Genomic DNA, 42,567 nt, shown 5'->3' with positions numbered 1-42,567 from the left:
TGCTCTTTATTCTTAATATTCTTTTTATGGCTGTTTAGTTTGCTTGAATGCTTTTATTCTTTACCATCTTAAATTCTAGGATTTTAGGTTTTAAGTTTTAAGTTTATGCTTTATACTCAAAGAGCTTATTAAGTTTGATTTTTTGAATTTAAAGCTTTGAAATTATGCTTTCAACTCTTTTAAAAGTTTTATTGATTTTTAGCTTTTCAAATTTGAATTTTTAGATTTAAATCTTGAAATTTAAGTCTATACCTTATTTTCAATGGATTTGTTAGTTTTTAAAATTCAGATTTAAGGCTTTAATCTTTAGCTTTGATTTTTTTATATCTAAATCACTCAAATGATAAATTCCATCTTTGCTTTTAATTCCACCTTGTTGCTTTGTGTTTTTTGGTTTTTGTGTTTGTTTGGGGATAATTATCAAAAAATCTAAAATTTCAAAAAAAAAAAAAAATGAAATTTGGTTATAATTTGATTTTTAAAATAAATTTTAAAAGCGAGAAAAAATGAAAAATATTATTTTGCTTGGCGGTAGTAATAGTCTTAAGGTCAATGGACTTCAAAAAGGTTTAAAAGAAGCTATTAATCAAATCAACGAAAGCTCGACGACTGTGGGGGGGGGGGATATGAGTTTCATAACCTTGCTTTAGGAGGTTGCACCGCTATACAAAATTTATATGAAGTTCAAAGGCACAAAGAGTTTTTTAAAAATGCAGAGCTTATCATAACAGAAAGCAGTATAAACGAAATTCACAACTATTTTTTAAAACAGCAATTCCCACTAGAGCTTATCTATAGAGACCTTTACTATCTTTACAAAAGCCTAGCTCTTTTAAATAAAAAAGTTTTAGTACTTTGCTTGCCAGAGTGTTCAGGGTGGATGGACTCAAGGATTAAGAAGCTTATACATAAAATTCATGCTAAACTAAGTCTTGAGTTTGGTTTAAATTTCATAGATATGCAAGAGTATTATGAAAAATACGAGCTTTTTGAGTTTGGCTCACGCATTGATGGGGGACATCAACAAGCGAGGATAATTTGTGAGTTTGGTAAAAATATTATAAATTCCCTGCCATACTATCAAAAACCAAGGACAAATCTAAAAAACGATTTGCCCAAGTTTAAAATTATAAATCCTAGCCAAATGAAACTTTTAAACGGGAATTTAAAAGAGATAATCATAAAAAACTCGGCCTTTAACGAGAGAATTTATAGATTAAACGAGGATACCAAACTTGCCTTTGCTAAAGAGCTAAATGGTTTCTATCTTTTAGGGATTCACTCGTGGAATAATATGGAAAATAGAGAAAAGGCTCTGCAAATCCCGCCTGGTTGGTTTGGTATGGTAAGAAATTTTTCTAGTGTAGCTTTTGAAAATGAAAATGAAATTTTCACGAAAGAAATGGGTTTCATAAACCAGTTTATAAGCGTTCATAAAAATTTTAAGCTTGAGAATACAAAGCTTTTTATAAATAAGGATAAAAAATTCAGCGAATTTCATGTAAATGTGGAAACTTGGGCTGAGGATGCAAGGCAGTTTTATACTAGCGATATTATAAATTTTTTCTTAGCAAATGCTTGCAAATTAGACTTTGAAGTGGATTTTAAAGACATTCAAAATACTCATTTTCAAATTCCCAAAGAATATAACTTCAACCATCTAATCCCGCCCGTTGAAGTGTATAAGGAGATAATAGATGAGTATTGTGCTGTTATGGATACTAGAAAACTAGGCACTTTACAAAATGAAAATACAAATTTAAAAATCCAAATCTCAACCCTACAAAACGAGCTAACTTCCCTACCCATACTCAAACAAAAACAAGAACTAAAGAATTTAAGCTTAGATGAAAGTATTAAAAAATTAGAGCTTAAAAAACTAGAAAAAAGCTTAGGTTTGAAACTAAGTAAGCTAGAACCAAAAATAAGTTTAAATTTAGAAGAAAGCATAAAAACTTCAGCTCTAACAAGAGTAAGAAATCATCTAGCCTATAAACTAGGTCAAGCAATTATAATTTGCAATAAAAGCTTATTTGGAATTTTATCTTTGCCTTTTGTGTTATCTTACATAAGAGCAAAACATAAAAAAGAACAAAATGCTTTAGAAGCTCTTATAAAACAAAATCCAAATTTAGCATTACCTAAACTTGAAACTTATGCTGACTATGAAAAAGCCTTAAAAGAAAAGGAATGTTTTACTTATAAGCTTGGAGAAGCAATTATGAAAGCTGATAAGACTTGGTATAAGGGTGGATATATTAAGTTTTACTTTGAGGCTAAAAAACTTGAGAGGGAGTTTAGGGGGAAGCTATAATAAGATTAAAAATAAAAAAGCTCACCGAAGTGAGCTTAAAAGCAATATTTTGAAAAGATTTAATCTTATATCGCCTTTTTGTAAAAAAAATTTAGTCTTATTTTTCTTTAAACAAAGCGTCTAATTTTTGCTCATAAGCATAATAATCAAGCATTTCATAAAGCTCCTCCCTTGTTTGCATTAAATTTAAAACCTCCTTTTGATGACCGTTTTTTAAGATGCTCTTATAAACCTCACAAGCTGCCTTATTCATAGCCCTATTAGCTGAAAGAGGATATAAAACCATGTCTATACCAACCTCGCCAAGCTCTTTGGCACTAAAATAAGGGGTTTTGCCAAACTCAGTTATATTAGCTAGCACAGGAACGCTTAAGGCCTTAGTAAAGGCTGCATATTCCTCAAGGCTTGAAATGGCCTCAGCAAAGATCATTTCAGCCCCAGCCTCAGCGTAAGCCACCGCTCTTTCAATGGCTCTTTGCTGACCCTCTATAGCATGAGCATCCGTTCTTGCCATTATGGTGAAATTTGGATCTATCTTTGCATCAAGGGCTGCTTTTATCCTATCACACATTTCATCAGTGCTTACTAGTTCTTTATTTGGGCGGTGTCCGCAGCGTTTTTGAGCAACCTGATCCTCTATATGAGTAGCAGCTGCACCTGAGCGAATAAGCTCTTTTACAGTCCTTGCTATATTAAAGGCTCCTCCAAAGCCCGTATCAGCATCCACAAGCAAGGGGGTATCAACCCTGCTGCATATTCTTCTAACATCAATGCAAACTTCTTCTAAGCCAATAATGCCAAGATCAGCTAGGCCGTAACTAGCACTTGCTACTCCGCTTCCTGAAAGATACAAGGCCTTGTGTCCTAGCTTAGTAGCTTGCAAGGCTGAGTAAGCATTGATAGTTCCTACTATGATAAGGGGCTTAGAGGTTCTTACAAGTTCTTTAAATTTCTTAGTAGCACTCATTTATTCTCCTTTTGTTCTATAAATTTTTAAATTTTTAAGATAAAATATTATAATGCCTTTTTTATCAAAAAATAAAATTTTTACAAATTTGTATGAAAACTTTGTTTTTTGTGTGAATTTTTAGAACATTATCTTAGCACTAAATTTAAATTATCTTCGTTAAGTTTATTTTTGTTTGAGTAAAAGCTTTATATAAAATATGAAATTTTGAAACAATTTAAAAATAAAACAAATAAATTTTTAAATAAATATTAATATTTAAGTTTTATTGTAGTATAATGCAAAGATTTTTATTTTAGAAGGAGAATGCAACATGAAAGCAAAAATGCCTCTTATGTTAGCTTCGTGCCTTGTAGCAAGTTCTTTGTATGCTGTTCCAACAGATGCAGATATAAAAAAACTTCAGGCACAAGTAGATGAACTCAACGAAAGGTTAGATGAAACAGAGTTTCAATCAACCCTTGACAAGATCAAGTTTAAGCTTGACTTTTCAACAGGTGTTTCAAACACTTATTTAAAAGGTATCGGCGATGCTGACAAGGCTCAAGCCTTGAACAAATGGGCAGGGGAGCTTAACCTTGACATGAACGCCAATATTAATGAATATACCAAATTTTATGGTCGTTTATCTATGGCGAAAAACTGGGGACAAATGGGTATCCAGTATAAAAATAGACCTCTTGACATCGATACAGGACGCAACCTTTCTACCTCAGGTGCAGCCCTTTATGTAAGCCGTGCTTATGTGGATCTTAGCTTCACTCCAGAGCTTATCGCGACTATAGGACGCCAACCAGGAACTGAGGGTCCGGGAAGCAATCTTAGAAACAACTCCCTAAGACAAGCAACCTACCCGGCTCTTATCGTAAATACACTGGGCGATGCTGTGTTTTTGACTTATAAGCCTGAGTTTTTAAAAGAGTATTCTTTTGCTGCAAGAGCAGGTTATGGAAGAATTTATCAATGGGACGAAGAGGGTCAAGTAAGAGACTGGATCAGCGATAGTGGCGATGTAGCAGATAGCGATCTTTACTATGTTTCAGTAGAAGGTAAAGTGCCTTATATCGATAGTATAGGCTTTGATAACAACTTGCTTATCCTTTCTTATGCAAGACTTCAAAATTTTTCTTTGCCTGTAGATAATAACCAAATCAACGCTTTTATCGGTGGGGCTGGAGTTAAAAATTTAGGTAATTCTGATTTGATTAATCTTCATTTTGAATCTTACAACATAGGTGGAAGTGGGTTTAATTATTTTGGATCTTTGGGGTATTATAAAGGAAGCAATGCCAATACCGATTTTATCATCTTGCCATCAAGTCACCCTGCTTATCAAACCGTTAAAAATGCAGTATCTTTCAATGAAAAAAATGGTTATTCTGTGCATGTTGGTGGAAGATATGATTTTTCTCAAGCATTTAAGCTAGGTGCTGAGTATTTTTATGGAAGCCGTTTTTGGTATACTATGAGCCGTCCAAGCTTTAACGATCCTTTAAATTTGCGTATGACTAGAGGACATGCAGGCGATCTTTATGCGATATATCAATACGATAAAAACCAATTCTTCCGCCTAAGCTATACTTATATCAAAAACCTTTGGGGAAATCGTGGAACACCACTTGGTGGTGCACCGGGCAAAGGTAAAGCAGCAAGTGGCTGGAATGAAAACACAGCACAAAACATTATGCTTATGTATAATGTCAAATTCTAAGAAAGGCTTGGTATGAAAAAAATTTCTTTAGTGATTTTAGCAAGCTTGCCTGTGATCGCTTTGGCTGATTGTGCAAGTTTGGCAAGTAAATACAGCGCTCCTGATCCTGCTTCAAAGACAATGGCACAAATTGAAAGATGGGTTAAAAACAAGGTTGATAACGCAGCTGATGCAAACGAGCTTAGAGAGTGTCTTCTTGCAAGAGCAGCGGATAATCCAAACCAAGCTTCTTTTGCGGGTAAATAAATAAAATTCAAGGCTTTTGCCTTGAATTTAAATTTTTAAGATAAAATACACAAAATTCTACTTTAAACGGAACTCATGCAAGAATTTATCGACTTTTTTTTAAATTTAGCAAGTCAGTGGGGGTATGTGGGTATCATCTTTTTGATGACACTTGAGAGTTGTTTTATCCCTTTTCCAAGTGAGGTCGTGATGATACCTGCTGGGTATTTGGCTTTTAAAGGGGAGTTAAATCTCTATCTTTGCATACTTTGTGGGGTTTTAGGCTCTATATTTGGAGCTTTGATTAACTACTATCTTTGCTTTTTTTGGGGTAGAAGCGTGATCTTGCGTTTTGGTAAATACATAGGCATAAATGAGGCTAAATTTTCTAAATTTGAAGAATTTTTTGAAAAACATGGGGAATTTTCAACCTTTATTTGCCGTCTTTTGCCCGGAATTCGTCAATACATTTCCATGCCAGCAGGGCTTGCAAAGATGAAAATGTTTAATTTTATCCTATATACAGGGCTTGGAAGTTTTATTTGGGTGAGTATTTTAAGCTTACTTGGGTATTTTGTAGGACAAAATGAAGAACTAATCCGCCTTTATCTTAAGGAAATACTCATAGGCTTAGTTATCTTTGCCGTGCTTGCAAGCTTGATTTATATCAAGGTTAAAAAGCCTTTTTCTAAAAAATCTTAAACTTAAGCCCATTAAAAAAAGGTCTTGCATTTTTTTTGATAGACTGCTTCTTTTAAAAATTTAAGGAAAAAACATGAAAAATTTAAAAAGCTTAATTTTAGCCTTAGCCTTTCTTTGTGTAAATTTAGCATGGGCTGAGGAGATATTTAAAGACTATGATAAATTTATAAAAGATTGTCAAAGTAAAAATGCTCATTTTTATACTTGTAGGTTTTTTGCTTTGAAGATAGATGAAAAGTTAAATAGTATAGAGTGGGACTTAATTAGGGAGGATTGGCAAGCAATAAAAACTCTTGTGCTAGTACTTGATACCTTTCATAATAAGAATATAAACAATTATCTTACAGAGGGTGTAAAAAAGGGTTTAAAAGAACTCTTTAATAGCGCTGGTCAAAAGATACAAGATGATATAAAAAATAATCCAGAGCAAAAGTATAAAGACAATCTTAGAATTCTAAACGATAGAATAAAAGAAAATGGTAGAGAGCTAAGATAGTTAAAATTTGATTTGTTTTTAAAAAACACAAAAAAGCTTTTAAGCAAAAGTAGTAAAAAGCCTTAAAGCCCCTTTAAATTTAGCTTAACTTGAGGCAAAATATAGTATAATTTCGCTTTTCATTAAGGATAAGAATGTTTGATATTATAGTTATTGGAGGAGGGCATGCTGGTATAGAAGCAAGTGGGGCAGCTTCTAGGATGGGCAAGAAAACCTTGCTTTTAACCACGCTCATAGAACAAATTGGAGCAGCTAGTTGTAATCCTGCAGTTGGTGGGCTTGCTAAGGGGCATTTGGTAAAAGAACTTGATGCTATGGGCGGTTTTATGGGCGAGCTTACTGATAAGGCTGGCTTACAGTTTCGCATATTAAATGAGAGCAAGGGCGTAGCTGTTAGGGGCTCAAGGGCTCAAATTGATATGGATAGATATAAAATTTATGCCAGAAATAAGCTTTTAAGCCTTGAAAATTTAGATATTTCTCAAGAACAAGTCCTTAGTTTAATCTTTGAAAAAGACAAAGTTATAGGGCTTAGAACAAATTTAAAAAATGAATATTTTGCTAAAAAGATAATTTTAACGACGGGCACTTTTTTAAGCGGGCTTATTCATATTGGAGAAAATAAGATAGAAGCTGGCAGGGTTGGAGAAATGGCCTCATATGCTCTTAGTGCTTCTTTAAAAGAGCTTGGCATAGAGCTTGAACGCCTTAAAACAGGCACTTGTCCAAGGGTTGCTGCAAGTAGTATTGATTTTTCAAAGCTTGAGATTCAATACGGCGATGAAAAGCCTAAGCCCTTTAGCTTTCGCACCAAGAATTTTAACCCAACCCAGCTTCCTTGCTACATAGCAAGGACAAATGAAAAAACCCACGAGCTTATTAGGGCAAATTTTCACAGAGCTCCGCTTTTTACAGGGCAAATTCAAAGCGTTGGACCAAGATATTGTCCCTCAATAGAGGATAAGATCAACCGCTTTGCAGATAAAACAAGCCATCATCTTTTCATCGAGCCTCAAAGTGCTGAGGCAAGTGAGTATTATATCAACGGCTTTTCAACCTCCTTGCCTTATGAGGTGCAAGGACAAATGCTAAGAAGCATAAGAGGCTTTGAGGAGGCTAAAATAACTCGCTTTGGCTATGCTATAGAATATGATTTTATCCAGCCAACAGGGCTTTTTCACAGCCTTGAGAGTAAGAAAATCAAAAATTTATACTGCGCTGGGCAAATTAATGGCACAACAGGTTATGAAGAAGCAGCCGCACAAGGCTTTATGGCTGGCATTAATGCAGCCCTAGCCATAGATGAAAAAGAGCCTTTTATTTTGGGGCGAGATGAAGCTTATATAGGGGTTATGATAGATGATTTGGTAAGTAAGGGCACTAAAGAGCCTTACAGAATGTTTACCTCAAGGGCTGAGTATCGTTTGCTTTTAAGAGAGGAAAATGCCATCACCAGACTTGCAAAATATGGCTTTAAATTTAGGCTTTTAAGCCAAAAAGACTTTGAGTATTGCGAAAAAATTAGAAAAAATAAGGAGCAGGGCCTAAGCTTCTTACTTCAAACAGAACTTAGTCCAAATGCTAAAAATAACGCCTTTTTAGAGGAGCTTGAAGAAGAAAAAATAAGTGCTGTAATGAGCCTTCAAAAAATAGTTGCAAGGGCTAGTTTTAATGTGCATAAGCTTAAAAGGCTTGATAAGAGCTTTGAGAAAATGGATGAGTATTCTTTAAATGAGATCTTAAATGAGGCTAAGTATTATCATTATGTGAGCATGCAAAGGGATCAGATTGAAAAAATGAGGGCTATGCAAGATCTTAAAATTCCTTCAAATTTTAATTTCAAGGCTATTTCAGGACTTAGCAATGAAGTAAGCGAAAAGCTTGAAAAATTTGCCCCAGCTACTCTTTTTGCAGCTAGTAAGATAAGTGGCATAACCCCAGCAGCCCTTGATATCTTGCAAATTTATATCAAAATGCAAGCTAAGAGATAAATTTAGACATTTTTAAATAAATTTTCGAGATTTTTAAGCCCTTCTTCATTGTTTTTGCTTTGTTCTTGTTTTAGATTAATTTCTTCAAGTTCTATAAGAAAGCCCGTGAGCATAGAAGCAAGGCGTATGTTAATCCCACTTTTGCCTATGGCTTTACTTTTTTGATCGCTGTTTAAGGTAACGATAGCTTTTTTAAGCTCTTTGCCATCTTCTTGAGTGTTTTGAATTTTTACTGAAGTGATGATAGCTGGAGCTAAGGCACGAGCGATAAGAATGGCTGGTTGGTCGCTGTATTCTATGCAGTCTATATTTTCATCGTGAAGTTCCCTACTTACTGCATTTATCCTAACTCCTTTTTGTCCCACTGTAGCACCTACTGCATCGACATTTGCATTTAGACTTTGAAGTAAGACCTTGGCTCTTTCTCCGGGAATTCTAGCACTTGCTACGATTTTTATAAGCTCATCTTTGATTTCAGGTACTTCTGCTTCAAGCAAGGCTTCTAAAAATTTAGGGCTTGTGCGAGAAAGCTCCATTTTCATACCATTTTTATCGGTAAATACTCTTCTAATGACTGCTTTAACAACATCTGCAACCTTAAATTTCTCGCCTTTAATGCGGTTTTTTCGTGGTAAAAAGGCTCTAATCTCATCTATTTCTATGAAAGTATTTTCTTCACTATCTATGCGTATCACGCTACCAAAGACCATTTTTCCTACCATATCTTGATATTTTTTAAGTATAGTTTCTTCAAGTAATTTTTGTATATGGTATTCAAGTTCTTTGTGTAAGGTATTTACGGCTGTTCGTCCTAAATTTTCTAAAGAGCATTCATAAGTAAGTTCATCGCCCACTTCCACTTCAGGTGCTTCCTTTTTTGCCTTTGAAAGAGCGATAAAATGTTCATTATCATCTTTTAATCTCTCATCATCGTCTTTTACAACGACGATTTTTTGAAAAAGATTAAGTGTTTTTGGATCAATAAAAAATTCATATTGTTCTCCGTATATATGTTTAGCTGTGTTGATCAAGGCTATTTTTACTCTTTCTTTAACATCTTCAAGTTGTAAATTTTTTTCATTAGCTATTGATTCTATTATATCTATGACCTTTTCCACGATGAACCCTTTTAAATTATTGAAAGAATTTTGTAGATTAAAATTGTATAATAAATAAGTTTAATTAAAAGTAAAATTTGCTAAAATCATAAATTCAAATTATAAGGAAATGAAAATGGATTTAAAAATAGCAAGAAACCTACCGAATGAAAAACCAAAAACTATATCTTTAGATAAGATTGAAGCGACTATAGACAAGGAAGGTCAAAACTTTTTTTATTTTGATAAGGAAATGTCCCACAAAGATTTGCTTGCTTTTGTGAAGCATTTTGAAAAAAAAGGCTTAAGTGTTTATCATAGGGTTGTTAGATACGGACTTGATGAAGATGATTATATGTATGAGGTGCATATACTTTGAGTAAGAAGCTTTTCATACAAACCCTTGGCTGCGCGATGAATGTAAGAGATAGCGAGCATATCATAGCTGAGCTTTCTAAAAAGGAAGATTATAGCCTAACTGAGGATATCAAGGAAGCTGATCTCATACTCATAAATACTTGTTCTGTGCGTGAAAAGCCCGTGCATAAGCTTTTTTCAGAAGTAGGCGGTTTTGAAAAGGTCAAAAAAGAAGGTGCTAAGATAGGAGTTTGTGGGTGTACTGCTTCTCATCTTGGAAAAGAGATCTTTAAAAGAGCGCCTAGTGTTGATTTTGTCTTAGGGGCTAGGAATATTTCAAAAATCGTTCAGGCTGTAAATACCCCTAAATTTCTTGGTGTTGATTTAGAATATGATGAAAGTGAATTTGACTTTGAAGACTTTAGGGTTAATCCTTACAAAACCTTGATAAATATCTCCATAGGTTGTGATAAAAGCTGCACCTACTGCATAGTGCCTCACACCAGAGGAGATGAAATTTCTATACCCTTTCATATCATAGAAAAAGAAGCAAAAAAGGCTGTTGAAAAGGGTGTTAAGGAGATTTTTTTACTAGGGCAAAATGTAAATAATTATGGCAAACGCTTTTCAAATGCCCATCCTAGAATAGACTTTTCTGATTTACTTCAAAGACTTAGCGAGATAGAAAACTTAGAAAGGATACGCTTTACCAGCCCTCACCCTTTACACATGGACGATAAATTTTTAAGGGTTTTTTCAAGCAATGAAAAGATTTGCAAATCCATGCATATGCCTTTGCAAAGTGGCTCTGATGAGATTTTGAAGGCTATGAAAAGAGGTTATACAAAGGAGTGGTATTTAAATAGAGCCTTTAAGCTTAAAGAGCTTTGTCCTGAGGTTAGCATTTCAACTGATATCATAGTGGCCTTTCCAAATGAAAGTGAAAGGGACTTTGAAGAGACTATGGATGTGATAGAAAGGGTGCGTTTTGAGCAAATTTTTTCCTTTAAATACTCCAAAAGACCGCTTACAAAGGCTGCTTTAATGCCAAATCAAATCGATGAAAAAACAGCTTCAAGAAGGCTTACTCATTTGCAAAATCGCCATGCTGAGATCCTAGATGAGATCGTAGCTACTAAGAAAAATGCCGAAGTTGAGGTGCTTTTTGAAGAACTTCGTGCAGGAAATGCTGTAGCTGGGCGGACAAATACAAATTTTTTGGTTCAAACTAATGGAAGCGAGGAGCTTTTAGGACAGATAAAAAGGGTGAAAATCACCAATCCAAGACGCATGGTGCTTTATGGAGAAGTGGTTTAAATTTAGCTTTGTGCCTTTTGTGATTTTTCTTTTGCAGTGGCTGATATTTATGACCTGTAGAAAGAAATTTATAGGAGAAAAAACAACAAATACGCCTTGTGTTTTGCTCTTTTGGCACGGAAGGCTTGCTTTTATGCCCTTTATTTTTAGATATATGGGCTATAAGGCTTTGGGTAAAAAGGCTTTTGTGATGATTTCTCATCATAAAGATGGAGAAATCATTGCTAAAAATATAGAGTTTTTTAATATCAACACCATAAGAGGAAGTACATATAAGGGTGCAAGTGCTGTGATTAAGGAAGCTTTTAAGGTTTTAGATAAAAATGATGATGTGGTGATTACTCCTGATGGTCCAAGAGGTCCTTGGCACAGCGTTTCTGATGGTTCAGTAATGATAGCTCAAAAAAAAGGTGTTGGAATAATGCTTTTAAACTATGAGGCAAGTAGGTATTGGGAATTTAAAACTTGGGATAAGATGATTTTACCAAAACCTTTTAGCACCATCGTTTATAGGATTTCGCCCTTGAGTGTGAAAAATTTGGAAAAAAATGAAGCTAAAGAAATGATAAAACAAAAACTTGAGGCAATAGCCCAAATGGACGGCTTTGAAAGGTTTGAGAAATGTTCTTCTTCTCTTTAAGAAAATATATGACCCAGCTTTTTGCTTGTATTATTTTTGAGGGTAAAAATAATACTTTAAGGGCACATACGATTAAGAATAAAAAGATTATTCAAACTTATGATAAGAGTTTTGAGAGCAAGGAAATGCTCCTAGAATATCTTAAAGACTTGAGTAAGGATTTTCAGCTTTATTATGTCAGTGTTTTTTTTGATGCTACAGCACAAGGGCTTGTACCTACTTCTAACCCCAAAGAGCTTGATAAATTTGGAGTAAACGCAAAGAATGTGCAATGTATAAGCATAGAAAATGCTCAAATTTATGCAGCAAAGAATTCCTTAGAAGAGTTTAAAAAGCTTTTTAGCGAATATGGCGGACTTGATCTTATTTATTCGCCCTTGATTTTGCTTTATTATCATGCAAGGCTTGCAAAACTTGATCCTAGCAAGATTACTCTTTGTATTTATAGGCATGTATCTTGCGTTGCTTTGATGATTTGTAGGGGCAAAGAAATTCTTTTTGGAAATTTTTTTGATATAGCAGAGGAAAAAACAAATACAGAAGAAGATGAGGAGGAAGGAGAAGAAAGTCCCCAAAATGAAGAAGATTTTGACTTCCAAGGTCTTGAAAAAATGCTTAATGAAAAATTAGATGATCTGAAAGAATCATCTGGTTATCAGGCAAATTTGACAGATTTTGCAAATGATATGAATATGTGTCGTTATGTTTTTTCAAGTATCCAAGAATACTATAATAATCCTATTTACAATGGCAATTTTATCGATGATTTGCTCATTTTTGATACAGAAAATATTAGTGAGGCTATACTTGATTATATAGAGGGAGAAATTTTTCTCAAGCCTCGTGTGATTAAGGTTGATACCTTGGATACTATGGGAGAATTAATGAAAAAGGAGCTTAAGGCATGAGTTATAGTTTTATCAAACCAAAGTTAAAATCAGCCCTAAGCTTGCTAACAAAAATTTGGTTGATATTTTTTATCGGTGCTTTGGGTTTTATTGTTTTGGTGTATTTTTTCTTAGCGACGAGGTATTTACTCACAAGTAGTGAGCTGAGTGAAAAAAAAGAAGAACTTGTTAAAATGCAAGAAAAAACCTTACAAAATGAAGAATCATTTAGGACCTTAAGCCAGAGGAAAAATATAGCTTTAAAGATCAGGGGAAAAGACGGCAGCAATGAAATAGAAATCAATAGGGTCTTAAACAATCTTTTTAGCATAGTCATTAGCTCAGGTAGTATTCGTTTAAATGAGCTTGAGATGAATGAAAATAGTCTTAAAATAAGTGGAGTTACGCCCACTAAAGAAATGTTTTCTTTATTGATACAAACTCCATTGAAAAGCACCTTTGATGAGAGTAGAACAACTTTTTATCCTCTACAAAATGGCTGGTATGGCTTTTTGTCTATCAATAAAAAACTTTCAGGAGTTCAAGAGTGAAAACAGATAAGAGTTTAGAAGATGCAAAATTTTTGACCCTAGCCATATATGCTTTGGTATTTGTAGCTTTGTGTGGGTTATTGATCATTTTTTTACTCTTGCCTCTTGTTAATAAACACAAGATTGTTGCTTCAAATCTTGCTTCGCAAAATTTGATTAACCAAAGTATTCAAAATGTTTTAAATCAAAGTCAAGCTATGCTTGATGAGCTTATAAGTGAGAATAATCAAACCCTTACTCATTTTGATACAGCCTTCAAAAAGGAAAGATTTGTGGAGTTTGCTGGAGATTTTTTTGAGGTGGTGCAACTAGAAGAGCAAAATATCACCCAAACAGAGCCATATCTTAAAGCCCTTTTTCATCTTAAAGCTAAGATAAAGACTCCAAATGATTTGTATGCTTTTATTGAAGCTTTAAATGAATATGATAATGTTATAAAGATCGTTTTTCCTTTTGAGCTTAAAATTAATCAAGATAAGATTGATATGGACTTAAATTTTAAGGTTTATTCCTCAAAATAATCTTAAAATCTTTGCAAGGAATTTGAACTTGCAAGGATTTTATCGATAAGCTCGGCAATAAAGCTCGAACTTTGTTGAGAGAGCTTATCCATAAATTTATCCACCACATCAGGCTTAGCCCAAATCGCCGTTTTTACACCACTTAGCTTTTGAAGTTCTAGTTTTGCTTTTTGGATATTGCCAAGCTCATCGATGAGTCCAAGCTCTAAGGCTTGATCGGCTAAAAATACTCTCGCATCAGCCCATTTTTGTCTTTGATGAAACTCAAGCTTTCTTTCATCAGCAACAAAGTGAGTAAAAATATCATAGCTTTTTTCGACTAAATTTTGCAGATACTCTTTTTCTTCTTCGCTCCATTTTCTTGTAAAAGTGCCAGCCTCTTTGTAAGTCCCAGCTTTTATGGTTTGAGCCTTTATGCCAAGTTTGTTTGCAAGCTCACTCAAATCAGCTCCTTGCATGATAACGCCTATTGAGCCTATGAAACTTGCAGGATTTGAGATGATTTTATTAGCACTTGCAGCACTAAGATAACTTCCACTTGCCATTGTTCCGCTTGCATAAGCCACGACAGGCTTTTTGCTTTTTAAATCCTTTATCGCCAAAGCAAGTTCCATACTTGGGGCAAAAGCTCCACCCGGAGAATCCACGACAAAAAGCACCCCTTTAATCGCCTCATTATCTTTTGCTTTATTGATTGTTTCTATGAGTTTATCAACATTGTTGATTTGACCTTGCAGATCAATTCTTTGCAAATTTGCCAAAGAACTTGGTGTATTTGAGCTTGTATTTAAAAGCCAAAGGACTAGTAGAAGTAAAACAAAGGTTTTAAAATAGGTGTTGATATAGTTTATACAAGAGCCAAGCATCTTGAAAAATGATTTTATAAATCGCATTTTTTTCCTTTGATAAATAAAGAAGCAACTTCTTTGCTTTGTAAGATGAAATGTAAAGGAAGTTGGTTTAAACTGCATTCATTCACTTCAAATACACTAAAATCAGCCTCTTTGCCAGCTTTAATTTCTCCTAAATTCAGATCAAGAGCCTTAGCTGGCTTTAAAGTTGCCATTAAAATGAGTATTTTAGCAAATTTTTCTAACTCCAAGTAAGAATGTATCATTAAATTTGCTCTCATTTCATCAAGCATGGATAAAGAAGTATTTGAGCTAAGTCCGTCCGTTCCAAGATGAGTGTTTATACCATTTTTAAGGGCTTTTTTTATGTCAAAAGTTTTTTTACCAAGCAAGCGATTTGACATAGCACAATGAGTGATTGAGTGTAAATTTTTATCCAAAAGTTCAAATTCTTTTAAATACACACAATGTGTAAAAAGTGTTCTTTGTTTTTCAAAAAGCTTTAAAAATGAATTTATATCGTAGTTTGGTTTAGGATCTTTTTCAAAAAATTCGAGCCATTTTTTAAATTTACCCCTTGATTTTCTAAGCCACAGATTTTCATAGGAATTTTCTAAAAAATGCGTGCTTACAAGTAAGTTTTTTTCCTTGGCTAAATTTAAGGCAAATCGAGCTAAATTTTCATTTGTTGAGTAAGGAGAATGCACCGAAATAGCAGGGATAAAAAGCTCATTTTTAAATTTCAAGCTTTCATTAAATCTTTTCATAAATTCAAGTTTTTTTTCCTCGCTATTTTCTTTGCTTACTCCTAAGATTTCATTAAAAAAAATCACACGCATAGAACTTTTCACACAAGCACTTAAATCACTGCCAAAGCTTGAAATTTCGCCTATTGTAGCTGTGCCACTTTTTTGCATACTTTTTATCGTCTTTAAGATCAGTTCTTCTTTGGCTTCTTTGCTTAAAAAATCCCTACAAGAAATGACACTTTTAAGCCATATTAAAAAGTCTCCAAATTCTAAATTTGAGGCATTAGCACTAAATTCAAGATGAGTGTGAGGGTTGATAAAGGCTGGAAGTATTAAGGAATTTTTTGGAGTTTTGATATGCTTTGCTTGAGGGTATTTTTTTTGCAAGTCTTTTAAATTTGCAATTTCGATGATTTTTTCATCAAATACAAAGGCTTTGTTTTCTAAAATACTAAAATCTTCATCACATAAAAAAATATATCTTGCTTCAATGATATTCATTTTCTTCCCTTTAAAAGCTAAATTCTAGCAAAATTTTAGTTTTAAAATGCTATAATTGAGCTTATTTTTTAAAAAAAGGTTTTCAAATGAAAATTATGGTGATTCAAGGACCAAATATCAACATGCTAGGACTTAGAGAAACAGCTATCTATGGACCTATGAAAATGGAAGAAATTCATGAGCAGATGAAGATCGCAGCCACACAACAACCAGGACTTGAGCTTGAGTTTTTTCAAAGTAATTTTGAAGGAGAAATCGTTGATAAAATTCAAGAATGCCTTGGAACAGCTGATGGTATTATCTTAAATGCTGCTGCTTATACGCATACAAGCGTTGCGATTCGCGATGCGATAGCGGCTGTAAATTTGCCTGTAATCGAGGTGCATATTACTAATGTGCATAGAAGAGAGGAATTTCGTCATAAGAGCCTTATAGCTCCTGTTTGTGCTGGAAGTATCATCGGTTTTGGGGCTTTTAGTTATCATTTAGCCTTAATGGGCATTTTGCAAATTTGTGATCAAATTGCCAAATTAAAAGCAAACGCTAATCAGTAGCCTATGCAGTGCTTCAAAGTCCAAGGAGTGAGAAAAATGCAAAGGATTAATTTTTTTCCGTTTTCATCTTCTTGCTATAATGAGGGTAAGTATTTTGCCTTGATAGGACTTGGAAGCAATATTTTTGATGAAAAAAAGCGTTTCAAGCAGCTTTTTAGAGCCTTAATGCAAGATAAAAGGATACGGGTTTTAAAAACTTCATCTTTACTGATCAATGAAGCTTTTGGTTATAAGGAGCAAAAGGATTTTACAAATGCACTTATGCTTGTTCAAACTTCTTTGCATGCAAGAATGCTTTTAAAAATTTTATTATATTACGAGCTTAAATTTAAACGCACAAGGAGTTTTAAAAACGCTCCAAGAACGCTTGATCTTGACTTGCTTTATTTTAGTGCAAAGACTAAGCAAGATGAGTATTGTACTTTGCCTCATGGAGGTGTTTATGAGAGGTTGAGCGTGATTTTGCCTTTGGGCGAACTTTTAAGAAAGGATTTTTGTGGGAAAATTGGTTCATACTTTCACGGTTGAAGATACAGATGAGATCATTCCTAGAGTTAAACAGGATTTTGGCGATGAAGCTATGATAGTAACACATAAGCAAATCAGAGCAAAAACTATGACTCAAAAGCCCTTATATGAAGTTGTTGTAGCGATTGATGAAAAGGATTATGAAGCACATCTTAAGAAAATGGGCAAAAGCTTAGATAAAAAAAGCTCAGTCGAGGTAAAAGCTGAACCAAAACCCAACAAAAATACTTATCCTTTGGTTGATGATAAAGAAGATGTGATTTTGGATTTTTCAAATGCAGCAAAAACAAGTTCTTCGTATTCTAAGCCTATAAATACACAAATGAATGCTCAAAGTAAGCTTGATAATTTTAAGCAAAGATTATCAGAGGTAAGCTCAGAAATTGGCAAAGTAACAGGGCTAAGTGAGGAAATTTCTAGAAGTGTTCCTCCAAGTTATGATAAAAAAATGGAGTCCTTTGAAAAGCAAATCAATGCCTTGAGCCAGCAAGTAAGCTTAGTTGTTGATATGATGTGGCAGGATAAGGCAGATCTTAGGAATAATCTTGTCATTCCTCCTGAATTTGCTAGTATTTACAAGCAAGCTAAGGAAAGTGGCATGAAAGAAGAGCATTTAGAAGCCATTATGAAAGCGACGATTGAAAATATGCCAGCGATGATGAAAAGTAATCCTGAAGCTGTGTCAAGGTATTTTCATTCTTTGCTTCGCAATATGCTTCCTTGCAGGGCTGAAACAGAGATAAAAAAGCAAAAAATTATGATGCTTGTTGGTCCAACAGGTGTTGGGAAGACGACAACCTTAGCAAAGCTAGCCTTTCGTTATGCTTATGGGGACAAACGCTATAAAACGGGTATCATTACGCTTGATACTTATAGAATAGGTGCTGTTGAGCAACTCTTTCAATATGCTAAAATGATGAAGCTTCCTATTATTGATAGTATTGAGCCAAAGGATTTAGATGAGGCGATTAAAAATTTAAATCACTGCGAGGTTATTTTGGTTGATACCATAGGCAATTCACAATACGATCAAGGAAAGCTTGCAAAAACAAAAGAATTTTTATCGCATTCAAATGCTCAAATTGATGTGAATTTGGTTATTTCAGCAAATACCAAATATGAAGATTTATTAGAAATTTACAAAAATTTCTCTTCTTTGAACATAGACACGCTCATCATCACTAAATTTGATGAAACAAAGGTTTTTGGTAATATCTTTTCCTTGATTTATGAGATCAATGTTCCTATGAGCTTTTTTTCTGTGGGTCAAGAAGTTCCTGATGATATAGAGCTTGCTAATAGTGAATTTTTGGTTAATTGTATCTTAGAGGGTTTTAAGAGGGATAGTGATGATGAATCAAGCAAATAAACTTCAAAATTTAATGTCAAAAACATCAAAGCCACACAAGGGAACGCATTTTGTGGCGATCACAAGTGGTAAAGGTGGGGTTGGAAAAAGCACTATCAGTGCAAATTTGGGAAATATTTTAGCAAAAAATGGCTATAAGGTCGGTCTTTTTGATGCGGATATCGGGCTTGCAAATTTAGATGTACTTTTAAATGTGAGAGCGGATAAAAATTTACTTCATGTTTTAAGAAGCGAATGCTCTCTTGAAGATGTTTTGATAGAGGTTAAAGAAAATTTATGGCTCATACCCGGAGAAAGTGGAGATGAAATTTTAAAATATGATGATAAAAATATTTATGAACGCTTTTTAAATCAAGCTAGTGTTTTAGATAATCTTGATTTTCTTATCATAGATACAGGAGCTGGCATTGGGGGTAATATACAAAATTTCTTAGAAATGGCTGATGAGGTTGTGGTCGTTACCGTGCCTGATCCTGCCGCGATAACTGATGCTTATGCGATGATTAAGGCAAGCTCTAAGACGAAAGAAAATCTTTTGATGCTTTTAAATTCAGTTAAAAATGAAGATGAGGCTTTAAGAGTGTTTGGGAATATCAAAAAGGTTGCCGCAGTGAATATCAAGCACCCTTTAAGCCTCGAATTGCTAGGTTTTTTAAGTCAAAGTAAAGATATAAGTAGTAGTATTAAAAAAAGAACACTTTTTACTGATGAGGATACGAATGCTACAGATGAGTTTAAAGCTCTAGTTTCTAAGCTTTTGTATAGGTTGGAACAAAAAGTGCTTGATGATGCTTCAAAGAAGAGTTTTTCAAATTTCTTTAAGAAAATTATTGAAAGATTTTGATTTGGCAAAGATTGAAGGAAATTTAAAATGAGACCGGAGAATTTCGTAGCATTTTTTACAGTTTGTGGTTTTTTTATAGGACTTGCTTTTAGTGTTGTAAGTATTGATGGTGCTATGGAAATGTTTATTTTTACCTGCCTTATTACCTTTTGTTTTTATATTTTAGTGCATATTTCTATCATGTATTTTATTGATGTTAAAAAAATTAGCGGAAAAATGTTTAATAAAGAGAAATATGAAGATATTAGCAATGTGATCATCAATGATCTAGCTATTAGAGAAAAGAAAATGGATCATCTCTTAGAAAAGCTCGATGAGGAAAGAGCCGAGCTTAAGAAAAATGATGCCAAAGAAAGACGCAAAAATGCTAAAAAGCAACGAGCAGCCTAATAATCCTTATGCACAGCTTCTTAAAAAGGAGCAAGATGAACTTGTTGTTTCCTATATGCCAGCTCTTCGTGCTATGGCTTTTAGGCTTAAGGAGCGTTTGCCATCAAATATAGATGTTAATGATCTTATCGGTGTAGGCGTTGAGGAGATGATCAAGCTTTCTCGTCGTTATGATAAAGAGCAAAATGATAGTTTTTGGGGCTATGCAAAAAAGCGTGTTAATGGTGCTATGCTTGATTATCTTCGTAGTCTTGATGTATTAAGTAGAGGTAATAGAAAGATTATTAAAGATATAGATATTTTGATTGATGAGTATTATCAAGAGCATGAATGCGAGCCTGATGATGAGTATCTTGCAAAGGCTTTAAATTTAGAGGTAGAAAAGATAAAAGAGGTTCGTTTGGTTCATTCTTTAAGCTATGTTTTACCCTTAGATGATCAGCTTAATTTCTATCAAGAAGATAATACTATGGAAAAGATAGAAAAACAAGCCTTGCTTGAGAAGATTAATGAGATTTTAGATGAGTTAAAAGAACGAGATCAGCTTATTATTCAGCTTTATTATTATGAGGAATTAAATTTAAAAGAAATCAGTGAAATTTTAAATATCAGCGAAAGTCGAATTTCTCAAATTCATAAAAGGCTTTTGAAAAAAATTAGAGAAAGGATAGTCAGTGGCTGAGATATTATCCCAAGAAGAAATTGACGCCTTACTTGAGGTTGTTGATGATGCTGATACCGGTATTTCTCATTCAAAAGAAGAAAAAGATGAGAGAAATATCGTTGTTTATGATTTTAAGCGTCCAAACAGGGTTTCAAAAGAGCAACTTCGCTCTATCAAGGGTATCCATGATAAATTAGCAAGAAATTTAGCCTCTCAAATTTCATCTATGATGAGAAGTATCGTTGAGATCAAGCTTCACTCAGTTGATCAAATGACTTATGGGGAGTTTTTGATGAGCTTACCAAGCCCAACTAGCTTCAATGTTTTTTCTATCAAGCCCTTAGATGGAAACTGCGTTTTAGAAATCAATCCAAGTATAGCTTTTCCTATGATAGATAGGCTCTTAGGAGGGCAGGGCGAAAGCTATGAAACCTTAAGAGAGCTTACTGATATAGAGCTAAATTTGCTTGATAGTATTTTGCGTATCATCATGCAAAGACTCAAAGAAAGCTGGGCAACCGTAACTGAAATTTATCCTAGCGTTGAAGCTAAAGAATCAAGCCCAAATGTTGTTCAAATCGTTGCTCAAAATGAAATCGTTATCATGGTTGTTATGGAAATCATCATAGGAAATTCAAGCGGCATGGTTAATATTTGTTATCCTGTGGTGCATTTGGAAAGTATTTTAAGTCGCTTGGCAAATCGTGATATCATGATGGGTGAAACTTCAGCTAAAAAATCAAGAAATAAAGAGCTCAAAACACTTATAGGTCGTGCTGAGGTGGTTTATGAGGCGATTTTAGGCAAAACCTTGATCAGTGTTGATGAGTTTTTAGAGCTTAAGCAAGGAGATATTTTAAGACTTGACAGACAAGCTGATGATAAGGCTATAGTTAGCATTGATAAAAAAGAAGTCTTTTTGGCACAAATTGGCTTGCATCGTTTTAGAAAATCCATCAAAATCACTGAGCTTATCCGCACTGATAAAGATGAAATCAAAGAAATCTTGGAAAAATACGAAGAAGAGCGTCGCGCAAAAGCTAATGTTTATGATGAAAGGGAAAATGAAGAGGAGGAAGAAATCCTATGATCAATGAGTTTTTAAAATTTTTTACCAATGAAGCTACGAGTACTATAGAAGGACTTACGGGTAAATCAGCTGAATTTAGCGAGTATCAAGAATTTGATGTAAGCACTCAAGATACGATGAAACCTCCTTTAGTTAGAGCCGTTTTTAATCTTAGCGGAGGCGGAAAATTTGGAGTTTTAGCAAGTGCTGTTTTAATGAGTGCTATTGGCGAATGGATGATGGGGGAAGAAGAAATTTCTCGTAATGATCAACTTAGTGCCGATGAAATGGATGCTGCAAAGGAAGCTATCTTAAATATCATTTCAGCTTTTTCAACCACCATTGGAGCGCAAAAAGAAATTCCTAAGATGGATTTTGAGCTTGAAAAATGCGATTTTGTTGGTGATAGTTTAGATTTGCAGGACTTTGTGAAACTTTATTTTTTTGATGTAAAAATAGCTGATTTGAGTGAAAAAATTGCCTTGGTTTTTAACCAAAGACTTTATTCTTCTATTGCAAAAGATCAAGGTTTGGGTATTGGTATGTCAGGCGGAGATGATGTTGAGAAGAAAATTTCAGTAGCAGCAGAAGAGCTTAAAAATATCAATCTTATCATGGATGTTCGTTTGCCTGTTCGTGTTCGTATAGGCAATAAAAAAATGCTTTTAAAAGATGTATTAACTATGGATATAGGTTCTGTTGTGGAACTTAATCAACTTGCTAATGATCCGCTTGAAATTTTAATTGGCGATAAAAGGATAGCTTATGGGGAAGTTGTGATCGTCGATGGTAATTTTGGCGTGCAAATCACTGATATAGGTAGTAAAAAAGAGAGATTAGAGCAGTTAAGATAAGATGAAAAGAATTCAAACAGATATTGATAAGTTGCAAGCTTTAAAAGAGCTTGAAAATCCAATTACTTTTTTTGGTTCAGCAAGGCTTAAGCAAGATAATTTTTACTATTCTTGTGCAAAAATGCTTGCATACAAATGTGTAAATGCCGGTTTTAGTGTGATCAGTGGAGGTGGTGGCGGTATTATGCAAGCTGCAAATGAAGGCGCTTTAAAAGCAAAAGAAGAGTTAAATTTAAAGGGCGTGAAATCAATAGGCTTTAATATTCACTTACCCTTTGAACAAAAATCTAATGATTTTATCGAATATAGCATAGTCTTTGAAAGCTTGGCTGTCCGTAAAATGGCACTTATTGAAAAAAGCCTTGCCTTTGTGATTTTTCCCGGAGGCTTTGGAACACTTGATGAACTTTTAGAAGTACTTACTTTAAAGCAAATTGGATTTAGAAAAAGTGTGCCTATTTTTTTATTTGGTAAGGACTTTTGGCAAGGACTTGATGATTTTATTAAAACTTCCTTGCTTGATCTTGAAGTTATCTCTAAGGGTGATGAGAAGCATTATTGCATTAGTGATGATCTTGATTTTATTACTCAAAGCCTAAAAGAGCAGCTTTTATAGGGTGTGTTTTTTGATTTAAGATTTTTTGACTCTTTTATCAAAAAGTTAATGAATTTATGAGTTATAATACCTTTTCAAAAAGCCTTTGTAGTTTGGCAAGGTGCTTGTGTTATAAGAATTTTGTATTTAATTCTTAAAAAAGCTTAAAGGAAGAGCTATGAAAATTTTAGTTGCAATGAGTGGCGGTGTTGATAGCACGATCACTGCTTATACTTTACTCAAACAAGGTCATGAGGTTGAGGGTTGTTATATGAAGCTACATAAAAAGCCCGGCTATCATGAAGCTAATATAGAAAAGGTCCAAAGAGCTGCTCAGTTTCTAGGCATAAAGTATCATATTTTAGATCTGCAAGATGATTTTGAAAAAAGTGTTTATATGCCCTTTGTTGATACTTATAAAGAGGGAAAAACGCCAAATCCTTGTGCGTGGTGTAACCGCTTTATCAAATTTGGAAAGCTTTTAGAATTTGCTAAAAGTTTGGGTTGCGGGAAGCTTGCGACTGGTCATTATGTTCGAAATGAAGGTGGTTTTTTAAGAACGGCTTTTGATGAGACAAAGGATCAAAGTTATTTTTTGGCTAATGTTGATAAAGAGGCTTTGAAATATTTGATTTTTCCTTTGGGGGAGAAGAAAAAAGAAGAGGTTAAGGCTTTAGCTTCGAGCATAGATGAGCTTAAAAGTTTTGCCACTCAAAAAGAAAGTGCTGAAATTTGTTTTGTTGAGGATACCTACATAGGCGTTCTTAATAAATTTATGAATACTAATATCCCCGGCAAGGTTCTTGATACTCAGGGCAATATCGTAGGAAAACATGATGGTTACATGCATTATACCATAGGAAAAAGGCGAGGTTTTGAGGTAAAGGGTGCTCATGAACCTCATTTTGTTTTAAAAATCGATCCTCAAAAAAATCAAATTGTCGTTGGTAAAAAAGACGAACTACAAATCAAAGAATTTAGCCTTGATAAAATCAATCTTTTTGTTGAAGATCTTGTAGAAAATTTAGACTGCGAGGTAAAAATTCGTTATAGAAGTAAATCCACACCTTGCAGGGTCGAACTTTTATCAAATGGTGGAGCAAGGATTATCCTTAAAGAGCCTGTTTTTGGACTTGCTAGCGGACAAATGGCTGTGTTTTATGATGAAGATAAGGTTTTAGCTAGTGGATTTATCGGTTAGTCTGTGCTAATTTAAAGGCTTATAAAAAGCCTTTAAATTATTTGAAATTTTTTGCCTTTGTGCAAGCTTGCTTATCGCCTAGTTTGCAAGCTTTTTGGTAAAGATTTTTTGCTTCTTTTCTTTCATTTGGCAATCTTTGCCAAGCATAGTAAAAATCTGCTAAATTTACGCAAGCCTTTGCTTCTTTTTCATCGCATGCCCTTGTATAAAGTTTTTTAGCAAGTTCATAATCTTGCTTGATTCCGCCTTCTCCTTTATAATAAAGATTTGCTAAGTTGTTGCAAGCTACGGCATAGTTTGAAACGCAAGCTTTACCATAAGCTTCTTGTGCCATTTTAAGATCCTTAGTAACGCCTTGTCCATTTTCATACAAAAGACCAAGATGGTTGCAAGCTTCAGCGTTAGAGGCTTCGCAAGCTTTTGAGAAGTATTCTTTTGCTTTTGTTAGATCTTTTTTGATTCCTTTTTGTCCCTTATAGTACGATAAACCTACTATATAGCAACTTGTATGATAGCCGTATTCGCAAGCTTTAGTATAAAACTCATCTGCAAGCTTTTGATTTTTTTGTATATCTTGTCCTACTTCATATGAAAGAGCTAAATTTCTACATGAAAAACCATCTTTGTTTTCGCAAGCCTTTTGCCAAAGTTCAAATGCTTTTTTACTATCTTTTTCAACACCTTGCCCATTGATATAAGAAACGCCCAAAAGTCCGCAAGCTCTAGCTTCATTAGCCTCGCAAGCACTTTGCCAAAGAGTGTTTGCCTTATTAACATTTTCTTCTAAATTTCCATTTTCAAGCTCAACAAGCTTTAAACCAAGCTCAGTGCAAGCTAGGGTATTTTTATTTTTTTCACAAAGTGTGATAAGGCTTTTAACATCAAGCTCTGATATAGGAGTATCAGCTAGTTTTTCAGTCTTTGAAGCACAAGATATAAATACTAAGGCTAATAAGCTTGTAAGAATTATTCGTATCATTTTTTCTCCTCGTCATCTTTGTAGTTTATGTGAAAAACAAAATCAGCTTCTGTATTTGCATTGCTCATACCTTCAGGATCAAGAGCGATGACAGCAACCTTTTTATTTGTCTTATCTAAGTCTTTGATATGTAAAGTAATGCCTACATCTTTGCTTGCATGAAACATTCCACAAATTAAAATAACAGGCTCTTTAGATTTTAAAAGCACTTCAGCCATAGAGCGATCTTTTCTCATTTGCATTTCTACAAAGGTATTTGAAGCTTCTTCTGACATAGAATGAAAGCTATTGATAAGATCTTTAAGCTTGGTTTTTACTTCTAAAGAGGTTGAAAGCTCGCCTTTTAAGGGCTTTAGCTTTTTTCCGCTATAAATGAGATCAAGTTCTTTTTCATTTAAATTTGCAGCAAGAAGTTTATTGTCTGAGTAAAATACATAAGAAACGACATTTTGATAATCTTCCCAATACCAATCTTCTTGCCAGTGTAAGGCTTTAGCTAAATCTTTTGCTTCTATTTTGTCTTTATTTGTCTTTGCCTTATCTATAAATTTTTGTCTATCTGTGTTAAACATTTCAAAGGCAACACTGCGTTTTCCATAAGTTTCTAGACTTTTAACAAGAGCAAGTTCTGCAAGATGATGATCAACATTGTCATGAAATTCTCCAATAATGACAATATCATAATCTTTTAATTTTTCTATAAGCTCATTATAGCTAATGTCTTTAGCTTCAAGATTGTCTTTAATGCTAAAACTTGTTTGATTTTCTAGCTTATCAAGAACCTTTTCTTGCTTTGTAGAACAACCCCAAAAAACAAGCATAGATACAAGTAAAATAAGGTATTTTTTCATAAGATATCTCCCCAAAGTGTATTGCAAATTTTTATTAAATATTATCATTTTTAAAATAAATAAGAACTGAAATGAATGAGAAATATACCTTTACTTTACTTTGAGAATTTTAATTTAAATAAAAGCTGATAGCTAAAGATTTTTAACCTTTTTAGATAAATAAAAAAATGATATTTGATATAATTTAGTATTAAATTTTAAAAATATGGTGTATTTGATCCAAATACACCATTAATTTTTTAAAGTCCCTTAAAAAGCTCTATGGCATCAAGTCTTTCCCAAGGATAATCCTTTTGTCCCACCTGACCTCTGGCTGCTACATCAGCATATAAAAAATGCCCAGCCCTTGGCTTATCTAGCTCAAATTTATTCTTTATCCAATTTGGAGTAAGAGCAAAGCTTTTAATCACAAAATCGCTTAAAAAATTATCATCAAGCCTAGTATTTGTCCCCATACAATCAACACTTACTGAGGTTGGTTCAGCCACTCCTATAGCATAACTTAGCTGCACCACGCATTTTTTAGCAAGTCCTGCTGCTACTATATTTTTAGCAAGCCATCTTGCTGCATAAAGCCCACTTCTATCAACCTTAGTATAATCCTTGCTTGACTGAGCGCCACCTCCAATAGGAGAATATCCTCCAAAGCTATCAACAATGAGCTTACGCCCTGTAAGACCACTATCGTGTAAGGAGCTGTGATTTACATATTTTCCAGTGGGATTGATTAAAATTCTAGTTTTGTTAGGATCAAAAAGTTCTTTTGGTAAATTTGTTTCTAAGATGAGCTTGTTTATCAAGGCTCTAAGCTTATCTATAGCCATATTTTCAACACAAGGAGCTGAAATAACTATGGTATGTATGCTTTTTGGCTTACAATTTTCAAAATTTTCCTTGCTCTCATAATCAATAGTAACCTGGGTTTTAATATCCACCCCAAGCTCATTTGGATGAGCCTTAGCATACTCATAGACCTTATCACAAAGCATTCTGGCATAAGAAATGGCTGCTGGCATAAACTCAGCTGCCTCATTACTTGCAAAACCAAACATAATGCCCTGATCCCCAGCTCCTATTTCTCCGCTTTTTTGATCAACTCCTTGATTAATATCAGGGCTTTGCTCTCTTAAAAAAACCAAAACTTCTAAATCATCAGGATGAAGGCACTGTTCTTTGGTAAAGCTTGATTTGCCATCATAACCTATCTTTGCAAGGCTTTGCTTGACTATGTTTTCATAATCAGCCTTGCTTAGCTTGTGTTTTGATTTGACCTCGCCTCCAATTACAACCTTGTTTCCTGCAACGAAAACCTCACTTGCAACTCTTGAATCCTTATCAGCAATCAAGAGCGTATCCACAATGGTATCGGCAATGATGTCCGCACATTTGTCAGGATGTCCAGCACTCACCACCTCGGAAGTAAATAAATACATAAGTATCCTTTAAAAAAATTTAGAAAATCAAGATACAAAATCTCAAATTTTCATAAAACGCATTTTACTTGAAGTTGATTAAATGAAAATTAATCTTTAGGAAGTAAATATTTATTAAGTTTATCTTTGTTAGAATTTAAAAATGAAGCAAGGTAGAATAAATGAAACATCTCATCACGACAAAAGACTTTAGCAAAGAAGAAATTTTAGCACTTTTTAAAGACGCTAAAGAGTTTTTAGATGAAAAGCCAAGAGAACTTCTCAAGGGCAAGAGTATCACGACGATTTTTTTTGAAAACTCAACACGCACGCTTTCGTCTTTTGAAACGGCGGCAAAAAGGCTTAATGCAAAGGTTTTGAGGCTTGATGTCTCGCGTTCAAGCTCAAGTAAGGGCGAAACACTTTTTGATACAGCTGCAAATTTAGACGCAATGAATCCTAGTGCTATAGTCGTAAGACATCAGCACTCAGGCGTGCCTTTGAGCCTAGCAAAGCATGTGCATTGTCCTGTTTTAAACGGAGGCGATGGTAAGCATGCCCACCCAACCCAAGCTTTACTTGATCTTTTTACGATTTATGAACATTTTAAGGGCGATGTAAGGGGCAAAAAAGTTATCATCGTAGGCGATATAAAAAATTCTAGAGTAGCAAATTCAAATATAGAGCTTTTAACGCGTTTTGGACTTGAAATCATCTTAGTTGCACCACCTCATTTTATGCCAAAAACTTCTTTGAAGCAGTTTTATAAGCTTGATAAAAATTTAATCAAGCAAAGCGATGTTATAATGAGCCTTAGAACTCAAACTGAAAGACATCAAAAGCAAATTTATGGCTCTTTGAAAGACTATGCGAATGATTTTTGTATCACGAAAGATTTGATTGAGGATCAAAAGCTTATTATCTTGCACCCAGGACCAGTTCATAGAAATGTAGATATAAGTGATGAGGTCTTAGCTGATGAAAGATCTCTTGTTTTAAAACAAGTAAAACATGGTGTAGCTATAAGAATGGCGGCTTTAAAAAAAGTCATTTTAGAACAATAAAAAAGGAAAATTATGCACAAAAATGAATGGAATTTAAAGGATTTATTTGAAGACGAAAAGGCTTTAAAGCTTTGCCTTGAAAAAAGTATAGAGCAGTCTTTAAAATTTAGGCGTGATTATGAGGGAAAACTTGGGCTTTTGGATAGTTCTAAATTTACTAAAGCCTTAAAAACTTATGAGCAAATTTTACAAAATATATCTAAAATCATGTCTTATGTGTATTTGCATTTTGCAGGCGATACAAGCAAGGGCGGTTTTTTGGCAAAATATGAAAATGAATGTAAGAAAGCCGAAGAGAATTTGATCTTTTTTGAGCTTGAATTTTGCGAGCTTGATGAAGAAAAAAGTGCTGAGTTTATCAAAAATTTAAGCGAATATGCCTTTTATCTTTCAAATTTACTTAAAAATAAAAAACACAATCTCACCCAAAAAGAAGAACGCATTATGCTTTATCTTTCAAACACGGGTGCAAATGCCTTTTCAAGGCTTTTTGATGAGAATATGAGTCGCTTGAGAGTGAGCTTTGAGGGCAAAAGCTTGAGCGAAGAAGAAATGCTAAGCAAGCTTTATAATGAAGATAGAAAGATCAGAAAAAAGGCTGCAAAGAAATTTAGCAAGGCTTTGAAAGCAAATTTAGACTTAAATACTTATGTTTTTAATATGATAAAAAGCGAAAGAAAAATAGTTTGTGAGCTAAGAGGCTATGAAAATGCTGAAGAATCCAGACACATAAGCAATCAAATCACTCAAAAAAGCGTTGATGCTCTCATCAAAACAACTGAAAAACATTTTGATCTTGTGAGTCTTTTTTATAAAAAGAAAAAGCAAATTTTAGGTTTTAAAAACTTGAAAGATTATGATCGTTACGCACCTATCGGTAAAGAAATAAGCGTAAAATATGAACAAAGCAAAGAGCTTGTTTTAAAGGCATTTAATGCCTTTTCTCCTGAGTTTGCAAATATCGCAAAAAAAGCCTTTGATGAAAGGTGGATCGATGTTTATCCTAGGGAAAATAAAAGAGGAGGAGCTTTTTCTCACAGCACCACCCCTGATGCTCACCCTTATATCATGCTTAATTTTACCGGAAGACATAGGGATTTATTTACCCTAGCACATGAGCTTGGTCATACCATTCATCAAAAATTAAGTTATAGTGTAAATTTTTTAAGTCAAGATACGCCTTTAACGACAGCTGAAACAGCTTCAGTTTTTGCTGAAATGCTTGTGTTTGACTTTGTTAAAGATAGGCTTAGTAAAGAAGAACTTGTAGGAGTTTATGCCTCTAAAATCGAAGATGTTTTTGCTACTCTTTATAGGCAGATTAATTTTACAACCTTTGAAAGACGCATTCATGAGCATAAAGAAGAGCTAAAAAGTGAGCAAATCAATGAAATTTGGCTAGAAGAGTCTAAAAAAATGTTTGGCGAAAGTGTTATTTTGACACAAAATTATGAGCTTTGGTGGTCTTATATCCCACATTTCATACATTCGCCATTTTATTGCTATGCTTATGCTTATGCACAACTTCTTGTATTAGCACTTTATGGGCTTTATAAAAGCAAGGCTTGTGAAAATTTTACAAGTTTATATATTGATTTACTTAAAAGTGGGGGAAGCAAGTCTCCAAAGGAACTGATTTCAAGCTTTGGTTTTGATATAGAAGATGAAAATTTTTGGGAGCTTGGGATTAAAGAGGTTGAAAAGCTCATCAATGAATTTATGGAATTAAAAATATGAGCGAAAGAATTTTAAGCAATGATTCCTTTGTAAAACTTATGATAAAGCATTGTCATGAGGTCATAGCAAGCTTAGTGGCACAAAATGTAGAATTTGGCATAGTTGTAAATACTCATTTTGTAAGCTTTGAGCCAAAACTACCAGAAAATTTAAACACAAAAGAACCCTATGCTTTGTATATTTTAGCAGGTTATACCTTTGAATCCATAAATCTTGAAAAAGAAAAAATTACCTTTCATGCGGGCTTTGGACCTGATGATTTTGCTACCTTTGTAAGTGTTGATTTGGGAGCTATTAATCAAATTCAAGTGGGAAGAGAGGTGATTTTTGTTAATTTTGCTCTTTATAAAAGAAAGCAAGAAAAACAAGATTTGATCGAAAAATCAAAAAATATGTTCTTAAATAGCCTCAAAGATGAATACAAAAAATGAAACTCTTAGAAGGCTTAAATCCCAGCCAAATCGAAGCAGTTAAGCATATCGATGGTGCTATGCTCATCTTAGCAGGTGCTGGCTCAGGAAAAACTAAAACCATAACAACAAGGCTTGCTTACTTGATCGATGAAGTGGGTATTGATGCAAGCTCAACCCTTACTTTAACCTTTACAAACAAAGCTGCACAAGTCATGAAAACAAGGGCTTTAAGCCTTATTAAAAATCAAGTTCAAGCCTCGCCCTTGCTTTGCACCTTTCATAAATTTGGGCTTTTGTTTTTAAGAATGTATATAGAAAAATTAGAAAGAAAAAATAACTTCATTGTCATTGACACAGACGATCAAAAAAAGATCATCAAAGAGTTTTTAGGCACAAATTCAAAACTAAGCTCAAGTAGCGTTTTAAACGCCATTTCAAATTTCAAAAATGATTCAAAAAACCTAAAAGAAGTCTTTGAAGAGCTTGAGCTTATCAAAACCATGTCAAATCAAGCCCAAAGGATAGAAAAATTTGAGCAAATCGCTAAGGCTTATCAATTTTATCAAGAAATGCTTTTGAGGCATAATTTTGTGGATTTTGATGATTTGCTACTTTTAAGCAACGAAATTTTAGAAAAGGACGAGGCTTTTAAAAAGGAGCAAAGTAAATTTTATCATTATATCACTGTTGATGAGTATCAAGATACAAATGCCTTGCAATATAGGCTCATTCAAAATCTTTGTAGCGCTCATCAAAATATCTGCGTTGTGGGCGATGATGATCAAAGTATTTATGCTTGGCGAGGTGCTAGGATAGAAAATATCTTAAATTTTCAAAGCGAATTTGATCATGTTAAGCTTGTAAAACTTGAGCAAAATTACCGCTCAAGCAAGGCTATCTTAAACGCAGCAAACGCACTTATAGCTAACAATCAAAAAAGACTTGGAAAAAAACTTCTTTGTACCAGAGAAGCAGGCGATGAGGTGCAAATTTATAGAAATTTAGACGAAAAAAGCGAGAGTTTGCAAATTGCTAAAGCGATCAAAAAGCTTTTGCAAAAAGGCGTAGAAGCAAATGAAATAGCCATACTTTACAGGGTCAATGCTCTTTCAAGAAGCCTTGAAGAAGCCTTGATGAAAGAAAAAATCGCTTTTAAAATTCTTAGTGGAATGAGATTTTATGAAAGGGCTGAGATTAAGGATATCATTGCTTATCTTAGGTTTTTTGTCAATACCAACGATGATTTTTCATTTAAACGCATTATAAACCGCCCAAAAAGAGGCTTTGGACAAAGTAGCTTAAGCAAGCTTGAAGAACATGCAAAAAAAAATCAAATTTCTTTATTTGAAGCCTTGTGTAATGTGCAAGGGAGTGGATTTTTTAGTAAAAAACTTGATGAGGAATTAGGGCTTTTTATAGAAAATGTTAAGGCTGTTTTGGAGGCTCAAAGCCTTGATAAAGTCTTTGATGTGCTTGAGAGTAAATTTAAGCTTAAGGAATTTTATCAAAGCCTTGATAATGGTGAGGATAGAGTGCGAAATGTCGATGAGTTTTATGCTGAGAAAAAAGAGGGCATAAAAGAAGGGCTTTATGAGAGCTTGGAGGATATTTTAAATGAAATTTCTCTTTTAAGCGATCAAGATGAAGCCTTTGGGGATAGTGTTTTTTTGATGAGCATACACGCAAGTAAGGGACTTGAGTTTGATCATGTTTTTATCGTGGGGCTTGAGGAGAATTTCTTTCCTTTAACAAGCGAAGAAAGCGATATAGAAGAAGAAAGAAGACTTGCTTATGTAGCCATAACAAGAGCAAAAAAATCCTTGGTTTTGAGTGCTGTAAATTCAAGATTTTACAGAGGCTCTAGAAATTATTTGCATGAGAGTAGATTTTTAAACGAGGCTGTTTTGAAACAAGATTTTGCTCAAAAAGAAAGCTTAAATTTAGACTTTAAAAAGGGCGATTTGATCAAGCATAAAATTTTTGGCATAGGACGGGTGATTGATGTTAGCAAAAGCGGGGCTGATTTTAGGCTTGTGATAAATTTTGGTGGTATTGAAAGAACCATACTTTCAAGCTTTGTGGAAAAAGTTGTATGAATAGGCTTTTTGTGGGCTTTAAACCCGCTCAAATGAGTTCTAACGCCTTTTTGGCAAGCTTAAAGAAAAAATACAAGATCAAAAAGGCTGGATACTCAGGCACTTTAGATCCCTTTGCAAAGGGCGTTTTAATCATCGCTTTTGATCAATACACCAAACTTTTTCGTTTTCTCAAAAAAACCCCAAAAGTCTATAAAGCCACGCTTTGGCTGGGGGTTAAATCCTTAAGCCTTGATGATAGAAATATCACAGAGATCAAAACCCTACCCGCTTTTAAGCTAGAGCGTTTAGAAGAGCTTAAAAATGAGCTTTTGGGCGAACTTGAGTTTTTTCCACCTCAATTTAGTGCTAAAAGAATAGAGGGAAAAAGAGCGTATGAATTTGCCAAAAGGGGCGAAATAGCACCGCTAAAACCTTGCAAAATGCAAATTTATTCAAGTGAAATTTTACATTACACACACCCTTTTTTGAATTTGCGTTTGAGTGTAAGCGAGGGTGCTTATATAAGATCGTATTGTGAAATTTTTGCCAAAAAGCTTGGCATTAACGCTACTTTGAGTAGTTTAGAAAGGCTTAGCGAGGGAAAATTTGTTTATAATCAAGAAAAAAGTTTAAATGTGTTAGAATACCTAAATGTAAAAGAAAATTTTTTAGATGATGTTAGTAAGCTTGAAAATGGAACTAAGATTGCTCTTGAGGAGTTGGCATTTCAAGAAGATGGCGAGTATTTTATACAAACAAAAAATAATTTTGCTCTCATCAGCGTAAAAGATAAGCTTGTGAAATATATTTTAAATAAGGTTGAAAAATGTTAGTTTTAACAAGAAAAGATGGCGAAAGCATACAAATAGGAGAAGATGTTGAGATTAAGATCATTTCAAGTACAAAGGGCGTAAGCAAGGTTGCTATCAAAGCTCCTAAATCCTTGATGATCTTAAGAAAAGAATTGCTCAATCAAATCAAAGATGAAAATTTACATTCCATAGCAAGCAAAAGCGTTAAGCTTGATGATTTGAGTAAGAAAATTAAGAAATAAATATGAAAGCTTATGCAAAGGCAAATATCTTTTTAAAAATCGTTGGCATTGATAAAAGAGGCTATCATCTTTTAAATTCTCGTTTTATTTTACTTGAAAATTTTTATGATGAGCTTAGCTTGACTTATGAAAAAACTCAAGATGGTTTTGAGATTATCAGTGATTTTGAATGCGAGGATAATATCATAAAAAAAGCCTATCATTTACTTTGTAAAGAGGGCTTTGAAAGAGAGCTTGAGGAGTGTTTTAAGCATTTAAGTTTAAAACTTGTAAAAAATATCCCCACCTTTGCAGGACTTGGTGGAGGCAGTTCTGATGCTGCTTGTTTTCTAAAAATGATGAATGAAGAATTAAATTTAAAAATTTCAAATTCCAAACTTATGCAACTTGGGCTTTGTTTGGGTGCTGATGTGCCATTTTTTTTAAGTGGCTTTTTTAGTGCAAATGTAAGTGGGATAGGCGAGCTTGTAAAAGAGCATGAAGATGTGATACCAAGGCTTGATTTTTCTTTTCCAAATGTCAAATGTTCCACTAAGGCTGTTTATGATGAGTTTGATAGGGGCGAGTTTGATTTTTATGAGAATTTAAATTTAGCAAAAAATATGCAAAAACAAAGCTCTAAAAAGATCCTAGAAGAGGGACAAAATGCAATCTTAAACGATCTTTTTGCTCCTTGTGTTAAAATCTATGCTGATATGAAAGAATTTTTAGATCAGGGGTATTTTTTAAGTGGTAGCGGAAGTAGCGTTTTTAAGGTGGCACAATGAAAATCATCGCAAGAAATAAAAAAGCACTTTTTGATTTTAGCATACTTGAAAAATTTGAAGCTGGCATAGTGCTTAAGGGAAGTGAGGTTGTTGCTTTAAGGCAAGGTAGGGCAAATTTAAAGGATAGTTTTGTGCGTATCATAAAAGGCGAACTTTTTTTATTAAATGCTCATATTTCGTATCTAAATACCACAAATTCGCATTTCCGCCACGAAGAAAGAGGAGCAAGAAAGCTTTTAATGCATCGCAAGCAAATTGATAAACTTCTAGGAAAAGTGAGCATAGAAGGCTTTACGCTTGTGGTTTTAGAGCTTTATTTTAACCACAAAAACAAAGCAAAAGCCACCCTAGCTCTTGCAAAGGGTAAAAATTTACACGATAAACGCGAAAGCCTAAAGAAAAAGCAAGCAAACTTAGAAGCAAGGGCTGCGATGAAAAACTATAAGGCTTAAATGCAAGAATTTTCTTATAATCCTTGGCATGGCTGTATCAAAAAAAGTGAGGGTTGTTTAAACTGCTTTATCTATACCATAGATAAACTTCATAACAAAGATACAAGAAGCTTATATAAAACACAAAATTTTTCACTCCCACTTGCTAAAAAGCGTGATAAAAGCTATAAAATCCCCTCAAATTCTTTGATTTATACTTGTTTTAGTAGTGATTTTTTACTTAAAGAAGCTGATGAGCTAAGAGCTAGTGTTTGGCAGATGATGAGGATACGAAAGGATTGTGATTTTATTTTCTTCACAAAGCGTATAGAAAGATTGCAAGAATGCTTGCCAAAGGACTGGGGTGAGGGCTATGATAATGTGATCATAGGTTGTAGTGTGGAAAATCAAAAAAGAGCTGATGAGAGGCTTGATTTGTTTTTAAATTTAGCCATAAAACGCCGTTATATCATAGCTACGCCACTATAACCCCGCTTTTCAAATCAAAGTCATTTGACGCTTAAAATCAAAGTGGCTACTTTTTCACTTTGATTTGAAACACGAAATTTTAATTTATTTTAAGCTAAAAAATATCAAATTTTTCCTCTTTAATTTAAATTTTACTAGGTTTAAATCATTTAACTTATAAGCTCAGTTATGCCTATATCCCTTAACTTTTATCTTTGATTTTTAAAAATCTTGTTCATTATCCTCGCATATAGCTTTATTAATTTTAAGGCTTAAAATTCATTATTAAAAGCTCTTTGCTCATCTTGCCTTTATTTTTATTATTCAGTGTGTATCTTAGCTCTAGTTCCTTGATAAAAAAGCCCTTGTAAAGTTCTCTTATAAGCTCATTATCATTGTAAGAAAGCATAAATTTACCCCTCACACCCTTTAAAAGCTCAGCTAAAAGCTCATGCTCCCCAAAGACTGAAGTGTTTTGGTAATACTTTTCAGTATTCACATAGGGTGGATCAAGGTAAAAAAGTGTGTTCTCATCATCATAGTTTTTAAGTATATATTCAAAGCTCTTGTTTTCGATAAAAACACCTTTAAGCCTCTTTGAAAAGGGTTTAAAATCCTTGTAAATCGCACTTGCTCGCACCTTTGTATGTGAAAAATGTAACCCCTTGCTTGCAAAAGAAAAAGCGATTAAATAATAATAAAACGCTGCCTTTTCAATGTCATTTCTAGGGCTTAATTGCTTATTTTTAATCCACTCAAAAAGCTTGCGAGAAATGAGCAAGTTTTGCAAAGCATTCATTAAGCTTAAGGGCTTTGTTTGTATGACTTTATGAAGATTTATAAGCTCATCATTGATATCATTGATAATTTCTTGCTTGCTTTTACTCTTTTGATAAAGCACGCTCAAAGCCCCACCAAAAACCTCGACATAACGCTCATGTGCTGGCATTAAAGCAATGATTTGACGCGCTAAAAAAGACTTGCCACCCACCCATGCAAAAGGAGCTTTTAGCTTTGTTAAACTAGGCTTTAAAAGCTTTTTAGAGGGCTTTGGAAAACTAGGGCTTAAATCTGCTTTTTCAAAGAGGCTTTTTTCATCCCCCCCCCCCCCCAGAAAATATCCTTTGAACTTAAATTTGTCATTTTTTCTCCTTTCATTTTGTTTATCCCTCAAAATTCACACTTATCGTATAGCCACTCAAAGAAAAATCATGTCTTACATCTTTAATACTAAAAATAGCCTTTTCATCGATACCGCTTATTTCTAGGCTTGCTCCTGCTTTGATATTTTTGCCTATCATGCTAAAGCTTCCTTCATATGAACCTTTGTTTAAAGCATTAAGCTTGGCATTTGCTAAATTTAAAGCCTCACTTTCATTTTTTACCCCAGCTATTTTTAGCTCATAAACACAGCCCTTATCATTTCCACTTAGCACGCTTTTAATTAGGCCTTGTTCTATATCTTGATAAGAAAGCTTTACACCTGAATAATCATTGCGGTTTTTAACACTGATATTTAAATCACTAAGCTCGCTTATATCTAAGCTGTATTTAATGCCTCCAACTTGGCTAGTTCCACCTTTTATGCCATCTTGTGCGGCTTGTTTTTGCTCTATGATGATAAGGGTTTGTTCTTTTATGCAGGCTAAAAAGCCATATTTTGCACAAAGAGTGTAGATAAATTCAATATCGCTTATGTTGTTTTGAAGCTCATGTTTTATATAAGCCTTGCTTGCAGTATTTGTTTTGGCTAATAAGTTATTTTCTTTGGCTATTTTTAAGGCAATATCGCCAAGATTAGTATCAGCCCAAGTTCTTGACTTTTTGTTTTTGATATTGCTTGCAAAATTAATCGCAGTAGCTTTGATATCCGTTGTTTTAGAGCTGTAATTTTTGCTGAAGCTATTAAGGCTAAAAGTGCCACACTTATAAAGCGAGCCCTCAAAGCCTAAGTAAAGCTCTAATTTATCGCCAAAATTAGCCCTTTTAAAAAGCCCATTTAAACTAAGGCTAATCTCATCGCTTTCATCCTTTGCTTTATCATCGAAACTAAGGCTGATTAAGTTAGCGTTGATTTTATTAGTAATATCCTTACCCTGAGCCAAAAGTTTAAAAGCTGGTTTTTTTACCATAGAGCTTCCTGTTCTTTTTCTTTTAGCTTAAATTTTGGTAAAATTATCCTATCTCCAGCCTTTAAAATAGGCTCTAAATTTGGATTTAGCTCTAAAACTTGCTCAAAATTTTCCAAGCTTTTATAATGCTTATAAACAACGCTATCAAGTCTTTCATTATCCTTAGCTATATAAAGCTCACTCATTAAAAATCCCTTTGTAAATTTAGCTCAAAGCTTTGTGTTAAAAAGCCACTGCCCTCTAAAAAAGCACTTTGTTTTTCACTGATACTTAAAATCACAAATTTTCCAAAATAAAGCCCACTAGCACTGCACATTGCATAGCTTTGATTTTTGCTTGCCATTTGCCTTAAAGTATCCAAATAAGTGTTTTTATCCTTTTTCAGTGGCAAGGTTTTGCCACTTATTTTAATGCTTTCATTTTCTTTAGAAATGCTAATGAGTGCATTGTGATTATTAATGCGAGCAACACTTGTGATACCATATTCATAGCTTTTTTCAAGCTCATCTACATTTAAAGCTTCAAATTTAAACTCACCTAAGCAAAATATCATCTTACCCCCAAATCGTAGTTTGTGCTTTTTTATCTGCGTTTTGATTTAAAGCCATCAACACGCTTTTTTCAACCTCTTTTGCAAAAGCCCCCAAATCAAAGACCCCATTATTTGAGCTTATGTTAAAAGTGCCATTAACGCTTACATTAACGCTGGTGCTTGTTTTTGTTTCTACGCTTTGTTTGTTTGTAAGAGAGTTTTTTACTTCGCTTTGCTTTATTTTTTCATCACTTCGAACTTCTTTTTCATCATCTGAAAAGCCAAAAAAAGAAGCCACGCTTTTGGCTATATCTTTGATCTTGGAAAAAGCATTGCTAAGCCATTCAAATTTAGAAGAAAACCAAGAAAAAAGCCCCTCCCACAAAGAGCTGAAAAAATCCCCAATGCCCTGCCAAATCCCTTTGAAAAAATCCCCAAACGCACTAAAAATAGAGCCAATTTTTTCTATAAAACCTATAAAAAAAGCTTTAACCTTATCCCAGTTCATGATAACAAGTGCTGCAATAGCAACAATAGCCATTAAAATAAGTCCTATGGGATTAGTTAAAAAGGCGATTTTTAGGATATTAAAAGCCACACTTACAGCCTTAATCATAAAGGCAAATTGTGCCATGGCAAAGCGTGCGGCTAAAAAGCCTACTTTTAGGGCTGTAAGAGCTACGCTAGCTCCTGTTAAAACTACAACCAAAGCTCCTACCACCTTGCTTAAATTTGGAAAAGTATCGATGATTTGCCTTACAAAATTAATCAAAGAAGAGATGCTATTCATTACAAGCGTTAAAGCAGGAGCTAAAGCTTCTCCTATGCTCGCACTTAGATTTGCCATACTAGCACTAAGCTTTGCAAAGCTTGCATTTGTAGAATTTCCTATTTTTTGAAATTCATTATTTAAAGCACCTATTTTTGTATTTTTTAAAGAATTTAAGGCATCTTCATACTTGTTTGTATTATCAACTAAATTTTGCATCATGCCTGCTGCACCTGTGCCAAAAACTGAGTTTAAAAAATCAGTCATTTCTTCTTTAGGCAGGGTTTTGATTTGATTTAAAAGCACATTAACCGCACCGCTTGCATCTTGTTTAAAATAAGCACTTAATTGTTCTGTGCTAAGACCTAAGCTTAAAAATTTAGCTTTCATATCATCGCTTGCATTATTTAAATTGCTCATAACGCCTGTAAATGCCTTAAAAGTTGAAATAGCTTCGCCCTCATCTTTAGTCGCACTAGCTAAAGCAGCACTTAAAGCAGCTGTGCCCTCAGCACTCATACCGATAAGCTTTGCATCGCCTCCTACCTCATTCATTATCTTAGCGACACTTCCTGCACTTACATTGCTTGCTTTAGCCACAGCTATAATCTTATCTCCAAGATTTTGCATATCTTTGGTGTTTAGTTTATAAATGTTAGAAAGCTTGCTCATAAAATTAATGCTTTCTTCATTGTTTAGCTTGAAAACTTGGCTATATTTAGCACCAAGCTCGCTAAATTTTAGAAGTTGGCTCTCGCTTTTTATCCCAAGTCTTGCTCCTGCTTCGCCAAATTTAGCAAGCTCATTAACATTCATTCCTATATCAGAGCTTAGCTTTAAAAAGTTCTTTCGTAAAATGCTTAAGCTTTCATTGTTTGTGTTTAAAAAGGCATTGATATTGTTCATATCATCTTCAAGATTAGCACTGATTTTTACAGGCACACTGATAGCTAAAGAACTTGCACCTTTAGCCATAAGCTCGCCTTTTAAAGCACCAAATTCTTGGCCTATTGCTTTGATTTTTGCTTTTGATTTTTCAAGATTTTCAATGCTTTTATTTAAGGATTTAACACTTTTTGTGCTTTGGTCTAAATTAGCACTAAATCTTTTTAAAGCCTCAGTATTTTTAGCAAATTCTTTAAAACCTTGAAATGCCAAAGATATACCAAAACTAAGTCCTAAATCTTGCATATTTTTCCTTTTTATTGTAAAATCTATCTATGAAAAAAATAGACCATGATTTACACGCTAAAATATTCTTTTTAAAAAACTTTAAAATCGTTTTTAAAGCCTTTTTAACACTCGGTATTTTTGCCAGTTTTTTGTTTTCTTTTTTAAGTGATGATTATTTAGCAGTTTTTGTTAATATCACTTCATTTTTTGTGCTTTTTTCTTTGATTCTTTATATCGTAACCTTTATCTATTGTTTTTTTAAGCTTAAGAACTCTTAGCAATTTTTAAACTAATTTCCAAAAATTCAAGATAATCTTTTATATCTAAACTCATGATTTCATTATAAGAAAAATGTAAATAATGGGCTATCAATGCGATAGCTTCATTATTTAGCGCTGCTACTGGGAGTTTGATACTCGTTTAATTCATTGCTTAAAAGCGTGATATCTTCTAAGCTTAACTTATCTAACTCCTCTAAACTCATATTAGTGCATTCGCCGATGATATAAAAAGCTCTTGAGCCTTCACCTTTTTGCATATCCATAGAACGACGGAGCATTCCAGCTGTTGGGGGATTAAATTTAATTTCCTGCCCATTTGATAATTTAATTATTTTTGACATATGCCCTCCTTATAAACTTAAATTTGCTTTTACTTCTGCCATTTTATCCACGCCATTAAATTCTAAAATGAGATTTTTCACATCAGCTAAAAATAGCCTTTTGCCATCCATTGTGATTTTTATAAAATGCACATCAATTTTTATTTCACTTGTAAATTCTCCTCCTGCTACGATAGAAGGTGGAGTCATTGAGGTAAATTCTCCGTTTATTTCCACCACAAAGGGCACTTCTTTGCCTGAGCCACTTTGATGAATGCTTGCTTTAAAGATAAGGGGGATCTTTGCTTTAGAAAAAGTATTTGCACCAAAAGCTTGAAAAGCTTGCTCTCCCATTTCGCTGATTTTAAAACTAGTTTGCATTGCTTTAAAAACGCCTGTGCCGTAATTTGCACTTAAAGCTCCTTTACTTTCTAAAACTTCTTGCTCTATAACAGGCAAGGTAATGTCCCTTGCTACTCCAGCATAGCCATATCCGTCTATGAAACAATTTGCTTGTTCGATGACTTGAGGTATTTTATTAAACATTTTTACTCCTTAAATTTATTCGCCACTAATGGTGTTTAAAAGCTCATCCGCCCAATCATCAGTGTAAGCAAACTCAAGCGTGATAAGCTTAACGATAGGATTATTCATCATTTTAATATCTAGATAAAATTTTCCAGCACTTACATTAGCTGCGGTATTAAGCTCTTCATTCCATGATACTTCATAGCCCACAAGCACCTTAGCACCCTTTAAAGCCCTTAAAAGCTCTTCTACACTAAGCTTTACAAAATAAAGCTCGCTCGCCTTTTTATCCACAGCCTTAAAGCTTGCCTTTTGTGCTGCTATGCTTATCCTATCAAAGATCCTTACTCTTGCAAGATCTTGCCAAATGCTATCTTGATCTGAGGTTTCCCCACCCCAGCTTCTAAAGCCCTCATATAAAATCACCGTGCTTATATGAGCCTTTCTTAATGTATTTGCATCGCATTGCTCGCCAAGCTCAAAGTCTATGATGTATTCAACCCCTGTAACGCCTTGCAAAACTCGGTTAGAATAAGAATTGCTAAAGCCATATTCTTCACTTGCATCAGTTGCTGCTATCATCGCTGCGATGATAGGACTTTGTGGGACATATTTATATCCTGTGCTTGAATAAATTTGCACAAAAGGCCAGCAAGCAATAAGACGCTTTGAGCTATAAGCTTTCATGGCATTTAAAGCCTCGCCTGTGCTTGTGGCGTAAAGGTCTGTAATGGCTGTGATTTTAAGCTTGCTTGCCACGCTTTCTAAGGCAGCCTTAATGGGCGCTTCGTGCGAATAATAAGGTGCGATGATAAGATCAGGCTTAAAGCCTGTTCTATGCACAGCATTTTTAAAAGCATTGATAGCATTAATGCAAGCATTTATATCATCATCAGCCTCTTCAATGAAAAAGCTTAAAACAATCACACAATTAACCCCCTGAGCCTCGATACAAGTCAAGCTATCATAAAGTCTAAAATCGCTTAAGTTTTGCTCCTTGATCAAATCCGCCACAAAAGCCTTAGCCTTTTCCACCTTTGTAAAAGCAAAAATAGGGTTTTCCTCTATCTCGCTAAAACCAGCCTTTTCATAAATAGCCTTTTTTGAAAGATTTTTTATACTTGCTGCTATGCCTATTGGCGTATCACTTTGCACGCTGATAGGGCTTGCGGCTTCATTTGTGATATTTACATTCACTCCAAAATCTGCTGCCATTTTTACTCCTTATTTTGATTTAGTGCTTTTTGTTTTTGCACTTGCTGTGCTTTGCTCGCTTGGCAAAGTTTCATTTTGCACCTCATTTGATGAGTCTTCTTGCTCTTTTGTCTGCTCTTTGTTTAAAGCCTTTTCAAGCTCGCTTAATCTTAAATCAAGCCTTGAAATTTCAAGCCTGATTAAGTCCTTGATCTCATCTTCATTTAAAAGCTTTTTAGCCTCTTCTTTAGGGGCTTGGCTTTTGTTTTGTGCGCTACTTGGAATGTAGCTTAAAGCATAATCACTCATAATTTCTCCTTTAAATTAAAATTTAACATTTTCACGCCTTATCCTCTACCTTTTTTATATTTTTCGCATTGATGATAACATTGCCTTTATTATCAAGCCCAAAACTTTCTGTTGGCAAAAGTGAAGCACT

At 34.1% G+C, this 42,567-nt stretch carries 48 protein-coding genes; 32 read left to right on the top strand and 16 right to left on the bottom strand.

The window, feature by feature from the left end:
• Window positions 1-506 precede the first annotated feature (506 nt).
• Together DMB92_RS09195 and DMB92_RS08350 are read left to right on the top strand one after the other, a co-directional pair.
• Window positions 507-650, top strand: coding sequence for a hypothetical protein (locus tag DMB92_RS09195; protein WP_185900184.1), 144 nt, complete (start codon window positions 507-509; stop codon window positions 648-650).
• 230 nt (window positions 651-880) lie between these two features.
• Window positions 881-2,314 (top strand): alpha-2,3-sialyltransferase, encoded by a 1,434-nt coding sequence (locus DMB92_RS08350; RefSeq protein WP_142682606.1) that lies wholly within the window; start codon window positions 881-883, stop codon window positions 2,312-2,314.
• Window positions 2,315-2,411: 97 nt separating this feature from the next.
• Here DMB92_RS08350 and prpB read toward each other — a convergent pair whose 3' ends face one another.
• The gene (prpB, locus tag DMB92_RS08345) at window positions 2,412-3,281 is read right to left on the bottom strand and encodes a methylisocitrate lyase (protein WP_142682605.1); all 870 of its coding nucleotides are present in this window, start codon (window positions 3,279-3,281) and stop codon (window positions 2,412-2,414) included.
• A gap of 313 nt (window positions 3,282-3,594) precedes the next feature.
• On the opposite strand from prpB, the gene DMB92_RS08340 reads away from it, so the two are divergent.
• The 5 genes from DMB92_RS08340 (at window position 3,595) to mnmG (ending at window position 8,406) form a co-directional block, all read left to right on the top strand.
• Window positions 3,595-4,992, top strand: coding sequence for a DUF3373 family protein (locus DMB92_RS08340; protein ID WP_142682604.1), 1,398 nt, complete (start codon window positions 3,595-3,597; stop codon window positions 4,990-4,992).
• A gap of 12 nt (window positions 4,993-5,004) precedes the next feature.
• A complete protein-coding gene (locus tag DMB92_RS08335; protein ID WP_142682603.1) occupies window positions 5,005-5,238 on the top strand; it encodes a hypothetical protein in 234 nt (77 codons plus the stop codon).
• A 75-nt stretch (window positions 5,239-5,313) separates the two neighbouring features.
• The gene (locus DMB92_RS08330) at window positions 5,314-5,919 is read left to right on the top strand and encodes a DedA family protein (RefSeq protein WP_142682602.1); all 606 of its coding nucleotides are present in this window, start codon (window positions 5,314-5,316) and stop codon (window positions 5,917-5,919) included.
• Window positions 5,920-5,992: 73 nt separating this feature from the next.
• Complete coding sequence (locus DMB92_RS08325; protein WP_142682601.1) at window positions 5,993-6,415, top strand: hypothetical protein; 423 nt, start codon at window positions 5,993-5,995, stop codon at window positions 6,413-6,415.
• A 134-nt stretch (window positions 6,416-6,549) separates the two neighbouring features.
• Window positions 6,550-8,406 (top strand): tRNA uridine-5-carboxymethylaminomethyl(34) synthesis enzyme MnmG, encoded by a 1,857-nt coding sequence (gene mnmG / locus DMB92_RS08320; protein WP_142682600.1) that lies wholly within the window; start codon window positions 6,550-6,552, stop codon window positions 8,404-8,406.
• Window positions 8,407-8,408: 2 nt separating this feature from the next.
• Here the strand turns inward: mnmG and nusA are convergent, their stop codons facing one another.
• A complete protein-coding gene (nusA, locus tag DMB92_RS08315) occupies window positions 8,409-9,524 on the bottom strand; it encodes a transcription termination factor NusA (protein ID WP_142682599.1) in 1,116 nt (371 codons plus the stop codon).
• Window positions 9,525-9,639: 115 nt separating this feature from the next.
• On the opposite strand from nusA, the gene DMB92_RS08310 reads away from it, so the two are divergent.
• Genes DMB92_RS08310 through DMB92_RS08285 form a run of 6 tightly spaced genes read left to right on the top strand, consistent with a single transcriptional unit; the run spans window position 9,640 to window position 13,776 of the window.
• Window positions 9,640-9,882: an HP0268 family nuclease gene (locus DMB92_RS08310; RefSeq protein WP_142682598.1), complete on the top strand. Its 243-nt coding sequence runs from the start codon at window positions 9,640-9,642 to the stop codon at window positions 9,880-9,882.
• Window positions 9,879-11,177: a tRNA (N6-isopentenyl adenosine(37)-C2)-methylthiotransferase MiaB gene (gene miaB, locus DMB92_RS08305; RefSeq protein ID WP_142682597.1), complete on the top strand. Its 1,299-nt coding sequence runs from the start codon at window positions 9,879-9,881 to the stop codon at window positions 11,175-11,177. Before DMB92_RS08310 ends, miaB begins: the two co-directional genes overlap by 4 nt.
• Window positions 11,161-11,817 (top strand): lysophospholipid acyltransferase family protein, encoded by a 657-nt coding sequence (locus DMB92_RS08300; RefSeq protein WP_142682596.1) that lies wholly within the window; start codon window positions 11,161-11,163, stop codon window positions 11,815-11,817. Before miaB ends, DMB92_RS08300 begins: the two co-directional genes overlap by 17 nt.
• Entirely contained in the window at window positions 11,799-12,725 is a 927-nt protein-coding gene (locus DMB92_RS08295) for a hypothetical protein (protein WP_142682595.1), read from the top strand. Before DMB92_RS08300 ends, DMB92_RS08295 begins: the two co-directional genes overlap by 19 nt.
• The gene (locus DMB92_RS08290; RefSeq protein ID WP_142682594.1) at window positions 12,722-13,255 is read left to right on the top strand and encodes a hypothetical protein; all 534 of its coding nucleotides are present in this window, start codon (window positions 12,722-12,724) and stop codon (window positions 13,253-13,255) included. The genes DMB92_RS08295 and DMB92_RS08290 overlap by 4 nt, the downstream gene beginning before the upstream one ends.
• Window positions 13,252-13,776 (top strand): hypothetical protein, encoded by a 525-nt coding sequence (locus DMB92_RS08285; protein ID WP_142682593.1) that lies wholly within the window; start codon window positions 13,252-13,254, stop codon window positions 13,774-13,776. Before DMB92_RS08290 ends, DMB92_RS08285 begins: the two co-directional genes overlap by 4 nt.
• A gap of 2 nt (window positions 13,777-13,778) precedes the next feature.
• Here DMB92_RS08285 and sppA read toward each other — a convergent pair whose 3' ends face one another.
• A complete protein-coding gene (gene sppA / locus DMB92_RS08280) occupies window positions 13,779-14,669 on the bottom strand; it encodes a signal peptide peptidase SppA (RefSeq protein WP_142682592.1) in 891 nt (296 codons plus the stop codon).
• Entirely contained in the window at window positions 14,657-15,877 is a 1,221-nt protein-coding gene (locus tag DMB92_RS08275) for a metal-dependent hydrolase (RefSeq protein ID WP_142682591.1), read from the bottom strand. The genes sppA and DMB92_RS08275 overlap by 13 nt, the downstream gene beginning before the upstream one ends.
• An 86-nt stretch (window positions 15,878-15,963) precedes the next feature.
• On the opposite strand from DMB92_RS08275, the gene aroQ reads away from it, so the two are divergent.
• The 10 genes from aroQ to mnmA all read left to right on the top strand — a co-directional run bounded on the left by aroQ (window position 15,964) and on the right by mnmA (window position 23,945).
• Entirely contained in the window at window positions 15,964-16,431 is a 468-nt protein-coding gene (gene aroQ, locus DMB92_RS08270; protein WP_142682590.1) for a type II 3-dehydroquinate dehydratase, read from the top strand.
• A gap of 3 nt (window positions 16,432-16,434) precedes the next feature.
• Window positions 16,435-16,959, top strand: coding sequence for a 2-amino-4-hydroxy-6-hydroxymethyldihydropteridine diphosphokinase (folK, locus tag DMB92_RS08265; protein ID WP_142682589.1), 525 nt, complete (start codon window positions 16,435-16,437; stop codon window positions 16,957-16,959).
• The gene (gene flhF, locus DMB92_RS08260) at window positions 16,928-18,328 is read left to right on the top strand and encodes a flagellar biosynthesis protein FlhF (protein ID WP_142682588.1); all 1,401 of its coding nucleotides are present in this window, start codon (window positions 16,928-16,930) and stop codon (window positions 18,326-18,328) included. Before folK ends, flhF begins: the two co-directional genes overlap by 32 nt.
• Complete coding sequence (flhG, locus tag DMB92_RS08255) at window positions 18,309-19,172, top strand: flagella biosynthesis ATPase FlhG (RefSeq protein WP_142682587.1); 864 nt, start codon at window positions 18,309-18,311, stop codon at window positions 19,170-19,172. The genes flhF and flhG overlap by 20 nt, the downstream gene beginning before the upstream one ends.
• A 27-nt stretch (window positions 19,173-19,199) precedes the next feature.
• Window positions 19,200-19,562, top strand: a complete 363-nt coding sequence (locus DMB92_RS08250) for a hypothetical protein (RefSeq protein WP_142682586.1) — start codon at window positions 19,200-19,202, stop codon at window positions 19,560-19,562.
• Complete coding sequence (locus DMB92_RS08245) at window positions 19,537-20,244, top strand: RNA polymerase sigma factor FliA (protein WP_185900185.1); 708 nt, start codon at window positions 19,537-19,539, stop codon at window positions 20,242-20,244. The genes DMB92_RS08250 and DMB92_RS08245 overlap by 26 nt, the downstream gene beginning before the upstream one ends.
• The gene (fliM, locus tag DMB92_RS08240; RefSeq protein ID WP_142682584.1) at window positions 20,237-21,316 is read left to right on the top strand and encodes a flagellar motor switch protein FliM; all 1,080 of its coding nucleotides are present in this window, start codon (window positions 20,237-20,239) and stop codon (window positions 21,314-21,316) included. Before DMB92_RS08245 ends, fliM begins: the two co-directional genes overlap by 8 nt.
• On the top strand, window positions 21,313-22,149 hold the full coding sequence (gene fliY / locus DMB92_RS08235) for a flagellar motor switch protein FliY (protein ID WP_142682583.1): 837 nt from the start codon (window positions 21,313-21,315) through the stop codon (window positions 22,147-22,149). The genes fliM and fliY overlap by 4 nt, the downstream gene beginning before the upstream one ends.
• A 1-nt stretch (window position 22,150) precedes the next feature.
• A complete protein-coding gene (locus DMB92_RS08230) occupies window positions 22,151-22,765 on the top strand; it encodes a TIGR00730 family Rossman fold protein (protein ID WP_142682582.1) in 615 nt (204 codons plus the stop codon).
• Between the two features lie 157 nt (window positions 22,766-22,922).
• Complete coding sequence (gene mnmA, locus DMB92_RS08225; RefSeq protein WP_142682581.1) at window positions 22,923-23,945, top strand: tRNA 2-thiouridine(34) synthase MnmA; 1,023 nt, start codon at window positions 22,923-22,925, stop codon at window positions 23,943-23,945.
• A gap of 37 nt (window positions 23,946-23,982) precedes the next feature.
• Here the strand turns inward: mnmA and DMB92_RS08220 are convergent, their stop codons facing one another.
• The 3 genes from DMB92_RS08220 to metK form a co-directional block, all read right to left on the bottom strand.
• Window positions 23,983-24,924 (bottom strand): tetratricopeptide repeat protein, encoded by a 942-nt coding sequence (locus DMB92_RS08220; RefSeq protein ID WP_142682580.1) that lies wholly within the window; start codon window positions 24,922-24,924, stop codon window positions 23,983-23,985.
• Entirely contained in the window at window positions 24,921-25,775 is an 855-nt protein-coding gene (locus DMB92_RS08215) for a ChaN family lipoprotein (protein ID WP_185900183.1), read from the bottom strand. The genes DMB92_RS08220 and DMB92_RS08215 overlap by 4 nt, the downstream gene beginning before the upstream one ends.
• A 239-nt stretch (window positions 25,776-26,014) precedes the next feature.
• The gene (gene metK / locus DMB92_RS08210; RefSeq protein ID WP_142682578.1) at window positions 26,015-27,208 is read right to left on the bottom strand and encodes a methionine adenosyltransferase; all 1,194 of its coding nucleotides are present in this window, start codon (window positions 27,206-27,208) and stop codon (window positions 26,015-26,017) included.
• A 161-nt stretch (window positions 27,209-27,369) separates the two neighbouring features.
• Between metK and DMB92_RS08205 the strand changes: the two genes are divergently transcribed.
• Genes DMB92_RS08205 through DMB92_RS08165 form a run of 9 tightly spaced genes read left to right on the top strand, consistent with a single transcriptional unit; the run spans window position 27,370 to window position 35,220 of the window.
• Window positions 27,370-28,251, top strand: coding sequence for an aspartate carbamoyltransferase catalytic subunit (locus DMB92_RS08205; protein WP_142682577.1), 882 nt, complete (start codon window positions 27,370-27,372; stop codon window positions 28,249-28,251).
• Between the two features lie 12 nt (window positions 28,252-28,263).
• Window positions 28,264-29,988 carry a M3 family oligoendopeptidase gene (locus DMB92_RS08200; protein ID WP_142682576.1) on the top strand — a complete coding sequence of 575 codons (1,725 nt, stop codon included), beginning with the start codon at window positions 28,264-28,266 and terminating at the stop codon, window positions 29,986-29,988.
• On the top strand, window positions 29,985-30,419 hold the full coding sequence (locus DMB92_RS08195; RefSeq protein WP_142682575.1) for a hypothetical protein: 435 nt from the start codon (window positions 29,985-29,987) through the stop codon (window positions 30,417-30,419). The genes DMB92_RS08200 and DMB92_RS08195 overlap by 4 nt, the downstream gene beginning before the upstream one ends.
• Entirely contained in the window at window positions 30,416-32,497 is a 2,082-nt protein-coding gene (locus DMB92_RS08190; protein WP_142682574.1) for an ATP-dependent helicase, read from the top strand. The genes DMB92_RS08195 and DMB92_RS08190 overlap by 4 nt, the downstream gene beginning before the upstream one ends.
• Entirely contained in the window at window positions 32,494-33,312 is an 819-nt protein-coding gene (gene truB, locus DMB92_RS08185; protein WP_142682573.1) for a tRNA pseudouridine(55) synthase TruB, read from the top strand. The genes DMB92_RS08190 and truB overlap by 4 nt, the downstream gene beginning before the upstream one ends.
• On the top strand, window positions 33,306-33,533 hold the full coding sequence (locus DMB92_RS08180) for a carbon storage regulator (protein ID WP_142682572.1): 228 nt from the start codon (window positions 33,306-33,308) through the stop codon (window positions 33,531-33,533). Before truB ends, DMB92_RS08180 begins: the two co-directional genes overlap by 7 nt.
• 2 nt (window positions 33,534-33,535) lie before the next feature.
• Complete coding sequence (locus DMB92_RS08175) at window positions 33,536-34,300, top strand: 4-(cytidine 5'-diphospho)-2-C-methyl-D-erythritol kinase (RefSeq protein WP_142682571.1); 765 nt, start codon at window positions 33,536-33,538, stop codon at window positions 34,298-34,300.
• The gene (gene smpB / locus DMB92_RS08170) at window positions 34,297-34,752 is read left to right on the top strand and encodes an SsrA-binding protein SmpB (protein ID WP_142682570.1); all 456 of its coding nucleotides are present in this window, start codon (window positions 34,297-34,299) and stop codon (window positions 34,750-34,752) included. The genes DMB92_RS08175 and smpB overlap by 4 nt, the downstream gene beginning before the upstream one ends.
• Window positions 34,753-35,220 carry a DUF5131 family protein gene (locus DMB92_RS08165; RefSeq protein WP_142682569.1) on the top strand — a complete coding sequence of 156 codons (468 nt, stop codon included), beginning with the start codon at window positions 34,753-34,755 and terminating at the stop codon, window positions 35,218-35,220. It abuts the gene before it with no gap.
• A gap of 244 nt (window positions 35,221-35,464) precedes the next feature.
• On the opposite strand, the gene DMB92_RS08160 is transcribed toward DMB92_RS08165, so the two are convergent.
• From DMB92_RS08160 to DMB92_RS08115, 9 genes are all read right to left on the bottom strand, one after another.
• Window positions 35,465-36,373, bottom strand: a complete 909-nt coding sequence (locus DMB92_RS08160) for a DNA adenine methylase (protein WP_260604788.1) — start codon at window positions 36,371-36,373, stop codon at window positions 35,465-35,467.
• Window positions 36,363-37,331, bottom strand: a complete 969-nt coding sequence (locus tag DMB92_RS08155) for a phage late control D family protein (protein ID WP_142682568.1) — start codon at window positions 37,329-37,331, stop codon at window positions 36,363-36,365. Before DMB92_RS08155 ends, DMB92_RS08160 begins: the two co-directional genes overlap by 11 nt.
• Complete coding sequence (locus tag DMB92_RS08150; protein ID WP_142682567.1) at window positions 37,325-37,516, bottom strand: tail protein X; 192 nt, start codon at window positions 37,514-37,516, stop codon at window positions 37,325-37,327. The genes DMB92_RS08155 and DMB92_RS08150 overlap by 7 nt, the downstream gene beginning before the upstream one ends.
• Window positions 37,516-37,884 carry a phage tail protein gene (locus tag DMB92_RS08145; protein ID WP_142682566.1) on the bottom strand — a complete coding sequence of 123 codons (369 nt, stop codon included), beginning with the start codon at window positions 37,882-37,884 and terminating at the stop codon, window positions 37,516-37,518. The genes DMB92_RS08150 and DMB92_RS08145 overlap by 1 nt, the downstream gene beginning before the upstream one ends.
• 1 nt (window position 37,885) lies before the next feature.
• Entirely contained in the window at window positions 37,886-39,823 is a 1,938-nt protein-coding gene (locus tag DMB92_RS08140; RefSeq protein ID WP_142682565.1) for a phage tail tape measure protein, read from the bottom strand.
• Between the two features lie 367 nt (window positions 39,824-40,190).
• On the bottom strand, window positions 40,191-40,427 hold the full coding sequence (locus tag DMB92_RS08130; RefSeq protein ID WP_142682563.1) for a phage tail assembly protein: 237 nt from the start codon (window positions 40,425-40,427) through the stop codon (window positions 40,191-40,193).
• Window positions 40,428-40,436: 9 nt separating this feature from the next.
• The gene (locus tag DMB92_RS08125) at window positions 40,437-40,952 is read right to left on the bottom strand and encodes a phage major tail tube protein (protein ID WP_142682562.1); all 516 of its coding nucleotides are present in this window, start codon (window positions 40,950-40,952) and stop codon (window positions 40,437-40,439) included.
• 15 nt (window positions 40,953-40,967) lie between these two features.
• On the bottom strand, window positions 40,968-42,149 hold the full coding sequence (locus tag DMB92_RS08120; protein WP_142682561.1) for a phage tail sheath family protein: 1,182 nt from the start codon (window positions 42,147-42,149) through the stop codon (window positions 40,968-40,970).
• Window positions 42,150-42,158: 9 nt separating this feature from the next.
• Complete coding sequence (locus DMB92_RS08115; protein WP_142682560.1) at window positions 42,159-42,437, bottom strand: hypothetical protein; 279 nt, start codon at window positions 42,435-42,437, stop codon at window positions 42,159-42,161.
• Between the last annotated feature and the right edge of the window lie 130 nt (window positions 42,438-42,567).

The sequence above is a fragment of the Campylobacter sp. MIT 99-7217 genome (assembly GCF_006864365.1).
Classification (GTDB): Bacteria; Campylobacterota; Campylobacteria; order Campylobacterales; family Campylobacteraceae; genus Campylobacter_D.
The sequence above is the reverse complement of the archived record's forward strand: the minus strand, read 5'-3'. Positions and strand labels throughout refer to the sequence as shown.

Excerpts from the sequence above, each read along its gene's own strand:
- metK (WP_142682578.1), bottom strand. The coding sequence starts at position 27,208 with ATGTATTTATTTACTTCCGAGGTGGTGAGTGCTGGACATCCTGACAAA.
- DMB92_RS08330 (WP_142682602.1), top strand. The coding sequence starts at position 5,314 with ATGCAAGAATTTATCGACTTTTTTTTAAATTTAGCAAGTCAGTGGGGG.
- sppA (WP_142682592.1), bottom strand. The coding sequence starts at position 14,669 with ATGCGATTTATAAAATCATTTTTCAAGATGCTTGGCTCTTGTATAAAC.
- DMB92_RS08190 (WP_142682574.1), top strand. The coding sequence starts at position 30,416 with ATGAAACTCTTAGAAGGCTTAAATCCCAGCCAAATCGAAGCAGTTAAG.
- mnmA (WP_142682581.1), top strand. The coding sequence starts at position 22,923 with ATGAAAATTTTAGTTGCAATGAGTGGCGGTGTTGATAGCACGATCACT.
- DMB92_RS08120 (WP_142682561.1), bottom strand. The coding sequence starts at position 42,149 with ATGGCAGCAGATTTTGGAGTGAATGTAAATATCACAAATGAAGCCGCA.
- DMB92_RS08295 (WP_142682595.1), top strand. The coding sequence starts at position 11,799 with ATGTTCTTCTTCTCTTTAAGAAAATATATGACCCAGCTTTTTGCTTGT.
- prpB (WP_142682605.1), bottom strand. The coding sequence starts at position 3,281 with ATGAGTGCTACTAAGAAATTTAAAGAACTTGTAAGAACCTCTAAGCCC.
- DMB92_RS08245 (WP_185900185.1), top strand. The coding sequence starts at position 19,537 with ATGCTAAAAAGCAACGAGCAGCCTAATAATCCTTATGCACAGCTTCTT.
- DMB92_RS08230 (WP_142682582.1), top strand. The coding sequence starts at position 22,151 with ATGAAAAGAATTCAAACAGATATTGATAAGTTGCAAGCTTTAAAAGAG.
- DMB92_RS08340 (WP_142682604.1), top strand. The coding sequence starts at position 3,595 with ATGAAAGCAAAAATGCCTCTTATGTTAGCTTCGTGCCTTGTAGCAAGT.
- DMB92_RS08145 (WP_142682566.1), bottom strand. The coding sequence starts at position 37,884 with ATGATATTTTGCTTAGGTGAGTTTAAATTTGAAGCTTTAAATGTAGAT.
- DMB92_RS08155 (WP_142682568.1), bottom strand. The coding sequence starts at position 37,331 with ATGGTAAAAAAACCAGCTTTTAAACTTTTGGCTCAGGGTAAGGATATT.
- DMB92_RS08310 (WP_142682598.1), top strand. The coding sequence starts at position 9,640 with ATGGATTTAAAAATAGCAAGAAACCTACCGAATGAAAAACCAAAAACT.
- DMB92_RS09195 (WP_185900184.1), top strand. The coding sequence starts at position 507 with ATGAAAAATATTATTTTGCTTGGCGGTAGTAATAGTCTTAAGGTCAAT.
- DMB92_RS08195 (WP_142682575.1), top strand. The coding sequence starts at position 29,985 with ATGAGCGAAAGAATTTTAAGCAATGATTCCTTTGTAAAACTTATGATA.
- fliY (WP_142682583.1), top strand. The coding sequence starts at position 21,313 with ATGATCAATGAGTTTTTAAAATTTTTTACCAATGAAGCTACGAGTACT.
- DMB92_RS08300 (WP_142682596.1), top strand. The coding sequence starts at position 11,161 with ATGGAGAAGTGGTTTAAATTTAGCTTTGTGCCTTTTGTGATTTTTCTT.
- DMB92_RS08335 (WP_142682603.1), top strand. The coding sequence starts at position 5,005 with ATGAAAAAAATTTCTTTAGTGATTTTAGCAAGCTTGCCTGTGATCGCT.
- DMB92_RS08250 (WP_142682586.1), top strand. The coding sequence starts at position 19,200 with ATGAGACCGGAGAATTTCGTAGCATTTTTTACAGTTTGTGGTTTTTTT.
- DMB92_RS08205 (WP_142682577.1), top strand. The coding sequence starts at position 27,370 with ATGAAACATCTCATCACGACAAAAGACTTTAGCAAAGAAGAAATTTTA.
- DMB92_RS08215 (WP_185900183.1), bottom strand. The coding sequence starts at position 25,775 with ATGAAAAAATACCTTATTTTACTTGTATCTATGCTTGTTTTTTGGGGT.
- DMB92_RS08220 (WP_142682580.1), bottom strand. The coding sequence starts at position 24,924 with ATGATACGAATAATTCTTACAAGCTTATTAGCCTTAGTATTTATATCT.
- DMB92_RS08180 (WP_142682572.1), top strand. The coding sequence starts at position 33,306 with ATGTTAGTTTTAACAAGAAAAGATGGCGAAAGCATACAAATAGGAGAA.
- flhG (WP_142682587.1), top strand. The coding sequence starts at position 18,309 with ATGATGAATCAAGCAAATAAACTTCAAAATTTAATGTCAAAAACATCA.
- DMB92_RS08290 (WP_142682594.1), top strand. The coding sequence starts at position 12,722 with ATGAGTTATAGTTTTATCAAACCAAAGTTAAAATCAGCCCTAAGCTTG.
- aroQ (WP_142682590.1), top strand. The coding sequence starts at position 15,964 with ATGAAAATTATGGTGATTCAAGGACCAAATATCAACATGCTAGGACTT.
- DMB92_RS08175 (WP_142682571.1), top strand. The coding sequence starts at position 33,536 with ATGAAAGCTTATGCAAAGGCAAATATCTTTTTAAAAATCGTTGGCATT.
- DMB92_RS08165 (WP_142682569.1), top strand. The coding sequence starts at position 34,753 with ATGCAAGAATTTTCTTATAATCCTTGGCATGGCTGTATCAAAAAAAGT.
- DMB92_RS08200 (WP_142682576.1), top strand. The coding sequence starts at position 28,264 with ATGCACAAAAATGAATGGAATTTAAAGGATTTATTTGAAGACGAAAAG.
- DMB92_RS08150 (WP_142682567.1), bottom strand. The coding sequence starts at position 37,516 with ATGAGTGAGCTTTATATAGCTAAGGATAATGAAAGACTTGATAGCGTT.
- DMB92_RS08125 (WP_142682562.1), bottom strand. The coding sequence starts at position 40,952 with ATGTTTAATAAAATACCTCAAGTCATCGAACAAGCAAATTGTTTCATA.
- DMB92_RS08140 (WP_142682565.1), bottom strand. The coding sequence starts at position 39,823 with ATGCAAGATTTAGGACTTAGTTTTGGTATATCTTTGGCATTTCAAGGT.
- DMB92_RS08275 (WP_142682591.1), bottom strand. The coding sequence starts at position 15,877 with ATGAATATCATTGAAGCAAGATATATTTTTTTATGTGATGAAGATTTT.
- mnmG (WP_142682600.1), top strand. The coding sequence starts at position 6,550 with ATGTTTGATATTATAGTTATTGGAGGAGGGCATGCTGGTATAGAAGCA.
- DMB92_RS08325 (WP_142682601.1), top strand. The coding sequence starts at position 5,993 with ATGAAAAATTTAAAAAGCTTAATTTTAGCCTTAGCCTTTCTTTGTGTA.
- DMB92_RS08350 (WP_142682606.1), top strand. The coding sequence starts at position 881 with ATGGACTCAAGGATTAAGAAGCTTATACATAAAATTCATGCTAAACTA.
- DMB92_RS08130 (WP_142682563.1), bottom strand. The coding sequence starts at position 40,427 with ATGTCAAAAATAATTAAATTATCAAATGGGCAGGAAATTAAATTTAAT.
- smpB (WP_142682570.1), top strand. The coding sequence starts at position 34,297 with ATGAAAATCATCGCAAGAAATAAAAAAGCACTTTTTGATTTTAGCATA.
- truB (WP_142682573.1), top strand. The coding sequence starts at position 32,494 with ATGAATAGGCTTTTTGTGGGCTTTAAACCCGCTCAAATGAGTTCTAAC.
- folK (WP_142682589.1), top strand. The coding sequence starts at position 16,435 with ATGCAGTGCTTCAAAGTCCAAGGAGTGAGAAAAATGCAAAGGATTAAT.
- DMB92_RS08115 (WP_142682560.1), bottom strand. The coding sequence starts at position 42,437 with ATGAGTGATTATGCTTTAAGCTACATTCCAAGTAGCGCACAAAACAAA.